The organism is Streptomyces sp. SAI-127 (assembly GCF_029894425.1).
Lineage (GTDB): Bacteria > Actinomycetota > Actinomycetes > Streptomycetales > Streptomycetaceae > Streptomyces.
The window spans coordinates 5,484,969-5,542,639 of the sequence record NZ_JARXYJ010000001.1 but is presented as its reverse complement, the minus strand read 5'-3'; the positions used below and the strand labels follow the sequence as shown (position 1 = coordinate 5,542,639).

The window sequence follows — 57,671 nt, the reverse complement described above, 5'->3', positions numbered from 1 at the left end:
ACCGACCTGATGTACCGCACGGAGACGTGAGGACCGAGGGGACTGAGCGCGCTCGTCGCGCTGGCCCTCACCGAGCGGATCTCCGACGCCTACGTCGAGTTGTACGACGCCGTACGGTCAGTGCGCCAGGCGTGATCTGAGGCCGCGCAACGGCTCCACCGCGCAGGCCGCTCCCAGCAGGACCGCGCCGGCCAGCACCACGGCCCACCGCTGGTGCGCCGCCGCCCAGCCGGGGTCCCCCACCAGGACGAACAGGTCCCAGCGGGCCGGGAGCAGGTGGGGGGCGAGGAGGGCGAGGGTCAGCAGGCCCGCTGCCACCGACGGGCCGGGCCGGGGCTCGTCGGTGAAGCGGACCGCGACCGCCGCGGCGGCCAGGGCGAGGGCGGCCGTCGCCGCGGCCTCCAGGGTGACCGCGCCGACCGGGGGGCGGGCAGGTGCCGGCAGGAGGCTCAGTGCGGCCGTCCACCACAGCGCGGCGACCGGCACCACCAGCGCGACCCGCAGTCCGGTCCGGACCCAACGCCGGGTGGGGACGGGGGTGGTGAGCTCCCGGGCCGGATCGTCCAGGAGGAAGGTCAGCCCCAGGGCGAAGACGAGCGCGGCCGCCCGGAGGAGGGCGAGACCGAGCCACGCGTCGAGCGTCCCGGACAGCAGCCGCGGCAGACCGGCCACCAGCAGTCCCACGACCGCCCCGGCACCGACCGCCCGCCACGGCACGGTCCGCGCCACGGCCACCACCAGCGCCGAACTCACACCTCGCGGCGTTCTCCCCGGCCCGGCACCTCCGTCACTCCTCCGCACAGTCCTTCGCCCCCTTCGGCACCTCGGTCCCCAGCACCCGCGCCACCTGGGCCGTCGAGACCCCGGACGCGGTCAGCTCGGTCCAGTGCTGCTTCACGGAAGCCGTCACCTCACCGCGCGGGCGTTCCAGCAACTCCCGCAGGACATCGGTCTGTCCGGCCGTCATGGACAGCCCGCTGGTCGGGGCGAGGACGTACGCCGACCCGGTGACACTGTCGTCGAGGCGGACGTTCGCGAGGTCGGTCATCGGGTGGGAGGCTCCGCCCAGGGCCAGCCACATCGTCGTGACCACCCGCCCGTCGCACAGCTCGCCGCCCTTCGACTCGTCACCGGCGACCAGCACGGAGGCGACGGCGACCGCGAACTCAGGGACCCGGTTGCCGCCCCAGCGCGTGCCGACGGTCACCTGGCCCGGCGCGGTGAGCGGATCGATCGCCCCGTCGCCGCTCAGTCCGTAACGGGCCTCGACCCGCTGCCGTACGAGAAGGGGCTGCCGGGCGGCCGTACCGCCGGCCAGCGACCGGACGCGGTCCACGGTCTCCGCCCAGGTGCCCGCGCGGCCGGTCCACTCGGGGAAGGCGCAGTACGTCGACCCTCCCCCGGTCTCGGCTTCGCTCGACCGGGGGGACCCCCATCGCTTCACGCACGTCTGGTCCCGCTGCGGGGATACCGTGGCCTGTTCGCGGGCGGCGGTCAACTGCGCCGACACGCCCCCGGACTGGCCCACCGCGCCGGCCAGCGTCAGCGCGAGCGCGCCCGCCGCACCGGCCTTGAGATACACCGTGCGCCCGCCGCTCGCCAGGACCGCGCCGAGGGCCAGGAGCAGGACCAGCCCGGTCAGATACAGGGCGTGCCAGGCCGCGGGACGGCCCACGAGGTCTGAAGGGAGGACCGTGTTGCTGCTGGTCTCGCCCACGATCGGGGACAGCCAGCGCGACCACTCCGCGCCGCTGGTGCCCGCGGAGATGAACACGCTGAAGACGAAGAGTCCGACCACGCCGACCGGCGCCGCGAACGTGGAGGGGACCAGCCGGGCGAGCAGCACTCCGAACGCGCCGCACAGCAGCACGTACAGGGGGCCGACGGCCAGTTCGGCGAGTGAGCCGTGGCCCACTGCGCCCGGCCGCAGGGCCTGCCGGGTGAACTCGCCGAGCACGACCAGCGCGGTGACGGCGGCGAAGGGCACCACCGACAGCACATGGGCGACCGTCCGCCGCCACGGTTCCATGACCAGCACGTCGAACTGCCGGTCGGTGCCGCGCCTGCGGGAGCGCAGCGTGCAACGGTTGACGCACACGAACAGGGCGATCCCGAGCAGCAGGGGCCCGGTCTGGGTGTCGCGGTCGGCGTCCTGGAGGGCCGGGAAGGCGTCCATGCCCTCCTTCTCGTGGAACAGCGTCCAGGCGGTGTAGCCGATGTACAGCAGGAGCGTCGCCACCACCGGGATGTACCGCAGCAGGTCGCGTGCCTCGAAGCGGGCGAGGGCGAACACGGCCGCCCAGGAGCGCCGCGGGTTGTTTTCAGCTACGGCGGAGGGCTCGGCCGCCGTCCGGGTCGCGAGGCTCATGCGGTCGCCACCTGCGCGCCCGCGTCGTCCAGGGTGAGCAGGTAGCCGTCCTCCAGGGTGGGTTCGACGAGGTCGGCACCGGCGGGCGGGTCGCCCACGTTGCGGAAGGAGCCGGTGCCGGTGCGCCAGCCGGCCTTCGCGTCCGGGGCGCGTTCCGTGCTGCTCCACACCCGGCCGGCGGCGCGGGCGGTCAGGTCGGCGGGGGTGCCCTCGAAGAGGATGCGGCCGCGGGCCATGACCAGGACGCGGTGGCAGAGCATCGCCACGTCCTCGGTCTGGTGGGTGGACAGGAGCACGGTCCGGCCCTCTCCGGCCTGGGCGATCAACTCCCGGAACCGCATGCGCTGTTCGGGGTCGAGGCCGACGGTCGGCTCGTCGAGGACGAGGAAGCCGGGGTCGCCGACCAGGGCGGCGGCCAGCGCGACCCGCTGCCGCATCCCGCCGGACAGCTTCTTGATGCGCTTTGCGCGTACGTCCCCGAGGTCGACCTCCTCCAGCACGCGTCGCACCTCGCGGTGGCGTGCGGTGCGGTCGGTGAGTTCCTTGAGGATCGCGACGTAGTCGACGAACTCGAAGGCGCTGAAGTCCGGGTGGAACCCGGGGGTCTGCGGCAGATAGCCGAGCGAGCGGCGGACCTCCTGACGCCCGCGCGAGGTGCCGGGGTCGTGGCCGAGGACGGTGAAGGAGCCCCGGTCCGCGGGCACGGCGGTGGCGAGCACCCTCAACAGGGTGGTCTTTCCGGCCCCGTTGGGCCCGAGCAGCCCGGTCACGCCCGGCGTCAGCCGCAGTGACACGTCGTCGAGTGCGCGGGTGCCGCCGTAGCGGAGGTGGAGCCCGGAGGCGGAGACGGCGGCGGTCATTCGGCGCTCCCGTTGAAGAGGTCGAAGCGGTCACGGAGGAGGAAGAGCAGCCCGGCGGCGAGCGCGGCGACGGTCCCGGCCACGCCCTGCCCGGCCGCGGTGAAGGGCGCGAGCGGGTCGGCGGCCGTCTGCTGCGCGGCCTGCGCGGCGAGGAGTACGGCGACCCAGGCGCCGCCCACCAGGGACGGTGCGAGTACCGGGCCGAGCCTCGGGGTGAGCGCGAGGCCGGTCGCGGTGAGGGCGAGCGCGGGCAGCAGCCAGGCCAGGGCACGCAGGCCGTAGCCGGGCAGGGCGAGGGTGGCGAGCCCGTTGAGGCCGAGGCCCGCGACCAGCACGGCGAGCGTGCGGATCATCAGCAGCCGGAAGCCGTGGGTGGGCGCGACGACCGTCATCTCGTAGGTCGGGTCGAGCGCCGGGCCGTAGGACAGGGCCACGCCGACCAGCGGCAGCAGCGGGGCGAGGGCGAGGAACAGGGTCGGCGACTCGGTCGTGCGGACCGCGCCGACGGTCGTCAGCAGCAGGAACACCACGGCCGCCAGCCAGGAGCGCCTGAGCACCGGCGTGGCCGCGAGCAGCCGCGCGGTGTGGTCGGCGATCCCGGCCCGGGTCAGCAGCGACTCGAGCCATCCCGGCCGGGGCGCGTCCAGCTCGGCGTCCAGCCGCTCCCACCCGGCGTCCAGCGCCACCGGGTCGGTGACCTCGGCCAGCAGCCCCCGGCACTCGGCACAGGCCGCCAGGTGGGTGTCGGCGGACCAGAGCAGGGGGGCGGCCAACTCGCCCTGGGCATAAGCCCGCAGATCACCTTCGGCCACATGCCAACTCATGCCGCCACCTCCTCCACTCGCACCGACACGGGGCCCCGTGCCGCGGCCTCGGTCATCGTCTGCCGTCGCGGACCCTGCCCAGCGGCCCCGGTCATCGTCCGCGCCTCTGGGACCCACGCCCGGGCCTCAGGCATCGTCTGCCGTCGCGGACCCTGCCCAGCGGCCCCGGTCATCGTCCGCGCCTCTGGGACCCACGCCCGGGCCTCAGGCATCGTCTGCCGTCGCGGACCCTGCCCAGCGGCGCCCGACATCTTCTGCGGTCCCAGCGCCTGCACTCCGGCCCCAGACACCGTCCGCGGTCCTGGAACCTGACCTCCGGGCCCAGAAACCGTCTGCCGTCCCGGGCCCTGTCCCGGAATCTGCGCTCCGGGCCCAGACACCGTCCGCCATCCCCGACCCTGCACTCCGGGCCCAGACACCGTCCGCCATCCCCGACCCCGCACCCCGGCCTCAGACACCGTCTGTCCCGGACCCAGCACAGCGGCCCCAGACACCATCCGCGGCCCCGAACCCCGCACCCCGGCCCCAGACACCGGCTGCCTTCCCGGGCTCTGCCCAACTGCCCCAGACACCATCCACCGTCCCGGACCCAGCACAGCGGCCCCAGACACCTTCCCCCGCCCCAGGCCCCGCGCAGCGCCCCGTCGTCGTTCGTCCGTGTTCACGTCAGTGCCTCCCTCAGCTGCTTGCGGGCCCGCATCGCGCGGGTCTTGACCGTGCCGGGCGGGATGCCCAGCAGGACGGCGGCCTCGCGGGTGGTCAGGCCGTCGATGACCGTGGCCTGCAGGACCGCCCGCAGCTCCGGTGACAGCCGGACGAGGGCACCCGCGAGGTCCCCGTGCTCCACCCCCGCGAGCACGCGCTCCTCCGCGGACGCCTCGTCCCGGTGCCGCAGGCGGGACAGGGCCTGCCTGAGCCGCCCCCGCGCCCCGTCGCCGCGCAACGCGTCGATCAGCCGGCGCGAGCCGATCCGCCACAGCCACCCGGCCACGTCCCCCTCCTCGCGGTAGCGCGCGGTCCCCCGCCACACCGCCAGGAACGTCTCCTGCACGACGTCGTCGACCAGCTCCGCGTCCGCGCACCGCCCCCGCAGCCGCGCGAGCAGCCAGGGCGCGTACCGCCGGTACAGCTCCTCGAAGGCACGCCGGTCCCCGTCCGCCGCGATGGCCCGCAGCAGATCCCCGTCGCTTTTCGTTTCCCTCACGCCCCTTCATCGGACGACCCCCGCCGACCGGTTCACACCACCACGCTTGACTTTCACGACCACCTTCCACCACTCTTTAACTACTCAATTAGTGAAAGGGTGGTTGTCCGCGTGGTCGAGTACCGCATCGACCGGCGCTCCGGCGTCTCCACCTACGTACAGATCGTCCAGCAGACCAAGCAGGCCCTACGACTGGGCCTCCTCGAACCCGGCGACAAGCTCCCCACCGCCCGCGAGGTCGTGGAGGCCACCGCCATCAATCCGAACACCGTGCTCAAGGCATACCGAGAACTCGAGCGCGAAGGCCTGGTCGAGGCCCGCCGAGGCCTCGGCACCTTCGTCCGCAGGACGCTCGGCGCCCACACCGCCGACACACCCCTGCGCACCGAGCTCGACGACTGGGCGAGGCGCGCCCGGTCCGCGGGCCTCGGCCGCGAGGACGTCGACGCGTTCTTCACCGCCGTACTCGATGAGCACTTCCCGAAGGGGGACCAGTGAGTTCCACCAGCACCACCCCGGCCGTCGCCCTCGAGGCGTCCGGCCTGGGCAAGCGCTACGGCAGGCGGGCCGCCGCCCTCGACGGCTGCTCCTTCCGGCTGCCCACGGGCCGCATCAGCGCGCTGGTCGGCCCCAACGGCGCCGGAAAGTCCACCCTCCTCGCGATAGCCGCCGGCCTGCTGCACCCCACCGCCGGCACGCTCACCGTCCTCGGCGGGGCCCCCGGAGAGGCCCGCGACCGGGTCGCCTACCTCGCCCAGAACAAGCCGCTCTACCCCCAGCTGACCGTCGCCGAGACCCTGCGCATGGGCGCCGAGCTCAACCCGGCCCGCTGGGACGCCGCCTGCGCCGCCCGGATCGTCGAACAGGGCGGCCTGGACCCGAAGTCCCGGATCCGCGGGCTCTCCGGCGGCCAGCGCACCCGGGTCGCGCTCGCCCTCGCACTCGGCAAGCGGCCCGACCTGATGCTCCTCGACGAGCCGATGGCCGACCTCGACCCGCTCGCCCGGCACGAGCTGATGGGCACCCTGATGGCGGACGCCGCCGAACGCGGCACCACCGTGCTGATGTCCTCGCACATCGTCGCCGAGCTCGCCGACGCCTGCGACCACCTGCTGCTCCTGGGCGGCGGCCGGGTCCGGCTCGGCGGCGGCATCGACGACCTGCTCGCCGCCCACACCCTGGTCACCGGCCGCGGCACACCCGCCGACCTGACCCCGCACACCGTGATCGAGTCCCGTACCGCGGGCCGCGGTCTGACCGCCCTGATCCGCCGCGACGGCCCGGTCGGCGAGGGCTGGGCGACCGAGGAGCCCTCGCTGGAGGAACTGTTGCTCGCCCACCTCCGCGCCCCCGAGGCCCCGGCCCTGCTCACCCCGGGCACCACGGCACCCGAGGCGGTGTCCGCATGAGCACCGCCGTACTCCAAGCGCCGCCCGCTGCGGCGCGCACACCGCACGGCCTGGTCCGCACCGTCCTGCGCCTGCACCGCGGCGCCCTGTGGATATGGCTCGCCTTCGTGACCGCCACCGCGGGCTTCCTGCTCTGGCTCCTCGGCCCCGGCGCCGAGGCCGCACAGCAAAAGCTCGCCGTCTACGGGTACGCCGGGCTGATCATGTCCGACGGCCCCGCGACCGAGTACAACGACCTCTTCTACTACCCCGGCACCCTGCTCACCGTGGCCTCCTTCGCCGTCGCCCTGTTCGCCGGCGGCCCGCTCATCGCCCGCGAACTGGAGAGCGGCACCGCACAGCTCGCCTGGACCCAGTCGGTCTCCCCGGCACGCTGGCTCGCCACCGCGCTCGCCGTCCCCGCGGCCTTCATCCTCCTCGGCACCACCCTGCTGACCGTGCTGTACCACCAGCTGTGGTCCACCCACAGCGACCTGCTCGTCGCCGGTATCGGCCCCCGCTCCCTCTACTTCTCCCTCGGCCCGGCCACCGTCGCCGCACCACTGCTCGGCCTCGCCCTCGGCGCCCTGATCGGCCTCACCGCCCGCCGCACCCTGCCCGCCCTCGCCTTCAGCGGGTTCGCGTACTTCCTGGTCTACGCCTTCCGCGGCAACCACTGGCCCTTCCAGGGCCGCTACCAGCAGCCCGAGCTCAGCTCGCGCAGCCGGGCGTTCACCTCCGCCGGCACCGAGATCCGCGACCCGGGCTGCTACGACGACAAGGCCTGCCTCGCGAAGCACGACGTCGTCCGCTTCGCCCGCGAGTACCTGCCGTCCTCCGACTACTGGCCCCGCCAGCTCCTGGAGACCGGCGTCCTGCTCGCCCTCACCGCCGTGGCCGTCGCCCTCGCGTTCGGCCTCCTGCGCAGGCGGGCGGCGATCGGATGAGCGCGCCGGCCGTCCTGCCGAAGGGACTCACCCGGACCGTGCTGCGGCTGCACCGCACGGCACTGATCGTGTGGGCCGCCTTCGTCCTGGGCTCCGTGGGCTACCTGGTGTGGCTGACCGAGGTCACCGCCGACTCGGCGTACGCGACCCTGGACGCCTGCCCCAGAGGCGGAGGCTGCGGGCTCGGGGCCGCGTACACCTACAGCACGGCGATGGGCTGGGTCAGTACGTTCATGTACTACAGCTTCTGGATCGTCGCCGCGTGGGCGGGCGGCGCCCTCGTCGGCCGCGAGCTGGAGAGCGGCACGGCGCGGCTGGCCTGGTCGCAGGGCGTCTCCCCGGCGCGCTGGCTCACCGCCAAGCTCGCCCTGCCCGCGCTCGCGCTCCTCCTCGCCGGCGCCGTGTTCGTCCCCGTCTACCGCTGGGCCTGGTCGGCGCACCGGGACCTGATGGGCGACGACTGGTCCTTCGCGGACGTGTTCGCCGCACGCGGCCCGGCCGTGGTGGCGTACGGCCTGTGCGCACTGGCGGTCGGCACGCTGGCCGCGCTGCTGCTACGACGCTCCCTGCCCGCCCTCGCGGTCGCGGTCACCGTGATGATCGTGCTCAACCGGTACGTCGAGCGGTACCGCGAGGACTTCTGGCCGACGGCGGGCAACGGCGAGGCGTCCGCCGACCTGTGGCAGACCCGGAGCGGCGGCTACCACCCCCCGTCCCACTTCTGGCCCCTGCACCTCGTCGAGACCGGCATCGTCCTCACCGTCACCGCGCTCGCGACCACCGCCGCCTTCTGGGTACTGCGCCGCCGTACCGCCTGAGAACTCCCCTGAACCGCACGTCCCCCGGCAGCGGGAAGGACGTGCGGTTCGGGTGTGCGGACGCTCGGGAGCCGTCCTCCGATATCCCGAACGCCATGTCGCCGTAACCATTGGTTCAGACGGGCTTGCGACCCTCACCGAATGAAGCCCGCCGTGCCAGAGCCTTCGCCGCCGCCCGAGGGATCCGCGGGGAACGGGGACGCCCCGGTCGCCGTCGTGCTCCCGCTCGCCGCCTCCGACGCGCCCGTTTCGCGTCCGGCGCGGAAGAATGGGGCCATGAGCCAGTCGAACACCCAGGCAGAGGTCCAGCACGTGCAGCCCTCCGTGGGCTCCATAGCCGCGCACCGCCCGCACACCGTGTCGGCCACCGTCTCCGATCTGGAGCCAGACCTCGACGCCGATCTCGACGCGTACGAGGAGATCCCGGTCGACGGGGCCGCCCAGCTCCCGCAGGGTCGCTTCCTCGACCGGGAGCGCAGCTGGCTCGCGTTCAACGAACGTGTCCTGGAACTCGCCGAGGACCCGAACACCCCCATGCTGGAGCGCGCGAACTTCCTCGCGATCTTCGCCAGCAACCTGGACGAGTTCTTCATGGTCCGGGTGGCCGGACTGAAGCGCCGTATCGCCACCGGCGTCGCCACCCGCTCCGCCTCCGGCCTCCAGCCTCGCGAGGTCCTGGAGATGATCTGGGCCCGCTCCCGCGAGCTGATGGCCCGGCACGCCGCCTGCTACCACGAGGACGTCGCCCCCGCCCTGGCCGAAGAGGGCATCCACCTGGTCCGCTGGAGCGAACTCCAGGAGAAGGAGCAGGCCCGCCTCTTCACCCTGTTCCGGCACCAGATCTTCCCGGTCCTGACCCCCCTCGCGGTCGACCCGGCGCACCCCTTCCCGTACATCTCCGGCCTGTCGCTGAACCTGGCCGTGATCGTGCGCAACCCGGTCAACGGCAAGCGCCACTTCGCCCGGGTCAAGGTCCCGCCGCTGCTGTCCCGCTTCCTGGAGTCCTCCCCCGGCCGCTACGTCCCCATCGAGGACGTCATCGCGGCCCACCTGGAGGAGCTGTTCCCGGGCATGGAGGTGCTGGAGCACCACACCTTCCGGGTCACCCGCAACGAGGACCTGGAGGTCGAGGAGGACGACGCCGAGAACCTCCTCAAGGCCCTGGAGAAGGAGCTCATGCGGCGCCGCTTCGGTCCGCCGGTGCGCCTGGAGGTCGAGGAGTCCATCGACCGCGAGGTCCTCGACCTGCTGGTGCGCGAACTGAAGATCTCCGAGGCGGAGGTCTACCCGCTCCCCGGCCCCCTCGACCTCACCGGCCTCTTCCGCATCGCGGGCCTCGACCGCCCCGAGCTGAAGTACCGCAAGTTCGTCGCCGGCGTCCACCGCGACCTGGCGGAGGTCGAGTCGGCGTCCGCGCCCGACATCTTCGCTTCCCTGCGCGCCCGCGACGTCCTGCTGCACCACCCGTACGACTCGTTCTCGACGTCGGTGCAGGCGTTCCTCCAGCAGGCGGCCGAGGACGACGACGTCCTCGCCATCAAGCAGACCCTGTACCGGACCTCGGGCGACTCCCCGATCGTCGACGCCCTCATCGACGCCGCCGAGGCCGGCAAGCAGGTCCTCGTCCTGGTCGAGATCAAGGCCCGCTTCGACGAGCACGCCAACATCAAGTGGGCGCGCAAGCTGGAGGAGGCGGGCTGCCATGTCGTCTACGGCCTGGTCGGCCTGAAGACCCACTGCAAGCTGTCCCTGGTGGTCCGTCAGGAGGGCGACACGCTACGGCGGTACAGCCACGTCGGCACCGGCAACTACCACCCGAAGACCGCGCGCCTCTACGAGGACCTGGGCCTGCTCACCGCGGACCCGCAGGTGGGCGCGGACCTCTCCGACCTCTTCAACCGGCTGTCCGGCTACTCCCGCCGCGAGACCTACCGCCGCCTCCTCGTGGCGCCCAAGTCCCTTCGCGACGGCCTCATTTCCCGCGTGAACAAGGAAGTCCAGCACCACCGCGCAGGGCGCCCCGCCTTCATCCGCATCAAGGTCAACTCCATGGTGGACGAGGCGCTCATCGACTCGCTCTACCGGGCGTCCCAGGCGGGTGTGCCGGTCGACGTCTGGGTGCGCGGTATCTGCGCGATCCGCCCCGGCGTCGCCGGCATGTCCGAGAACATCCGGGTCCGCTCGATCCTCGGCCGGTTCCTCGAACACTCCCGGGTCTTCGGCTTCGGCAACGGCGGCGAGCCCGAGATGTGGATCGGCAGCGCCGACATGATGCACCGCAACCTCGACCGCCGGATAGAGGCCCTGGTCCGGGTCACCGACCCGGCCCACCGGGCGGCCCTCAACCGGCTGCTGGAGACCGGCATGTCCGACACCACCGCGTCCTGGCATCTCGGCCCGGACGGCGAGTGGACCCGGCACGCCACGGATGCGGACGGCCAGCCCCTGCGCAACGTCCAGGAGATGCTCATAGACGCCCGGAGGCGCCGGCGTGGCACAGCAACACCTTGAACCGACGGATCCCCTGGCCGGGCACGCCGGGGCGATCACCGGGGACGCCCTCGCGGGCTACCTGCGGTCCCAGGCCACGGAGTTCCTCCGCGCCCTGCGCCAGCACCGGGAGTCCGGCGGTGCCTCGGCGGCGGGCGCGGAGGACCCCGTGGACGCGGCCCGGGCCCTGCGCCGCTCGGTCCGCCGCATCAGCGCCAGCCTCCACACCTTCCGCCCGCTCCTGGACCCCGACTGGTCGGAGTCCCTCCGCCCCGAACTGGCCTGGCTGTCAGGGACCTTGGGCATGGAGCACGCGTACGAGTCCCGTCTGGAACGCCTGTTGCTGGCCCTGCACAGGCTGTCGGGGGCGGTGTTCCCGACGCAGCCGGCGAGTGCGGCGGTGGGCACCGCCGGCTCCGCCGGCCACCCGGCGTCCGCCCCGGACCGCGGCAACCTGACAGTGGGCGCCGCGAAAGCAGGCGCCCTCCTCGACCGCCAGCTCACCCTCGCCCGCACCCGAGCCCACAGCACCGCCCTCCAGGCCCTCGGCTCCTCCCGCTTCCACGCGGTCGCCGACAACATCGCCGTACTGGCGAGCGAAGTCCCCCTGACGAAAACGGCCGTCACCACCGAACTCCACCCCATGGCCACCGCGGCCCAGGAACGCCTCGAGGACGCGGTGACCGCCCTCCCCCTGGTCACCGCGGGCCATCCCTACAACGCCGAGGCCCTCATCCACGGGCTCTCCCCGGACCCCTCCCCCCACCCCCAGGACGCCCCCTGGCACCAGGTCCGCCTCCTCCTTCGCCTGCACAGATACGCGAGGGAGATCCTCTGCGGCGCCAACCCCCCGGTGGAGCTACGGCTCCTGACGGCAGGTCAGGCCCTGGACCGCCACCGGGACGCCTCGGAGGCCGCGGCCGCGGCCGCCGCAGCGGCCCGCACCCCCCGCATCGCCCCGGCCACCGCCTACGCCCTCGGCGTTCTGCACGCCGACCAGCGCCACGAGGTGGAGGCGGCCCGGTTCGCGTTCCAGCAGTGCTGGCAGAAGCAGGCCGTCAGCACCTGAAGGAGGCAGAGACTCCAGTGACCGACTTCCCGCAAACCCCCGTCCAGGCGGCCGGCTGCGTGCTGTGGCGCCGCTCCCCGATCGACGGCGAGCTGGAGCTCTGCCTGGTCCACAGGCCGAAGTACGACGACTGGTCGCACCCCAAGGGCAAGCTGAAGCGCGGCGAGGACGCCCTCACCGGCGCGCTGCGCGAGGTGGAGGAGGAGACGGGGTACCGAGCCGCACCCGGCGCCCCTCTCTCCACCACGAAGTACTACGCCAACGGCCGTCCCAAGCAGGTCCGTTACTGGGCGGCCGAGGCCACCACCGGCGCCTTCACACCGAACGACGAGGTCGACCGCATCCTCTGGCTCTCCCCGACGGCCGCGAAGAACCGGCTGACCCAGCCCCGGGACAGGACACTCGTCGACGAGCTCCTGGTGCTGGTACTCGAACACAGGTAGGGCCTGAGGCGGGGGCGGCTCTCAGACCGGTGCGTGCCCCTCCGCGTCCGCCCGCGCCTGGCTGCGGGCTCTGCGCGCCGGTCCGCGCCAGCCACAGGTGCACCGGGCCAGGCAGAAACGGCCTTGTTCGACCATCTGCGTGTGGTGGGCCGGTCGGTCGGAGGGAGGTGGGGGGATCCTGTCCTGCTGCGCCACGCCGACAACGTTACCCACCGCGGGTAAAGCCCTGGTATGCGCGTGACGACCTCCTCCTGCCCGTCGTTAGGCGAAACGACAGGGGGTCCTTGACGGACGTATCGGCTGGGGGTAGGCGGCGATGACGGAGCGGCAGCAGAGGCAGGCCGGCGGGTCGGTCGTCGTCGCGGCGGTGCTCATGGCCTGCGCCACCGGTTGCTCGGGCAGCGGCGCCACGCTCGACGACGCGCGCGCGGCCGACCCGGTCGGGACCCTGCGCCGGGCCGCCGACACCCTTGAGGACGCGGGCAGTTCGAAGGCGAGCACATCGATGGAGATGGCCACCGGCGGCACCCGGGTCACCATCCGCGGCGAGGGCGTGTACGACTACCGCGAGCGGCTCGGCCGGCTGAAGGTGATGCTGCCGCAGGATCCGGCGGGCACCAGCGAGCACCGGCCGATCACGGAACTCCTCGCCCCCGGTGCCCTGTTCATGAAGAACCGGGGCGCCGGTGTGCCCGCCGACAAATGGGTGCGCGTCGACACCGCGACCCTCTCCGACGGCAACCTCGTCACCGGCGGGGCCACCGATCCGCTCGCCGCCGCCGAGGTGCTGCGCGGGACCAGGACGGCGACGTACGTCGGCACGACCGAGCTCGCGGGGACCGAGGTGCGGCACTACCGGGGTACGGCGGACCTCGCCGCCGCGGCGAAGGACGCCTCAGGCGCCAACAAGGGTGTCCTGGCGGCGGCGGCGAAAGGGTTCGCCACGGCCGCGGTGCCCTTCGACGTCTACCTCGACGACCAGGGCCGCATCCGCAAGATCCGCCACCGCTTCAGCTTCGTCAACGGACAGCGGCAGGGCACCGTCGCGGTCGCCTCGACGACCCTGCTGTACGACTTCGGGATCGCCACGGACGTACGTCTGCCGGCCGCCCGGGACATCTACGCCGGAGAGATCGCCGAGGGGTGAGCGGTCGTGACGGGCGTCAAGAACTAGCCCGTCCGTGCCATGCGCGGTGTGTATGCCGCTCCCTACTCTAGGAAGTCGGTAACGGCAGAGAAGAGGTGATGCGCGTGGCTCCGGTCGGCGGTACGGCGGTGCAGGACCACGTGGCCCTCGCCGAGATCGAACTGTGCGGAGAGCTGATCATCGCGGCGTCGGCCGCGGACGACCGGCTCAGCCTGGAGAGCATCGACGAGGTGCTGAAAGTGGCCGAAGAACGCGCGAGCGCCCCCGGCAAGTGAACCGGGGGCGCCCGTCCCGCCGTGGGGGAGGCCTGATCAGGTCCGCAGCAGACGGCCGATGGCCTTCGTCGCCTCCTCGACCTTCGCGTCGATCTCGGCGCCGCCCTTGACGGCAGCGTCCGCGACGCAGTGCCGCAGGTGTTCCTCCAGCAGCTGCAGGGCGAAGGACTGCAGGGCCTTGGTGGAGGCCGACACCTGCGTGAGTATGTCGATGCAGTAGACGTCCTCGTCGACCATCCGCTGCAGGCCCCGGATCTGGCCCTCGATCCGGCGCAGGCGTTTGAGGTGTTCGTCCTTCTGCTTGTGGTAGCCGTGTGTGACGTTTTCGGCCACTGGCTCGGAGGGCGCCGTGGCGCCGGTGTCGGTGGTCGTCATCGCGTCCTCCACAACAAGGGGCATTCCTATACCCCTCCTGGGTATATCGTACCGAAGTTTCCCGGGTATAGGGCCTGCGGACGGCCCCCGTGCCAACCACTGTGCCTGATGGGCGACACTGGGGGACGGCCCATTAGCCGTGGCCGGATGATGCACCTAGCATCACCCTGACCGAAACCGATGCACCCCGAGGACCCCTTGTGCGCTTTCGTCTGACCCCCAGGGAGACGAGCTTCTACGACATGTTCGCCGCCTCCGCGGACAACATCGTCACGGGCTCGAAGCTCCTGATGGAACTGCTCGGCGCGGACACCGCCGGCCGGGCCGAGATCGCAGAGCGTATGCGGGCCGCGGAACACGCCGGTGACGACGCCACCCACGCGATCTTCCACCAGTTGAACTCCTCGTTCATCACGCCGTTCGACCGCGAGGACATCTACAACCTGGCGTCCTCCCTCGACGACATCATGGACTTCATGGAGGAGGCCGTCGACCTGGTCGTCCTCTACAACGTCGAGGAACTCCCCAAGGGCGTCGAGCAGCAGATCGAGGTGCTCGCACGGGCCGCCGAGCTCACGGCCGAGGCCATGCCGCACCTGCGGACCATGGAGAACCTCACCGAGTACTGGATCGAGGTCAACCGGCTGGAGAACCAGGCGGACCAGATCCACCGCAAGCTGCTCGCCATGCTCTTCAACGGCAAGTACGAGGCCATCGAGGTCCTCAAGCTCAAGCAGATCGTGGACGTCCTCGAAGAGGCCGCGGACGCGTTCGAGCATGTGGCGAACACGGTGGAGACCATCGCCGTCAAGGAGTCCTGACCTCTTCCATGGACACCTTCGCTCTGGTCGTGACCATCCTGGTCGCGCTCTTCTTCACGTACACCAACGGCTTCCACGACTCGGCGAACGCCATCGCGACCTCGGTGTCGACCCGGGCACTGACCCCCCGGGCCGCACTCGCCATGGCAGCGGTCATGAACCTGGCAGGAGCCTTTCTCGGCTCCGGGGTCGCCAAGACCGTCAGCGAGGGCCTGATCGAGACGCCGCAGGGCTCCAAGGGGATGGGAATCCTCTTCGCGGCACTGGTCGGCGCGATCGTGTGGAACCTCGTCACCTGGTACTTCGGGCTGCCCTCCTCGTCCTCGCACGCGCTGTTCGGGGGCATGGTGGGGGCCGCGCTGGCGGGCGGCACCGAAGTGATCTGGAACGGCGTGCTCGACAAGGTCGTCATCCCGATGTTCGTCTCGCCGGTCGTCGGTCTGATCGCCGGTTATCTGGTGATGACCGCGATCATGTGGATCTTCCGGCGGGCCAATCCGCACAAGGCGAAGCGGGGCTTCCGGATAGCGCAGACCGTGTCCGCGGCCGGCATGGCCCTCGGTCACGGCCTCCAGGACGCCCAGAAGACCATGGGTGTCGTGGTGATGGCCCTGGTGATCTCCGGACACGAGACGTACGGCGACCCGATCCCGGTCTGGGTGAAGATCGCCTGCGCGGTGATGCTGTCGCTGGGCACGTACGCGGGCGGCTGGCGCATCATGCGCACCCTGGGCCGGAAGATCATCGAGCTCGATCCGCCGCAGGGTTTCGCCGCGGAGACGACCGGTGCGGCGATCATGTTCACCACCGCCTACCTGTTCAAGGCGCCGGTCTCGACGACCCACGTCATCACCTCGGCGATCATGGGCGTCGGCGCCACCAAGCGCGTCAACGCGGTCCGCTGGGGCGTCGCCAAGAACATCATCCTCGGCTGGTTCATCACCATGCCGGCGGCGGCGATCGTGGCCGCCTGCGCCTTCTGGATCGTGAACCTGGTGTTCCTGTAGGAACCAGGGACCGTGCACGCAAACGGGCCCGCCCCCGGATTCCCGGGGGCGGGCCTCTGTGTCCTCGCGGTGGCACCGCCATGCAGCACCGCGAGGGGTCGGGGTCGGCTCAGCCGAAGCGGCCGGAGATGTAGTCCTCCGTGGCCTGGACCGACGGGTTGGAGAAGATCCGCTCCGTCTCGTCGATCTCGATCAGCTTGCCGGGCTGGCCGACGGCGGCCAGGTTGAAGAAGGCCGTCCGGTCGGAGACACGCGCCGCCTGCTGCATGTTGTGCGTCACGATGACGATCGTGAAGCGCTCCTTCAGCTCACCGATCAGGTCCTCGATGGCGAGGGTCGAGATCGGGTCCAGCGCCGAGCAGGGCTCGTCCATGAGAAGGACCTTGGGCTCCACCGCGATCGCGCGGGCGATGCACAGGCGCTGCTGCTGACCACCGGAGAGACCCGAACCCGGCTTGTTCAGACGGTCCTTGACCTCGTTCCAGAGGTTCGCGCCCTTGAGGGACTTCTCGACGACCTCCGACAGCTCGCTCTTCTTGTACGAGCCGTTCAGGCGCAGGCCCGCCGCCACGTTGTCGAAGATCGACATCGTGGGGAACGGGTTCGGGCGCTGGAAGACCATTCCCACCTCACGGCGGACGGACACGGGGTCGATGCCCTGGCCGTACAGGTCCTCGTCGTCGAGGAGCACCTTGCCCTCGACCCGGCCGCCCGAGGTGACCTCGTGCATCCGGTTGAGCGTGCGCAGGAAGGTCGACTTGCCGCAGCCGGAGGGGCCGATGAAGGCCGTCACCGAGCGCGGCTCGACCGTCATCGAGATGTCCTCGATCGCCTTGTGGGAGCCGTAGTAGGCGGTGAGCCCGCTTACGTCGATTCGCTTGGCCATGACTACTTCACTTCCAGATCAGTCGCTGTGGGGTCGCGTCAGCGACCGGTCTTCGGGGCCTTCCAGCGGGCGATGCCGCGAGCCACCAGGTTGAGGATCATCACGAAGGCGATCAGCGTCAGGGACGCCGCCCACGCTCGGTCGTACGCCGCACCGGCTCCCGCGCTGTTCGCGTACTGCTGATAGATGTACAGCGGCAACGACTGCTGCGCACCCTCGAAGGGGTTGGAGTTGATGAGCGAGTTGCCCCAGACCAGCAGCAGCACCGGCGCGGTCTCACCCGCGATACGGGCGATCGCCAGCATGATGCCGGTGGTGATGCCGCCGATGGAGGTCGGGATGACCACCTTCAGGATGGTGCGCCACTTCGGGATGCCGAGCGCCAGGGACGCCTCGCGCAGCTCGTTCGGGACGAGCTTGAGCATCTCCTCCGTGGAGCGGACCACGACCGGCATCATCAGGATGGCCAGGGCGAGCGAGCCGGCGAACCCGAAGGGCTGCATGTCGAACATCAGCATGATCGAGAGGATGAACAGACCCGCGACGATCGACGGGATGCCCGTCATGACATCGACGAAGAACGTGACGGCCTTGGCAAGCTTCCCGCGCCCGTACTCGACCAGATAGATCGCGGTGAGCACACCGATCGGCGCCGCGATCACGGTGGCGAGACCGACCTGCTCCAGGCTGCCGAGGATGGCGTGGTAGATACCGCCGCCCGGCTCGGAGTCGGCGACCAGACCCATCGAGTGGGTCAGGAAGTAGAAGTCGAGGACCTTGACCCCGCGCGAGACCGTCGACCACACCAGGGAGACCAGCGGGATGACGGCGAGCAGGAAGGCGACCCAGACCAGCGCGGTCGCGACCCGGTCCTTGGCCTGGCGGCGGCCCTCCACGCGGGCGGAGATGACGTACGTGCCGAGGACGAACAGGACCCCGGCCATCAGCGCCCACTGGATGCTGCTGTCCAGCCCCGCGGCCGCGCTGATGCCGAGGCCCAGGGCGACGGAGCCGACGGCGATGGCGTACGGGGACCACTTGGGGAGGCTGGCGCCGCGCAGGGTGCTGGGGCGCTTCTCGGTGATTGCGGTGCTCATGCGTTGGCCCCCGAGTACTCCTTGCGGCGGGCGATGATCATGCGCGCCGCGCCGTTGACCAGCAGGGTGATGACGAACAGCACCAGGCCGGAGGCGATCAGCGCGTCCCGGCCGGTCTCGCTGGCCTCACCGAACTTGCTGGCGATGTTCTGGGCGAAGGTGCCGCCGCCCGGGTCGAGCAGGCTGGCCTGGATGTCGAAGGTCGGCGAGAGCACGGTGGCCACGGCCATCGTCTCACCGAGCGCGCGGCCGAGGCCCAGCATCGAGGCGGAGATCACGCCGGAGCGGCCGAAGGGGATCACCGCCATGCGGATGACCTCCCAGCGGGTGGCGCCGAGGGCGAGGGCCGCCTCTTCGATCATCTGCGGGGCCTGGCGGAAGACCTCGCGGCTCACGTTGGTGATGATCGGCAGGATCATGATCGCGAGCAGGATGCCGACCGTGAGCATCGAGCGGGGCGCGCCGCCCTGCCAGGAGAAGATGCCGGTCCAGCCGAGGTAGTCGTCGAGCCAGCCGTAGAGGCCGTTCATGTGCGGGACGAGGATCAGGGCGCCCCAGAGGCCGTAGACGATGGACGGCACGGCGGCGAGCAGGTCGATCACATAGGCGATGGGACCGCTCAGCCTGCGCGGGGCGTAGTGCGTGAGGAACAGCGCGATGGCGACCGCGATCGGGACCGCGATGGCCATGGCGATGATCGAGGAGACGACCGTGCCGAAGACGAGGACGGCGATGCCGAACTTCGGCGGAACGAGCTGGGTGTTCCACTCGAAGGCGGTGAAGAAGTTGGCGTCGTCCTTGCTGATCGCGATCGAGGCGCGGTAGGTGAGGAAGCCGGCGATGGCGGCCATGATCACCAGCAGCAGGATGCCCGACCCGCGGGAGAAACCGAGGAAGATCCGGTCTCCGGGTCGGGTGGCGCCCCGGGCCGCGCGCTTCTGCTCGGCCTCGGTGGGCTGGGGAGTGGGGGGAGGTGCGTCAGTTATCTGTGTGGTGTCCATCGGGTTCTCCGGTCTGCTGAGCCGCACGTGTCGTGCGGCTCCTGGCGGCGGTGCACCGGACGGTGTGGTCGGCCCGGGTCCCTCGAAGCGGGCCCCGGGCGACCACACGCTCAGGTCAGCTCAGGCCCTCGATGGTGGTGCGGACCTTGGCGATGATGTCCTCGGGGATCGGCGCGTAGTCGTTGTCCGCGAGGACCTTCTGGCCGTCCTCGGAGGCGGTGTAGCGCAGGAACGCCTTGGTGGCGGCCAGGGTGTCGGACTTGTTGCCCTTGTCGCAGACGATCTCGTACGTGACGAGGACCATCGGGTAGGCACCCTCGGCCTTGGTCCCGTAGTTGAGCTCCAGCGCGAGGTCCGAGCCGGTGCCGACGACCTTGGCGTCCGCGATGGCCTTGGTGGCGTTGTCGACGGTGGGCTCGACCGGGGCGGAGGCGCCGGTGTCGATGCTGACCGGCGTGATGCCGTCCTTGGCGTAGGAGAGCTCGAAGTAGCCGATGGCGCCGTTGGTCTGCTTCACCTGCTGGGCGACACCGGAGGACTGCGCGGCGGACTGGCCGCCCTTGGCCACCCAGGTCTTGCCGTGCTCGTAGGGCCAGTCGCTCTTGGCGGTGGCGATCAGGTACTTGGTGAAGTTGTCCGTGGTGCCGGAGTCGTCCGAGCGGTGGAACGCCTGGATCTTCAGGTCGGGGAGCTTCACGCCCGGGTTCAGCTTGGCGATCGCCGGGTCGTTCCAGTTGCTGATCTTGGCGTTGAAGATCTTGGCGATGGTGGGCGCGTCCAGCGTGAGCTTGTCGACACCGGAGAGGTTGATGCCGAGGGCGATCGGGCCGCCGACCATCGGGAGGTCGATGCCCTGGCCGCCGGAGCAGACCTTCTTGGAGGCCGTGACCTCTTCGGGCTTCAGCGCCGAGTCGGAACCCGCGAAGGCGACCTGGCCGTTGTTGAACGCGGTGACGCCCGCGCCGGAACCGCCGCCCTTGTAGTTGATCTGAACACCACAGGCCTGCGTGAACTGCTTGACCCAGGCGTCGATCGCGTTCTTCTGCGCGGAGGAGCCGTCGGCGAGCAGCTGGCCCTTGGCGTCGTCGCACTTGATGCTGCTGGCATTGGCGGTCGAGGACGCGCTGCTGCCACCACCGTCGCTGGTGTCGTCCGAGCCGCACGCCGTGAGGGCCAGGGCGCCGGAGACGGCGAGAGCACCGAAGGCGAGGGCCCGCCGGTTCTTGCGCTGAAGCTTCACTTGAGTTCCTTCCGGGAGCCGCCGTCCTGAATCCGGCGGCGTGCGCGAAGTCTGGGAGATACGGATGCGCATTCGTGACGCACCACGCATCGCGTAAGGCCGAAATTAGGCAGATCAGGTGAAGGCGTTGATGGCCGGAAGTGAACTGCGGGTGAACCCCTGCAGAAGGTGCGGTGAGGTCACGGAACGCTTACGTCGAGGGCACAGTGTGATTCCGGAACCCTCCAGGGAACCCTCACCCCCACAGTCCCGTCTCGTACCACGGAAGCCGACGAGGCCGACGGAAGGCACGGACACATGGAACGGCGTACGTTCATCGGGGGCGGCGCGGCCGCGATCGCGGCGGTGACCACGGCCGCGTGCGACGGTGGGGGAAGCGCCGGCGCCGCGCAGAGCACCATCGGCCAGTCCCTCTCCTCCCGTACGCCCGCCGCGGCCGCCGCGAACTGGTCGGCCCTCGCCCGTGACCTGGACGGCCCTCTGGTCCGCCCCGGCGACGCCGACTGGGCGACGGCCCGGCAGCTCTACAACACCCGCTTCGACTCGCTGAAGCCCGCGGCCGTCGCGTACGTGGCGAACGCGGACGATATCCGCACCATTGTCGCTTATACCCGCGCTCGCGGCATCCGGGTGGCGATCCGCAACGGCGGCCACTCCTACGCCGGCTGGTCCTCGGGAAACAACAGGCTGATCATCGATGTCTCCAAGCTGAACCGCGTCCGCGCCTCGGGCGGCACCGCGGTGGTCGGCGCCGGCGCCAAGCTGATCGACGTCTACCGGGCCCTCACCGCCAAGGGCGTGACCGTCCCGGGGGGCTCGTGCCCGACGGTCGGCGTCTCCGGTCTCACCCTGGGCGGCGGTCACGGCGTGGTCTCCCGGGCCTACGGACTGACCTGCGACAGCCTCAGCCGGGCGACGCTGATCACGGCCGACGGCAAGGAGCTGACCGCCGACGCGTCCACCAACAAGGACCTCTTCTGGGCGCTGCGCGGCGCCGGCAACGGCAACTTCGGCGTGGTGACCGAACTGCACTTCAGGACCCACCCCGCCCCGCAGGGCGTGACCGCGTACGCGACCTGGCCGTGGTCCAGGGCGGCCGCCGTGGTGAGGGCATGGCAGGAGTGGGGCCCCACCCAGCCCGACGAGATCTGGTCCTCCTGCCACCTGGAGAACGGCGGCTCGCCCTCCGTGGCGGTCGCGGCGTTCTCCCTGGGCACCTACGGCGAGCTTCAGAACGCGCTCGACCGCCTGGCCGACAGGATCGGCTCACCGGCCCGCAGCGTGACGCTCAGGCGGCACTCCTACGAGAGCGCGATGGAGGCGTACGCGGGCTGCTCGTCGTTCTCCACGGACGCCAGGTGCCATCTGCCCGGCTCCACCCCGGGCCGCAACCCGCGGGGGGCCCTTGGCCGCGAGACCTACACGGCGCACTCGGACTTCTTCGACCGCTCGCTCTCGGCGGCCGGCATCCAGACCCTCACGAGGCAGATCGCCTCGGTCCGGGGCGGCTCGGGCAGCATCGCCCTGATCGCCCTCGGCGGAGCGGTCAACCGCGTCTCCCCCACCGCGACGGCCTTCGTCCACCGCCGCTCCCGCATGCTGGCCCAGTACATCGCGTCCTGGAAGGCGGGAACGACGGGCACGACGGCCCGGTCCTGGCTGACGGGAGCCCACGACGCGATGAAGCCGTACGCCTCGGGCGCGGCCTACCAGAACTACACGGACCCGACGCTGAAGGACTGGCGGAAGGCGTACTACGGCGACGCGGCGACAAAGCTGGCCAAGGTGAAGAAGCAGTACGACCCGCAGGGGTTCTTCACCTACCCGCAGTCGCTGTAGCCGTCCTTCGTCACGCGGCGAGATCCCTCTCGGAGGCCGCGGCCTCCTGCCGGGCCCCGGGGATCACCGAGGTTCCCCGCTCGGTGCCTCGCGCGCGGACGATCCACGCCCCCTTCGAGGACCCCTCGACCGCCTTCATCACCGGCGTGAGAAGAGCCATCGCGAGCGGCGACAACAACAGGGCCACAGCCGTCCCGAGCGCGAACCCGCCGATGACGTCCGTCGGATAGTGCACACCCATGTACACCCGGCAGAACCCTTCGAGCAGCGCGAGCGCGATGCCGAAGAGCCCGAACTTCCGGTTGACCACGAACAACCCGGCGGCCATCGCCATGGTGATCGTCGCGTGGTCGCTCACGAAGGAGTAGTCGGTCTTCCCGGAAACCAGGACCTCGAGCCCCTCATGGGCCCGGAACGGCCGGGGCCGCTCGACGAATCCCCTTATGGGCACGTTCACCAGCACGGCCAGCGCGGCGGCGAGCGGCGCCCACACCAGCGCGGCCACGGAGGAAGCCGCGTCCTCACCCCCACGCCGGCGGCCCGCCCACCAGCACCACAGGATGAGCAGCACCATCCCGAACAGGATGCCGTACTCCCCGACGTACTCCATGACCCGGTCGAACCAGTGCGGGGCGTCCTTGGCCAGGCCGTTGATGTCGTAGAGCAGTTCGACGTCGGGGTTCGACCCGGATTCGGCGAGAACAGCCATGGTGCTGCGGCCCCTTCGTCGTCTTTCCCGGCGTACCCATGTGCGCTCGGCTACGCCCTCAGGAACGCATGGCTCCCGTTAATACGTTCCACACTCCACCGAATGATCACGCAGACGTTATCGAAGAGAGACACATCGCCGCAGCTCAGGGGGAGGGTTTCACGCTCGGTCACACCGTTGTGGGCAGTGCTTTCGCGCCATCTTCGGTGACCCGGGTGGCGCCGAAGTACTCAGAAGTGTCGATCGGGTCGAACCGGATCACAGCACCCGTTCTCGGTGCGTCGATCATGTACCCGCCGCCCACATAAATCCCCACATGGTGGATGGCGCGGGAGTTGGTGGGGTCCTTGGAGAAGAACACCAGGTCCCCCGGCAGCAGTTCACTTCTGGCCGGATGCGGGCCGGCGTTGTACTGGTCGTTCGCGACGCGCGGCAGCGTGATGCCCACGCTCTCGTACGAGGCCTGCGTCAGCCCGGAACAGTCGAAGCGCCCGCCCTGCTCGGCGGTACCGGTCCCGCCCCACAGATAGGGCGTCCCGAGCTTCTTCTGCGCGTAGTAGATGGCCCCGGCGGCCTGCTTGGAGGGATCGACCCGGCTCACCGGCGCCGCGAAGCTCTCCTCCAGGGTCGTGATGGTCTTCACGTAGTTCTGGGTTTCCTTGTACGGCGGCACGCCCCCGTACTTGATGACCGCGTACGCGCCCGCGTTGTAGGAGGCGAGCATGTTCTCGGTGATGTTCCCCGGGACGTCCTTCACATAGGACGCGAGCGAGCAGTCGTAGGAAGCCGCGGAGGGAATCGCGTCATTGGGATCCCATACGTCCTTGTCGCCGTCGCCGTCCCCGTCCACCCCGTGCGTCGCCCAGGTCCCCGGGATGAACTGCGCTATTCCCTGCGCCGCCGCGGCACTCTGGGCCTTCGGATTGAATCCGCTCTCCTGGTAGAGCTGAGCGGCGAGCAGGGCCGGGTTGATGGCGGGACAGAGGTTGCCCCACTTCTGCACCAGGTTCTGATAGGCGGCCGGAACAGCGCCCTTGGCCAGGGCCCTGGTGGCTCCGCCCACCCCGCCGGCGAGGTTGCCGGCGACGACGTAGACCCCCACGACGAGCAGCATCACGAAGCTGAGCCCCGTCCCGAGAACGGCGCCCGCCACGAGCCACGCCTTACGCACCGTCAACCGCCCCTCGCCCACTGGGAGTCCGCCCGCGTCAGTCTAGGAGCTTCCCCGCGGGAAACCGCGGTACTCGGCGGGGTCGGCGCGAAGATCAGCAGACCACGTCCCGGTAGAGCGCGGCGGCCTCCGCCCCGAGGACCACGCTGTACGACACGTCGGCCGTCGCCCCGCCCTGCTCGTGCCCGCCGAGCACCCCCACGACCTGCCCGTTCCCGTTCACCCAGGGACTGCCGCTGGTCCCGCCGGTGAACTCGGGGCAGTCGACGCGCTGTTGGGTGCGGCTGTGCGCGGTCGGTTTGTTGGTGCAGCTGATCGGCAGGTCATGGGAGGAGGGATACCCGGTGACGGTGACCGCGGTGGCCCCGGTGGCGGTGCCGGTCACGAACCGGTTCCCGCCGACGGCGTCCTGGATGTCCCCCTCGACCGTGGCGAAGGCGACATCACTGTCCTCGTCCTGCCTCGTGGACCACCCCTCGGGCATGTACCGCTCGCGCACCTTCCATTTCCCGTACGGCGCTCTGCCGTCCCGGTAGCCGGGCACGAACACGAGGTCGCCGTCGGTGTCGTCGAGACAGTGCGCGGCGGTGACGAGGAGGTTCCGGTGCGGGCTGCGGACGACGGAGGCGGTACAGAAGTGCTCCTTGCCGTCGAACAGGGCTCCCACGCGGGCGTTCTGCGAGGTCGCCGCGGCGACTGTCGTCACCCCGAAGGGCCCCGCCCCGTCGTCGGCGACCGCCTCGGAGGCCGAGGTGACGGTGAGCAGGACGGCGGCGGCGTGGAGAGCCAGACGTGGCGTGCGCTTCACGGAGGGCAGCATTCCGCACGAAGGTGAGAAACACGTCAACGGGCGAGCACGGCCGTGGTCACCGTGTGGATCGCGCGCTCCAGGGCAGCCGAACCTCGACGGCCGAGCCGGGGAGGTCTGTGTGTTCGACGGTTTCGAGCTGACGCGGTGCGAGGGCGACGACGGGGTCGGGCTGCGGGTGCGGCACGGCGGCAGCGGCCCGGCCGTGCTGCTCCTGCACGGGCACCCCCGTACGCACGCCACCTGGCACCGGGTCGCCCCACTGCTGGCCGCGGCCGGTCACACCGTCGTCTGCCCCGATCTGCGCGGCTACGGCCGGTCCGACAAGCCCGCGACCGATCCGGAACACCGTCCGTACTCCAAACGCGCCATGGCCGGCGACTGCCTCGCGGTCATGCGCCGCCTCGGACACGAGCGGTTCACGGTCGTCGGGCACGACCGGGGCGCGTACGTGGCCACCCGGCTCGCCCTCGACCACCCCGGGGCCGTGTCCGCCGTCAGCGTGCTGGACGCCGTCCCCATCGGGGAGGCCCTGCGCCGCTGCGACGCCGGTTTCGCCGCGAGCTGGTGGCACTGGTTCTTCCTCGGCCAGACGGACAAGCCCGCCGAACGCGTCATCAACGCCGACCCCGACGCCTGGTACACGGCCACCGCCGAGCAGATGGGCGCCGAGGCGTACGAGGACTACCGGCACGCGATCCACGACCCGGCCACCGTGCACGCCATGTGCGAGGACTACCGGGCCGGCCTCGGTGTCGACCGGGAGCACGACGACGCCGACCGCCGGTCCGGCCGGCGCATCGGCAGCCCGCTCCAGGTCCTGTGGGCCACCCGCGACGACATGACCGACCTGTACGGCGACGTCCTGGGCGTCTGGCGCGACTGGGCGGTCGACCGGCTGGAGGGCGGCCCGATCGACTCCGGCCACCACATGGCCGAAGAGGCACCGGAAGCACTCGCCGCCGCACTGCGCACGTTCTGGGCGAACGCCGGACACCTGACCGGAACGCCCTGAGTCCGACGGGAGCCCCGGGCGAACGGCTCAGCCCGGCGTCCCCACACCCTGTGGAGGGCGCTCCGATCGACTCCGGCCACCACATGGCCGAGGAGGCACAAAGGCACTCGCGGGTCGCCCTGAGGCCGGCCGGGGCACCGGACGAATCGGCTCAGCCCCGCGTCCCCACACTCTCCGGAGGGCGCTCCGATCGATTCCGGCCACCACATGGCCGAGGAGGCACCAGAGGCACTCGCCGCCGCACTGCGCACGTTCTGGGCGAACACCGGACACCTGACCGGAACGCCCTGAGTCCGACGGGAGCCCCGGGCGAACGGCTCAGCCCGGCGTCCCCACACCCTCCGGAGGGCGCTCCGATCGACTCCGGCCACCACATGGCCGAGGAGGCACAAAGGCACTCGCGGGTCGCCCTGAGGCCGGCCGGGGCACCGGACGAATCGGCTCAGCCCCGCGCCCCCACACCCTGTGGATAACGCGTCCCCGTCAGCTCCTCCGACGCCGTCCACAGGCGCCGGGCGACGGCGGGGTCGCTCGCGGCCGTGCTCCGGCCCACCAGGGTCGGCGCACCCCTCATCTCGCCGAGCCCGTCCGGCCCGACATAACTCGCACCCGGCAGCTCCTGCGTCGCCGCGTACAGCGTGGGCAGTGCGCCCGCACGGTCGTCCTGCGCCAGGAACCTGTTGCCGAACTTCATGAACACCCGGGCCACCGGACTCGCCGCGTGGCTCTGGAGGTTGGTGGCCGAGTAGCCGGGGTGGGCCGCCAGGGCGCGGACCCCGGAGCCCGACTCCGTCAGCCGCCGCTGGAGTTCCAGCACGAACAGCAGGTTCGCCAGCTTCGACTGGCCGTAGACACCCCTCGGGTCGTAGTCCGACGTCCTGTTCAGGTCGTCGAAACGGATCCGCTGGTCGCCCCAGCGGTGCGCACCCGAGGACACCGTCACGACCCGGTCGGTGACATACGGCAACAGCAGGTTCGTCAGCGCGAAGTGGCCCAGATGGTTCGTGCCGAACTGCATCTCGAAGCCGTCCGCCGTCCGCTGCTGCGGGACCATCATCACGCCCGCGTTGTTGATCAGCAGATCCAGCGGACGGTCCCATCCCGCCGCGAACTCCCGCACCGACGACAGGTCCGCCAGATCCAGCCGCCGGACCTCCGTGCTGCCGCTCACGGTCCTCGCCGCCGCCTCACCGCGCTCCGGGTCCCGTACGGCGAACACGACATGCGCGCCCGCCCCGGCCAGGGCCTGCGCGGCCCGGAGTCCGATACCGCTGTTCGCCCCCGTGACCACCGCTGTGCGGCCGGTCTGGTCGGGGAGGCGGGTCGCGTTCCACTTCTGCTGCTCGTCGGTAGCCATACGCTGAATGTAGACGCCGCCAACAATGCTGTCAATGACAACAATGCTGGCATCGACTACATCCGGATACGATGGCACCCATGCCAGCCGAGAAGCCCGAGACCCGCCCCTACCACCACGGAGACCTGCGCTCCGCCCTCCTCGCCGCCGCCGAGCGGACCCTGCGCGACAAGGGCAGCGCCTCCCTCTCCCTGCGTGAACTCGCCCGCGACCTCGGCGTCAGCCACGCCGCCCCCGGCCGGCACTTCAAGGACAAGCAGGCCCTGCTCAACGCCCTCGCCCTGGTCGGATACGACCGCATGGCCGAGGCCCTCGAAGCCGCCGACGAACCGGGACTCCCCCTCCGGGACCGCCTCACCGTCCTGGCCCGGACCTACCTCGGCTTCGCCATCGACAACGCCGAGCTCCTGGAGCTGATGTACGCCCGCAAGCACGAGCCCGACGCCGCCGAGCAGATGGCCGCCGGGATCGACCGCACGGTGGGCGCCCTGGCGCGGGCCGTCGCCGCCGCCCAGCAGGGCGGCGAGATCGTCGACGGCGACCCCGAGCAGCTCACCCTCGTCGTGGGCACCGCCCTCCACGGCCTCGCGTCCTTCGCCGTCACCGGCATGTTCACCACCGAGGCCGCCATGCAGACCGTGCCGGAACTGGTCCACCACCTGATGTACGGCCTCAAGCCCCGCTGAGCCGGAGACTCGAACCACCGTCACCCACCCGGGAGTTGTGTGCGACGCGTGTAGATGGTCAAGCCGTGACCATCCCCCGCCCATCCGCCCGCCATTGATCAGCAATCCCCCAACGCCCTTGGGTATGGCGGGAGTCAGGATTCCACCGGCTGCCTTGTTGTCACGTACTCAACAAGGCGATGGTCTACGCGGGTCGCCGCCCCCACCGGGAACCTCACCGGTGGTCCCCCCACTGCAGGCCTCTGCAACCACTCTCAGGAGGCTGTACGTTGCGTACTTCCCCTTCCCCCCACATGTCCGGCAGATGGCGTCGGGCCGGCTCGACCGCCGTGGCCACCTCCGTCCTCGTCCTCGCCGGACTCGGCACCGCCGTCCAGGCCACTGCGGCCACGCCAGACCACGTGAGCGCCAAGGCCGTCGCCACCGCCGTCGCCAAGGCCCATGTGCAGTACGAGAGCGCGTGTGACGCCACCCCCGAGAAGGGCTACGCCGCCTGCAACGCCCTGCGCGTCACCGGCGGCACCACCGCGTTCATGGAGAAGCAGGCCGCGCTGAAGGGCATGACCGCCAAGACGCTCAAGCCGAACGCCACCTCCGCCACCCCGACCGGCTACGGCCCGAGCGACCTCCAGTCGGCGTACGGCCTGACCGCCGCGTCCGCCTCCAACGGCTCCGGCGAGACCATCGCCATCGTCGACGCCTACGACGACCCCAACGCCGCCGCGGACCTGGCCACTTACCGCAGCTACTACGGCCTGCCGGCCTGCACCACCGCCAACGGCTGCTTCAAGAAGGTCGGCCAGACCGGCTCCACGACCTCCCTCCCCACCGCCGACAGCGGCTGGGCCGGTGAGATCTCCCTCGACCTCGACATGGTCTCCGCCATCGCCCCGAACGCCAAGATCCTGCTGGTCGAGGCGAGTTCGTCGAGCATGACCAACCTGGGCAAGGCGGTGAACGAGGCCGTCACCCTGGGCGCCAAGTTCGTCTCCAACTCCTACGGCGGCTCCGAGTCCTCCTCGGACACCTCCTACGACTCCTCGTACTTCAACCACCCCGGCGTCGCCATCACCGTCTCCGCCGGCGACGAGGGCTACGGCGCCGAATACCCGGCCGCCTCCAAGTACGTCACCGCGGTCGGCGGCACCAAGCTGTCCACCTCCTCCACCTCCCGCGGCTGGACCGAGAGCGTCTGGAAGACCAGCTCCACCGAGGGCACGGGTTCGGGCTGCTCGTCCTATGACGCCAAGCCGAGCTGGCAGACCGACACCGGCTGCACCAAGCGCATGATCGCCGACGTCTCGGCCGTCGCCGACCCGGCGACCGGCGTCTCCGTCTACGACTCCTACGGCGCGGACGGCACGGGCTGGAACACCTACGGCGGCACCAGCGCCTCGTCCCCCATCATCGCGTCGGTGTACGCCCTCGCGGGCACCCCGGGCAGCAGCGACTACCCGGCCCAGTACCCCTACCTGGACACCTCCGCCCTCAACGACGTGACCTCCGGCAACAACGGCACCTGCTCCACGAGCTACTTCTGCACCGCCAGGTCGGGCTACGACGGCCCCACCGGTCTCGGTACCCCGGAAGGCCTGGGCGCCTTCACTGGCTGATCCGGTCCACGAGTGTCCCCGTCGGGTCACGGGGGCGCCGCCCTTGAGGGGGACGTGGGGTTCCCTCGGCGGCACAACGGCAACGGGCCGCGACATCCGGTCGCGGCCCGTTCGCCATGTCCACCCGAGTCAAGTCACCACCGCCCACAGTCCATCGGGCGGCCATGCACGAGTAAGCCCGGGACAACTTTCGGTATGGCGAAGGTCAGAATTCCAGCCATTCTCTGTTGTCGCGTACGGAACAAGGTGGACCGTCGTCACAGGCCGCCGCCCGCCGCCGGGGAAACCGTACCGACGGCACGCACCCGCACCGCCCCTGTTCCCTCACCATCAGGAGGCTGCACCTTGCGTTCCAACTTCCCCCACACACGCCTGAGATGGCACCGCGTCGGCTCCGCCACGGCCGTCACCGCCGCCCTCGTCCTCGCCGGTTTCGGCACCGCGGTCCACGCGGACGCGACGACCTCGTCCAAGGTCACCTGGGCCGCGACCCCCTGCGCCACCCCCAAGAAGGCCGGCGAACTCGCCTGCGACTCCCTCCGTGTGACGGGCGGCACCACCGCCTTCCAGAAGGCCCGGGGCATCACCCCGAAGGCCGCCACCCCCTCCGGCTACGGCCCGAGCGACCTCCAGTCGGCGTACGGCCTGACCGCCGCGTCCGCCTCCAACGGCTCCGGCGAGACCATCGCCATCGTCGACGCCTACAACGACCCGAACGCCGAGGCGGACCTCGCCAAGTACCGCTCGTACTACGGCCTGCCGGCCTGCACCACCGCCAACGGCTGCTTCAAGAAGGTCTCCCAGACCGGCTCCACGACCTCCCTGCCCCGCAGCGACGCCGGCTGGTCCGAGGAGATCTCCCTCGACCTCGACATGGTCTCCGCCATCGCCCCCAACGCCAAGATCCTCCTCGTCGAGGCCAAGTCGGCCACCATGACGAACCTGGGCACCGCGGTGAACGAGGCCGTCACGCTGGGCGCGAAGTTCGTCTCCAACTCCTACGGCGGCTCCGAGTCCTCCGCGGACACCACCTACGACTCCTCGTACTTCAACCACCCCGGTGTGGCCATCACCGTCTCCGCCGGTGACGGGGGTTACGGCGCCGAGTACCCGGCCGCCTCCAAGTACGTGACGTCGGTGGGCGGCACCGCGCTCTCCACCTCCTCCAGCACCCGCGGCTGGAGCGAGACCGTCTGGAACACCAGCAGCACCGAGGGCACGGGCTCGGGCTGCTCGTCCTATGACGCCAAGCCGAGCTGGCAGACCGACACCGGCTGCACCAAGCGCATGATTTCGGACGTTTCCGCCGTGGCCGACCCGGCCACCGGCGTCTCCGTCTACGACTCCTACGGCATCACCGCCGGCTGGTACACGTTCGGCGGCACCAGCGCCTCGTCACCGATCATCGCGGCCGTCTACGCACTGGCCGGTACGCCCGGCAGCAGCGACTACCCGGCCCAGTACCCCTACAAGCACACGTCCTCCCTCAACGACGTGACATCGGGCAACAACGGCAGCTGCTCGACGAGCTACTTCTGCACCGCCACCTCGGGCTACGACGGCCCGACCGGGTGGGGCACCCCGAACGGAGTAAGCGCCTTCACCAGCTGACTCTCCGTCAACGAACGGGCCGCGGGCTCCCCTACCGCGGCCCGTTCGCCATGCCGGTGGGCCTCCGGTTAGCCTTCACCCGCAGAACATCGGTGCCACAAGCGCCGCAGGTCGTAAGAGGGGTCAACGACGGAACCACAGGACAGGTTCCGCTCAGGCCTCATTGCCCGGCGTGACCTGCCGTGATACACAGAGTGACCAGACAGTCATTCGTACGAAACCCGCCAACCAATGCCGCCAAGTCGACATACGACGGCGGAATTGTCGGCGACAATGAGGCCTGACCTCTGCGCACACGCAGGGGAGACGGAACTACCCACCAGGGGCGGTGACTTACATGCTCTTTGCGGCCGACAAGGGAGACATCAACACCATCATCGGCGGGATCGCTCCGGACTGGGGCCCCTTCGGGGCACTGGGGACCGAGGCGAAGACGATGATCCAGGTCGTCATGGCGGTCGCCATCCTGCTCTGCCTCGGCATCGCCATCTGGGGCGCCGCCAAACAGCGCATCGGCGCCACCGCACTGCGGGACACCTTCAGCGCGGAACAGGGCAAGGGCCTCATCATCGCGGGGCTGACGGGAGTCTTCATCATCGGCTCCCTGGGCACGCTCTTCACCATCGTGTACGGCATGGCCGTATAGCCGCCGCGTCCGGTACAGCCCCTCCAACCCACCCGTCCGCAGTGCCCACCGGCTGAGGTTGCGTTCCCTGATGTCGAGTCACCACACCGCACCCGCGCGGAAACCAGCGCGGCTACCGTCGTACTCCTACGCGTTTTCGTACGACGTCGAGGGGACGTGAGCGGCATGAGTCTCGGAGACGACCAGGAGGGCTCCGGCGGTTACGGCGGCACCGGCCAGACCCGCACCCACCTACCGGGCACCGGCAACAGCGACCTGTACGGCGGCGCACGCCGCTCCGGCCGCTCATCCTCCCGAAGCCTGGTCACCGTGGTCGGCGTCATCGTCCTCCTGATCGCCGCGATCGCCTTCGCGAACCGCGGGGGAGACGATTCCTCTACTTCGGCGGAGGGGGCGGGGGGGCAGCCGGACGTCGCGTCGACAGCTCCCAGCGGGACCAAGCCGGTGCAGTCCACGCCGGGTGTGATTCCCGCGCGCTACCCGCATGACGTCCAAGGCGCGCAGAGCGCGGCGGCGAACTACGCCGTGGCGCTGGGCTCGGCCGACATGTTCAACAAGGTCAAGCGCGACGCGATCCTGCAGAACATCATCGCCCCCACCCGTGTCGCTGATTTCACATCGACTCTGGACAAGGCCTACACCCCGGCCTTCAGCAAGAACATCGGACTGAACGACGACGGCTCCACGCCGGTCGGCTACACCTTCGTCTCCCGTACGAGTCCGATCGGCACCAAGGTCACCCAGTCCTCCCAGAACAGCGCGACCATCGATGTCTGGTGCAGCGGGCTGCTCGGCATGGCAGGCGAGAAGTCCACGAACCCCGTCACCAACAGCTGGTTCACCATCACCATGAAGCTCGAGTGGACCGCCGACGACTGGAAGGTCGTCACGCAGTCCCAGAAAGAAGGCCCGGCGCCCGTCCCAGGCGACGACACGGCCTCCAGCGCCGACGAGATGGCGAAGGCTGTCGCCGAGTACGGAGGGTTCACCTATGCCCGGTAGTCGCTACGTACTCAAGGCCGCCGCGGCGGTCACAGCCGTACAGACCGCGGCCGTGCTGCTGGCGGGCCGAGCCTTCGCGGCCCCGTCGCCCTCACCGTCTCCCACGCCGAGCGACGACGCCTGCCGCCTGATCACCGGCACCGCCCGTTCCCTGTGCGAGAGCGACCGCAGCAGCAAGTCGAACGGCGGATCGATCAACGACGACCCCACCTCCACCCTCGACCCCATGTCCTCCCTCGCCAAAAGCTGCGCGAAGGCCGCCGCCTGGACCATCGACAAGCTCAGCGAGGCCGTCAAGAACACCGCGAACGTCGACTTCACCAACCAGAAGTTCCTCCAGCAGTACGCCGTCGTCTTCGCGGCATCGACCATCCTCACCCTTCTCCTGTGGCTGCTGGCCGTAGCCAAGCGCGCGGTGCGAGGCGTCCCCCTCACCACCGCCATCAGCGAGGCGATCGGGTTCCTGTGGCTGACCGTGCTCGCGTCCGCCTTCACCCCCCTCATCCTCTACACCGTCGTCTCCGCCACCGACGGCGTCTCAGAGGTCCTCGCGAAGGCCACCGGCGACCAGACCGACACCTTCTTCGGCACCTTCTCCGGCGCCCTGGAGAAGGGCAACGACATCGGCGGCGGCCCCATCATGCTGATCGTCGTGTCCCTGGTCAGCATCCTCGCCGCCGGCGTCCTGTGGCTGGAGCTCGTCATCCGGGCCGCCCTCCTCTACGTCGGCGCCCTCCTCGGCACCGTCGTCTACGCCGGCCTCGTCGACAAGAACCTCTGGGGCCACGTCCGCCGCTGGGCCGGCATCATGATCGCCGTCATCCTGGTCAAACCGGTGATCGTCATCGTCCTCGGCCTCGCCGGCGCGCTCTCCTCCGACGACGGCCCCGACGCCTTCTCCGCCGTCGTCTCCGGCCTCGCCATCATCCTGCTCGCCATCTTCGCCAGCGCGATGATCTACCGTTTCGTCCCCGGCTTCGGCGACGAGATCGCCGGCTCCCGCAACAACCGCATCATGCAGAACGCCGAGGGCAAGGCCGCCGCGGTGATCAGCTCCCCGGCCACCCTGGTCGCCCAGGGCATCAAGACCCACAGCTCCCGGGCCGACAACAACGGTCAGGCCTCCGGAGGATCGGGCGCCCGCCCGAGCAACCCGGCGTCCGGCGGAGTCGCCGCACACAGCTCGCGCACCCCGAACGGAGTCGGCGGATCTGTCCCCTCCGCCGCTCCCGCTCCCCGCTCGAGCAACCCGGTGAACAGCCCGCACGCCGGCAACACCCGCAACAGCAGTAGCAACAGCACAGGAGGTGACGGGCGTTGACGACCGAGTCCCACGTGTCGCATACGGTCACGCCCCGCCGTACATATCTGATCGGCCGCGCCCGGCCGAACGCGATCGTCGGCCGCAACCGCGAGACCGGCGAGATCGCGCTCATCATCGTGGGCGCGTTCCTCGGCATGATGTGCGGGCTCCTCGTCCCGGTGCTCTCCCTGCGCATCGTGCTCCTGATGGGCTTCCCCCTCGTCGCGCTCGCCGCGGTCTACGTGCCGTACAAGCGCCGCACGTTCTACAAGTGGTTCGAGATCAACCGCAGTTACAAGCGCACCCTGCGCCAGGGCACGACCTACCGCTCCTCCGTGATGGAGGCCGGCACCCACGTCGACGGCCGCGAGGTCGAGGTCGGCCCACCCCCCGGCATCGGCCGGATCAACTGGCTCGCCGCCCCGTTCGGCCCCGACGAGATCGCCGTACTGCTCCACGCCGACCGCCGCACGGTGACGGCCGCGATCGAGATCGAGGGCCCCGGCGTCGGCCTGCGCGACTCCGAGGACCAGGAAGCCCTCGTCGACCGCTTCGGCACCCTCCTCAAGCACGTGGCCAACGGCGACGGCTTCGTCACCCGCATCCAGATGCTCGCCCGCACCCTCCCCGCCGACCCCGACGCCCACGCCAAGGGACGTCGCGATGCGCGGGGACGACAGGGCACTGCCATGGCTGCAGACGTCGTACGACCAACTCCAGTCGATGGTGTCGACCAGCAGCGAGCAGCACCGCGCGTACCTCGTCGCCTGCATGCACTTCAACCGCGAACTCGCCGCCGAGGCCCAGGCGATGGCCCGCGCGGCCCGCCCCCAGTCCGGCCGCAGGCTCGATCGGGACGCGGGACTCGCGGTCGTCATGGCGCGTGAGCTGACCGACATCTGCTCGCGCCTCCAGGAGGCCGACATCCGGGTCCGCCAGCCCCTCGGCCAGGGCCGGCTGGCCTCGCTGATCCACTCCATGTACGACCCCGACCACCCCATCGACCACATCCAGGCGATGACCAAGCGCAACGCCTGGCCGGCCGAACTCGACGCCATGGAACCGACGTTCCTCCAGGCGAAGACCCGGGAGTCCAGCACCCGCGCGCCCTGGTGCCACGCCACGGCCTGGGTGAAGGAGTGGCCGATGACCCCGGTGGGCGTCAACTTCCTCGCGCCCCTGCTCGTCCACACCCCGGACGTCATCCGCACGGTCGCCGTCACGATGGACCTCGAACCCACCGAGATCGCCATCGAACGCATGCTGACCGAGAAGACGAACGACGAGGCGGAGGCCTCCCGTGCGGCCAAGATGAACCGGACCGTGGACCCGCGCGACATCGCCGCCCACAACCGCCTCGACCAGCGCGGCGAGGACCTGGCAAGCGGCGCGGCCGGCGTCAACCTGGTCGGCTACATCACCGTCTCCTCCCGTAACCCCGAGGCCCTGGCCCGCGACAAACGGACCATCCGGGCCTCGGCCGGAAAGTCGTACCTGAAACTGGAGTGGTGCGACCGCGAGCACCATCGCGCCTTCGTGAACACCCTTCCGTTCGCCACCGGCATTCGAAGGTAGGGGCTGCCGCATGCGGGATCCGATGTCCATCCTCACCGACGCCTTCACGTCCTTCCTCTTCGGAAAGGTCGAGACGACCCGCCTGCCGGTCCGCACCTCCACCGGCCAGGCGCAGGCGGTCTACCTCCCGACCGCGGCGCCGGGCCTCGGCGACTCGGGCGTGATCATCGGCCGCGAGGTCTACTCCGGCAAGGGCTACATCTACGACCCCTTCCAGCTCTACGGCCAGCAGCTCCCGGCACCTCACTGGCTGGTCCTGGGCGAGTCCGGCAACGGCAAGTCGGCGCTCGAGAAGACGTATGTCCTACGGCAGTTGCGCTTCCGCGACCGCCAGGTCGTCGTCCTCGACGCCCAGGGCGAGGACGGCGTCGGTGAATGGAACCTGATCGCGCAGGAGTTGGGAATAACTCCCATCCGACTGGACCCGATGGCCGCCCTGGACATGGGGATCCGCCTCAACCCGCTCGACCCCGCGATCACGACGACCGGCCAGCTCGCCCTGCTCCGGACCATCATCGAGGTCGCGATGGGCCACGGCCTCGACGAACGCTCCGGCTTCGCCCTGAAGGTCGCGCACGCCTACGTCAACGAGACGATCGTCGACCGCCAGCCGATCCTCACGGACATCGTGGAGCAGCTACGGCACCCCGAGCCCGAGTCGGCCGAGGCGATGAACGTCGACATAGAGGACGTCCGCGCATGGGGGCTGGATGTCGCCCTGGTCATCGACCGCCTGGTCGACGGTGACCTGCGGGGCATGTTCGACGGCCCGACAACGGTCGGCATCGACCTGGACGCGCCGCTGATCGTCTTCGATTTGTCCCACATCGACCGCAACTCCATCGCCATGCCCATCCTCATGGCGATCGTCGGAGTTTGGCTGGAACACACCTGGATCCGCCCCGACCGCAAGAAGCGCATCTTCCTGGTCGAGGAGGCCTGGCACATCATCGCCAGCCCCTTCGTGGCCCAGCTCTTCCAGCGGCTCCTGAAGTTCGGCCGGCGGCTCGGCCTGTCCTTCGTCGCGGTCGTCCACCACCTGTCCGACGTCGTGGACGGAGCGGCGGCGAAGGAGGCCGCGGCGATCCTGAAGATGGCGTCGACGAGGACGATCTACGCCCAGAAGGCGGACGAGGCGCGTGCGACGGGCCGAGTCCTGGGCCTGCCCCGCTGGGCGGTCGAGATCATCCCCTCCCTCACCCCCGGCATCGCCGTCTGGGACGTCAACGGCAATGTCCAGGTGGTCAAACACCTGGTCACCGAGACCGAACGCCCCCTGGTCTTCACCGACCGCGCGATGACAGAGTCCTCCAGCGACCTCAACGACGACGCCCTGCGCGCCGCGGAGCTGGAGGCGGAGGAACGGGCGGCGGCCTTCGTGGAGCAGCACCTGGGCGACTCCGAGTCGACGGTGGCGTAGGAGGGGCGGGCAAGTGGTGAGACCGGACGACCGCCGACAGGGCGGTCAGGGAGGCCAGGGAGGCGTCCCGGACGGGCTGTTGGTCGGCATACTCGCCTTCCTCCTCGGCATGACCCTGCTGGTCTGGACGGCGACGGGCCTCGCGGGCCTGTTCGCCCACGGCGACTGGCCCAAGAACGTCACCTTCACCCGCACCCCCCAGGCCATGCGCCACCTCATCGGCCACCCCCAGGACATCTCCGGCGCCTGGCCCGACACCCCCGCAGGCGGGCTCTCCGGCTACGGCCTGGTCTGGGGCCTGTTCATCGGCCAGTTGATGATCCTGGTCGTCCTGACGATCTTCGTGATGGGAACACTGGCCCGCTGGAGGGCGGTCCGGGCGAGGACGAGAGCGGAGAAACTGGCGGCACGGGAACGACGCTCGCAACCGGAACCGGTCCACGAGGTACCGATCCCGAAGCCGACGCCGGAGCCGCAGCCACTACCCCAGCCGCAACCGGCCACTGCGCCCCTCCCCAGCCCCCCGCAGCCCACCGAGCCGCTCCTCGCGACACCGACCGCCGCCAAGCTGCCCACTTCCCTGTCCAAGGGTGAACGGATGGCCGGGTGGGAGACACCTCGCCCCGAAGGCGCGGTGCTCTACGCCCCGAGAGAGTCCCGCCACCCCACCGCGACCCAGGCCATCAGGGACGCGGAAGGCCCCACCCTCGTCGTCACCTCGAACCCCGCGATCTGGCAGGACACCAAAGACGCCAGGGCCAAGCTGGGCCCGGTCCACGTCTACGACCCCACCCACCTCTGCGACACCCCGGCCCGTCTCCACTGGTCCCCCACCACAGGCTGCGAGACCAAGGAAACGGCCAAGGCAAGGGCACAGGCACTCCTCGCCCCCGTCCGCCCCACCGCAAAGATCGACCAGGCCGTGGCCGACGTGGCCGAAACGCTCCTGCGCAGCTACCTCCACGCCGCGGCCATAGACGCCCGCACCATCCGCCACGTCCACCGCTGGTGCCAGGGCGCCCAGATCCAGGACGCGGTGAGAACCCTCCGCACCAATCCCAAGGCGGCCCCCGGCTCCGCGGGCGAACTCGAAGCCGCTCTCACCGCGCACCCCGAACGGCGGGACATCGCCCAGGAGCTGACCAGCCGGGCCCTCTCCGCCCTCTTCACGGTCAACATCCGCGAGGCATGCACTCCCAACCGAAATGATGCCCTCGCCTTGGATTCCTTCGTCGACGAAGGGGGCACGCTTTATGTGGTGGGTGAATCCATCGAGGACCCCAGGACCAATCCGGGCGCGATGCCCCTTCTGACGGCCCTCACCTCAAGCGTGGTCGAGCGTGGCCGGCGCATGGCCGAACGGTCATCCTCCGGTCGCCTCGACCCACCACTGACGCTCGTCCTGGACGACGTCGCAGCGGTGGCTCCGCTTCCCCAGCTCCGGGAGCTGCTGGCCGCCGGGGCGGACCGGGGGCTACCGACCCTGGCCCTGCTCCGGTCCCGCGAACAGGCCCGCACCCGCTGGCCGGACGCGGACCTACCGGCCTAGAGCTCAGAAGTCGTACGCAGCCCAGTCGACGACCGGAACGTACCCGAGGCGCCGGTAGAGGGCGTTGCTGGTGGGGTTGGCCGCGTCCGTGAACAGCACGACATCCTCGGCGCCCGCGGCCAGTGCGGCCCGGCTCACCTCGGCCGTCACCGCACCCGCGTATCCGCGACCGCGCAGAGGGGCCGGGGTGTAGACAGGGTCGACCTGGACCAGCCCGGCGACCATGGGGTTCGCGCCCGCCATGGAGACGGGCGTCCCGTCCGGAGCCTCCCAGAACGTGTAGCGCTTGTCCGCGAAGCGGGTGCCGGCCCAGGAGTCGGCGTCGATGGTGACGGCTTCCCCCACGTCCGCGGCGAACCCGCGGCACAGGCCCATGAGTTGCTCGAGGTCCCGGTCCCCCACGGCCCGGCTCCGTCCCGCCGGAAGCGGCTCCGGCGGCACGAGCGTGCCAAGGCGGTGCAGACAGAGCCGGACGCGCACGCTCGGCGTCGCCCCGGTGTGCCGCTGCCAGGCCTCGGCGAACACGGCGGCGGTGGCGTCGTCCGCGCTGACGGACGGCACGGAGTGGCCGAGGGCGACCAGACGGGCGGCGAGAGCGTCGGCCTGCTCGGCGGTGAGAGGAGTGAGGCTCAGACCACGGCTGGGCGACAGGCGGTAGAAGGTGCCGTGCACCTCACCGGCCCGCTCCAACCAACCGAAGACGGCGGCCTCGGCACCGTACGCGGCCGCCCCACGCGCACGCAGTCTCGCGGTCCACGTCAGCGGCATGATGTGCGGGAGAGGACGTGAGCGCAGGAACTCCCCGGCGCGAGCGAGAAAGTCGTCGATGTCTTCGGTGAGGTGCCAGTCGTCCGGGCGCATGCTTCATGATCCCTGATGAACGCGCCTCAGTCGCGCTCCAGCACGAACTCCAGCTCGGACTCCCCCGGAGCCTGCGGCAACGGCACCCGCACCCCACTGGGCACGAAGCCCACCTTGCGGTAGAGGTTCTGCGCCCGCCCGTTCTCCTCGTGCACGATGAGCCGCACCCGCTCGGCTCCCGCTCCCCAGGCCCACTCCAGGCCCGCCGAGAAGAGCGCCTTGGTCAGCTCGCCGCCACGCGCCTCGGGCCGTACGTACACCCCGACGATGTGCCCCTGCCGCCGTTCGACCGGAAACCCGGCCCAGTCCGTGGTCCCCGCCTCCTCCAGCAGTACGACCAACTGCCCGAGCCACCGCCCGTCCGACCCCTCGGCGACGAAGTGCTGTGCCCCGGTCTCCCCTTCGGCGGCCCCGGCCGCCCTGTCCTCCCAGAAGGAGTCCGGGCGGGCGACGGCCTCTTCGTAGGTCTCCAGAAACGCCAGGTGCGCCACCGGATCCCGCAGCGAGTCGAGCCTCAGCTCCTTTACCGCGGGCCACTCATCGGCACGTATGGCCCGGATCGCATAACTCATGCCGGCCAGAGTAATACCCCGAAACGCAGAAAACCCCCGTTCCGAATGGAACGGGGGTTTTCTCAAAAATTGTTCGGCGGTGTCCTACTCTCCCACAGGGTCCCCCCTGCAGTACCATCGGCGCTGTAAGGCTTAGCTTCCGGGTTCGGAATGTAACCGGGCGTTTCCCTCACGCTATGACCACCGAAACACTATGAAGTTAGACCGGAAACACAACACGGTCGTTGCCTCAGAACTAACACAGTGGACGCGAGCAAATATGGACAAGCCCTCGGCCTATTAGTACCGGTCACCTCCACCCATTACTGGGCTTCCAGATCCGGCCTATCAACCCAGTCGTCTACTGGGAGCCTTAACCCCTCAAAGGGGGTGGGAATACTCATCTCGAAGCAGGCTTCCCGCTTAGATGCTTTCAGCGGTTATCCCTCCCGAACGTAGCCAACCAGCCATGCCCTTGGCAGAACAACTGGCACACCAGAGGTTCGTCCGTCCCGGTCCTCTCGTACTAGGGACAGCCCTTCTCAATATTCCTGCGCGCGCAGCGGATAGGGACCGAACTGTCTCACGACGTTCTAAACCCAGCTCGCGTACCGCTTTAATGGGCGAACAGCCCAACCCTTGGGACCGACTCCAGCCCCAGGATGCGACGAGCCGACATCGAGGTGCCAAACCATCCCGTCGATATGGACTCTTGGGGAAGATCAGCCTGTTATCCCCGGGGTACCTTTTATCCGTTGAGCGACGGCGCTTCCACAAGCCACCGCCGGATCACTAGTCCCGACTTTCGTCCCTGCTCGACCCGTCGGTCTCACAGTCAAGCTCCCTTGTGCACTTACACTCAACACCTGATTACCAACCAGGCTGAGGGAACCTTTGGGCGCCTCCGTTACTCTTTAGGAGGCAACCGCCCCAGTTAAACTACCCATCAGACACTGTCCCTGATCCGGATCACGGACCCAGGTTAGACATCCAGCACGACCAGACTGGTATTTCAACGACGACTCCACAACCACTGGCGTGGCCGCTTCAAAGTCTCCCAGCTATCCTACACAAGCCGAACCGAACACCAATATCAAACTGTAGTAAAGGTCCCGGGGTCTTTCCGTCCTGCTGCGCGAAACGAGCATCTTTACTCGTAGTGCAATTTCACCGGGCCTATGGTTGAGACAGTCGAGAAGTCGTTACGCCATTCGTGCAGGTCGGAACTTACCCGACAAGGAATTTCGCTACCTTAGGATGGTTATAGTTACCACCGCCGTTTACTGGCGCTTAAGTTCTCAGCTTCGCCACACCGAAATGTGACTAACCGGTCCCCTTAACGTTCCAGCACCGGGCAGGCGTCAGTCCGTATACATCGCCTTACGGCTTCGCACGGACCTGTGTTTTTAGTAAACAGTCGCTTCTCGCTGGTCTCTGCGGCCACCCCCAGCTCGAGGAGCAAGTCCTCTCACCAGTGATGGCCCCCCTTCTCCCGAAGTTACGGGGGCATTTTGCCGAGTTCCTTAACCATAGTTCACCCGAACGCCTCGGTATTCTCTACCTGACCACCTGAGTCGGTTTAGGGTACGGGCCGCCATGAAACTCGCTAGAGGCTTTTCTCGACAGCATAGGATCATCCACTTCACCACAATCGGCTCGGCATCAGGTCTCAGACTATTGCCAGGCGGATTTACCTACCTGACGTCCTACACCCTTACCCCGGGACAACCACCGCCCGGGCTGGACTACCTTCCTGCGTCACCCCATCACTCACCTACTACAAGTCTGGTTCGCCGGCTCCACCACTTTCCATTCCCCGAAGGGTCCGGAACGGCTTCACGGACTTAGCATCGCCTGGTTCGATGTTTGACGCTTCACAGCGGGTACCGGAATATCAACCGGTTATCCATCGACTACGCCTGTCGGCCTCGCCTTAGGTCCCGACTTACCCTGGGCAGATCAGCTTGACCCAGGAACCCTTAGTCAATCGGCGCACACGTTTCCCACGTGTGTATCGCTACTCATGCCTGCATTCTCACTCGTGAACCGTCCACCACTGCCTTCCGGCGCGGCTTCACCCGGCACACGACGCTCCCCTACCCATCCATACGGGCGTTGGCCCTATTGCATGAATGACACGACTTCGGCGGTACGCTTGAGCCCCGCTACATTGTCGGCGCGGAATCACTAGACCAGTGAGCTATTACGCACTCTTTCAAGGGTGGCTGCTTCTAAGCCAACCTCCTGGTTGTCTCTGCGACTCCACATCCTTTCCCACTTAGCGTACGCTTAGGGGCCTTAGTCGATGCTCTGGGCTGTTTCCCTCTCGACCATGGAGCTTATCCCCCACAGTCTCACTGCCGCGCTCTCACTTACCGGCATTCGGAGTTTGGCTAAGGTCAGTAACCCGGTAGGGCCCATCGCCTATCCAGTGCTCTACCTCCGGCAAGAAACACACGACGCTGCACCTAAATGCATTTCGGGGAGAACCAGCTATCACGGAGTTTGATTGGCCTTTCACCCCTAACCACAGGTCATCCCCCAGGTTTTCAACCCTGGTGGGTTCGGTCCTCCACGAAGTCTTACCTCCGCTTCAACCTGCCCATGGCTAGATCACTCCGCTTCGGGTCTTGAGCGTGCTACTCAAACGCCCTATTAGGACTCGCTTTCGCTACGGCTACCCCACCCGGGTTAACCTCGCAACACACCGCAAACTCGCAGGCTCATTCTTCAAAAGGCACGCAGTCACGAGACACCAAGCAAGCTTGATGTCCGACGCTCCCACGGCTTGTAGGCACACGGTTTCAGGTACTATTTCACTCCGCTCCCGCGGTACTTTTCACCATTCCCTCACGGTACTATCCGCTATCGGTCACCAGGGAATATTTAGGCTTAGCGGGTGGTCCCGCCAGATTCACACGGGATTTCTCGGGCCCCGTGCTACTTGGGTGTCTCTCAAACGAGCCGCTGATGTTTCGACTACGGGGGTCTTACCCTCTACGCCGGACCTTTCGCATGTCCTTCGCCTACATCAACGGTTTCTGACTCGTCTCACAGCCGGCAGACTGTGAAAGAGAGATCCCACAACCCCGAATGCGCAACCCCTGCCGGGTCTCACACGCATACGGTTTGGCCTCATCCGGTTTCGCTCGCCACTACTCCCGGAATCACGGTTGTTTTCTCTTCCTGCGGGTACTGAGATGTTTCACTTCCCCGCGTTCCCTCCACATACCCTATGTGTTCAGGTATGGGTGACAGCCCATGACGACTGCCGGGTTTCCCCATTCGGAAACCCCCGGATCAAAGCCTGGTTGACGACTCCCCGGGGACTATCGTGGCCTCCCACGTCCTTCATCGGTTCCTGGTGCCAAGGCATCCACCGTGCGCCCTTAAAAACTTGGCCACAGATGCTCGCGTCCACTGTGCAGTTCTCAAACAACGACCAGCCACCCATCACCCCGCCCTCACAGGCGAGTTCACTGGGGCCGGCATCGAGGGAAATCATTCCCTCAGACACCCAACAGCGTGCCCGACACCCTCGCCACTCGTGATCAGCTTTCCACGCCCCGAAGAGCAGTACTGGCAGCCCGAGATGACTGAAAGTGCCGAATAATCAACGTTCCACCCATGAGCAACCACCGCAGAACGTGTGCCTGCGTAGTGGCCTCTGACCTCACCCCGAGGGGATCGGTGAGAAGTGCTCCTTAGAAAGGAGGTGATCCAGCCGCACCTTCCGGTACGGCTACCTTGTTACGACTTCGTCCCAATCGCCAGTCCCACCTTCGACAGCTCCCTCCCACAAGGGGTTGGGCCACCGGCTTCGGGTGTTACCGACTTTCGTGACGTGACGGGCGGTGTGTACAAGGCCCGGGAACGTATTCACCGCAGCAATGCTGATCTGCGATTACTAGCAACTCCGACTTCATGGGGTCGAGTTGCAGACCCCAATCCGAACTGAGACAGGCTTTTTGAGATTCGCTCCACCTCACGGTATCGCAGCTCATTGTACCTGCCATTGTAGCACGTGTGCAGCCCAAGACATAAGGGGCATGATGACTTGACGTCGTCCCCACCTTCCTCCGAGTTGACCCCGGCGGTCTCCTGTGAGTCCCCATCACCCCGAAGGGCATGCTGGCAACACAGGACAAGGGTTGCGCTCGTTGCGGGACTTAACCCAACATCTCACGACACGAGCTGACGACAGCCATGCACCACCTGTACACCGACCACAAGGGGGGCACCATCTCTGATGCTTTCCGGCGTATGTCAAGCCTTGGTAAGGTTCTTCGCGTTGCGTCGAATTAAGCCACATGCTCCGCTGCTTGTGCGGGCCCCCGTCAATTCCTTTGAGTTTTAGCCTTGCGGCCGTACTCCCCAGGCGGGGAACTTAATGCGTTAGCTGCGGCACCGACGACGTGGAATGTCGCCAACACCTAGTTCCCACCGTTTACGGCGTGGACTACCAGGGTATCTAATCCTGTTCGCTCCCCACGCTTTCGCTCCTCAGCGTCAGTAATGGCCCAGAGATCCGCCTTCGCCACCGGTGTTCCTCCTGATATCTGCGCATTTCACCGCTACACCAGGAATTCCGATCTCCCCTACCACACTCTAGCTAGCCCGTATCGAATGCAGACCCGGGGTTAAGCCCCGGGCTTTCACACCCGACGTGACAAGCCGCCTACGAGCTCTTTACGCCCAATAATTCCGGACAACGCTTGCGCCCTACGTATTACCGCGGCTGCTGGCACGTAGTTAGCCGGCGCTTCTTCTGCAGGTACCGTCACTTTCGCTTCTTCCCTGCTGAAAGAGGTTTACAACCCGAAGGCCGTCATCCCTCACGCGGCGTCGCTGCATCAGGCTTTCGCCCATTGTGCAATATTCCCCACTGCTGCCTCCCGTAGGAGTCTGGGCCGTGTCTCAGTCCCAGTGTGGCCGGTCGCCCTCTCAGGCCGGCTACCCGTCGTCGCCTTGGTGAGCCATTACCTCACCAACAAGCTGATAGGCCGCGGGCTCATCCTTCACCGCCGGAGCTTTCAACCACCACAGATGCCTGCGGTAGTGGTATCCGGTATTAGACCCCGTTTCCAGGGCTTGTCCCAGAGTGAAGGGCAGATTGCCCACGTGTTACTCACCCGTTCGCCACTAATCCCCACCGAAGTGGTTCATCGTTCGACTTGCATGTGTTAAGCACGCCGCCAGCGTTCGTCCTGAGCCAGGATCAAACTCTCCGTGAATGTTTACCGGTAATCCGGTCGACACACACGAGAGCGGAGCGACCACCGGAATAAGGCGGTCGCTCACAGCGTCCTCGCTGTGTTTTTTCAAAGGAACCTCGCCCCAGCAGATGCTGGAGACGGGGTATCAACATATCTGGCGTTGATTTTTGGCACGCTGTTGAGTTCTCAAGGAACGGACGCTTCCTTTGTACTCACCCTCTCGGGCTTTCCTCCGGGCTTTTCCCTTCGGTCTTGCGTTTCCGACTCTATCAGACCGTTTCCGGTTCCGATTTCCTCGGTGCTTTCCAGGTTCCCGCTCTCGCGTTTCCCTTTCCGGCGGTTCCGACTCTATCAGATCCTTTCGGGCCTGATTCCCAGTCAGCGGGGCTTGCCTTCCCGGCCCTTGGGCCGTTCCGACGTCTCAAACCTTAGCGGACTCTCGCTGCGGTCCCAAATCGAGGGCCGCACCCAATCGAATTGAATTCGGGCACACCGAATTCATCCCGAGTGGGAGATCGTTCTGATGGTTTGAGTGGCCGCCTGCGCGGCTGAGGCGCTACCACAGAACCGTTACGGCTCCGTGGCAACCCGAAGAACTTTACGGATCCGGCAAGTGGCTGTCAAGCACCCTCTGTCAAGATCTTTTAGTCGAGGTCACTGAGCCGCCCACCGGCGTCCGGCTGTGCGTGCTCCACCCTACGCAGGAGCCGGGTGAGGACGTCCCCGAGGGTATTGCGCTCCTCGGCGGACAGGTCCTGGAGCAGGTCCTCCTCGAAGACCGTGGCCAGTCGCATCGCCTCCAGCCACTTCTCGCGGCCTTCGGCGGTCAGCTCCACGATCACGCGGACGCGGTTGGTCTCGTCCCGCTCCCGGGTCACCAGACCCTCGGCAAGCATGCGGTCGATGCGGTGGGTCATGGCGGCCGGCGTGAGGCCGAGGCGCTTGGCGAGCTCGCTGGGACCCATCCGATAGGGGGCACCGGAGAGCACGAGGGCCTTGAGGACCTCCCACTCGGCGTTGCTGATGCCGAGATCTGCGGTCTGACGGCCGTAAGCGACGTTCATGCGGCGGTTCAGACGGGAGAGCGCCGAGACGATCTGCTCGACCTGGGGGTCGAGGTCCTGGAACTCGCGCTGGTAGGCGGCGATCTGCTCTTCGAGCGTCGGCTCGGGGACGCCAGGAGTCTCGGCCATGGCCGCAGTATGGCACGCGCCTCCTTTGCCTTGAAGTCCTTCATTATGTACTCTTTAGCTTCGAACTTTAGCTTTGAAGTCTTCACTCCTAACTAGTGAGAGAGGTGAACGTGACCAGGGCGATGGGCGCAGCGATGCGCCGGATCCACGTGGGCAACGCACTCAGCGCGTTCGGGCTCGGTTTCACCGTGCCCTACCTGTACGTCTATGTGGCGCAGGTGCGCGGGCTGGGGGCCATGACGGCGGGGCTGGTCCTCGCAGTCTTCGCCGTGGCGGCACTGATCGTGCTGCCGTTCGCCGGACGGGCCATCGTCCGCCGGGGCCCGCTTCCGGTGCTGCTCGTCGCCCTGATCACGGCCGCGCTCGGGGCGCTGAGTCTCGGACTCGCGGGCCAAGCGGCGACGGTGCTGCTGTCGGCGGCCGCGCTCGGGGCCGGTCAGGCCGTCATGCAGCCGGCGCTGGCGACGATGATCGTGGACTGCTCCACCTCGGAGACGCGGTCCCGGGCCTTCGCGACGCAGTTCTTCCTGCAGAACCTCGGCCTCGGCGTCGGGGGTCTCATCGGCGGGCATCTCGTCGACACGTCGAGCGCCACGTCCTTCACCATGCTGTTCGCGATCGAGGCTGCGGTGTTCCTGCTGCTGGTGGTCGTGATGGCGACTCTGCGCCTGCCGCACGCGCCCCGCATCGAGGGCGCGCCGACCAGGTCCGCCAAAGGCAGCTGGAAGCAGCTGCTCGGCAACCGCGCCATGGTGCAGCTGTGCGTGCTGGGCTTCGTGTTGTTCTTCGCCTGCTACGGACAGTTCGAGTCCGGGCTGAGCGCTTACGGCGTCGAGGCCGCCCGCATCTCCCCCTCCGCGATGGGGACGGCTCTGGCCGCCAACACCGCGATGATCGTGGTGGCGCAGTTCGCCGTGCTGAAGTTCGTGGAGCGGCGGAGGCGGTCACGGGTGATCGCCGCGGTCGGGATCATCTGGTCCGTGGCGTGGATCGTGGCGGGCTACGCGGGCCTCGGGCATGGCAGCCGGGAGATGGCCACGGCCGCCTTCGTCTCGACGTACGCCTTGTTCGGGCTGGGCGAGGCGATGCTGTCGCCGACGGTGGCCCCCCTGGTCGCCGATCTGGCGCCGGAGGGAATGGCGGGCCAGTACAACTCCGCCTTCGCCTTGGTGAAGCAGCTCGCCCTGGCGGTGGGCCCGGCGGTCGGTGGCCCGATGGGTGCCTCCCTGCATGCGCCGTACATCGTGACGTTCCTGCTGTTCTCGCTGGGGATCACCTACCTGGCCGTCCGGCTGGGCAGGCAGCTGACCCCCGTACAGAACCAGCCGTCACTGCGGAAGAGCCGAGTGGTGGCCCAGGGTGGAGCGACGTCGAAGTCCGTGGCCGCCTAGCCGCAACCCCCTGGGGGCGCGGGGAACAACGTGACCCGCGCTATCCCTTCGGCAGCACGAACTCGCACCAGACCGCCTTTCCGCCCCCCGGTGTCCTCCGAGACCCCCAGTTCGACGCGATGGTCGCCACGATGGCGATTCCCCGGCCGGACTCGTCTCCGGGTTCCGCCCGCCGGCGCCGGGGCAGATGGTCGTCCCCGTCCGTCACCTCGACGATCAGGCGCCGGTCGGTTCGGCGGAGCCGCAACCGCATGGGCGGGGTTCCGTGCTGCAGGGAGTTGGCGACCAGCTCGCTCGCCGCGAGCACGCCCAGATCATGCAGCTCCACCGGGAACCGCCAACTCGTCAGCACGCCGGAGGCGAACGCACGCGCGCGTGGGGCCGCCTCGACTCCGCCCAGCAGTTCCAACGCGGCGTTGCGGAAGAGATCGCCGTCGGGGCCCGTGTGGGCGGGGTGCTGGAGGACCATGACGGCCACGTCGTCGTCGTGTTCAGCGGTGACGCCGGCCGAGCGGACCAGGCGGTCGCAGATCACCTGGGGGCTGCCGGTCGCGCCGGCGAGGGCGCGCTCGAGTGCGGCGATGCCCTCGTCCAGGTCCTCGTCACGGCGTTCGACCAGGCCGTCCGTGTAGAGCACCGCCGTGGATCCGGGGCCGAGCGGGATGGAGCCCGAGGCGTGCATCCAGCCGCCGGTGCCCAGCGGCGGGCCGGTGGGTTCGTCGGCGCGCAGGACGACGCCGCTCTCGTCGCGGACCAGGATGGGCAGGTGACCGGCCGAGGCGTAGACCAGCTTGCCCTCGTTCGGGTCGTGGATGGCGTACGCGCACGTGGCGATCTGGTTGGCGTCGATCTCCATGGCGAGGCCGTCCAGGAGCTGGAGGATCTCGTGCGGGGGCAGGTCAAGGCGGGCGTACGCCCTGACGGCCGTGCGGAGCTGGCCCATGACCGCTGCCGCGCGGACCCCTCGGCCCATGACGTCGCCGATGACCAGGGCCGTGCGGCCGCCGCCGAGGGTGATGACGTCGTACCAGTCGCCGCCGACCGCGGCCTCCGTGCCGCCGGGCAGGTAGGTGGCGGCGATGCGCAGGTCGTCCGGTTCTTCGAGCTCCTGGGGGAGCAGGCTGCGCTGGAGGGTCACGGCGGTCTCGCGCTGGCGGCGTTCGCTGGCCCGGAGGCGCTCGGCGGCCTCGGCGTGGTCGGTGACGTCGGTCGCGAATACGAGGACACCGCTGCCACCGCCACCACCCCCGTGTCCTTCCGTCACCGGGGTGCAGGTGAAGGTGTAGGAGCGGCCGTCGGGGGCCTTGCGGGACTTGACGGTGCGGGGCTTGCCGCTGCGCAGGACCTGGTCGAGAAGCGGAAGGAGGCCGATCTCGTCGAGCTCCGGGAGGGCCCGGCGGGCCGGTTCGCCCGTGGGGCGCAGGCCGAAGGCGACCACATAGGCGTCGTTGACGTAGGCGAGGCGGTGGTCGGGGCCGTGGACGAGGGCGACGAGGGCGGGGACACGGTCGAGGACCTCGCGTACGGGGAGTTCGTCGACGGCGGGGGCCGGCACGGTCAGTTGTTCGGCGCGGGCCGCGGGGACGGCGCCCTCGCTCAGGCGGTCCTCGGTGACCAAATCGTCGGTCCGCGCTGCGGCGCGGCGCTGCGTTCCGGGGAGGCGGGCGCTCCAGCGCGTGAAGTTCACGAATCCTTGCCTCGTGTCGTCGTCTTCGGCGTCTTCGGGCCGGCTCCGGGCCCGGCCGGTGGGCTGGGGACGGCAGCCCGGGGGTGCAGCACGGTGGGAAACCTCTTGGTTCGAGGGGCGGGCGGCTGCCCGTCCGAAGTCGGGCACCAGTCTGGCAGGTGACCGACCGGGTCGACATTCGTCAGACGCCGGGGCGGTCCGTGGAGTTCCTCGGTCCGGTCAGGACGACCCCTTCGGGTCGTTCGTCGGGTCGTGAGGATGCTTTCCACCGGCCGCGAGTTCGAACTCCGCTCGGGGATGTTCGAGTGAACCGAGCGAGACGATCTCCCTCTTGAAGAGCCCCGACAGGGTCCATTCGGCCAGGACGCGGGCCTTGCGGTTGAAGGTGGGGACCCTGCTGAGGTGGTAGACGCGGTGCATGAACCAGGCAGGGTAGCCCTTCAGCTTGCGTCCGTAGACGTACGCGACACCTTTGTGGAGGCCCAGGGAGGCCACCGAGCCGACGTACTTGTGGGAGTACGTCTCCAGGGGCTCGCCCCGGAGAGCGTGCGCGATGTTGTCGCCGAGGACCCTGGCCTGGCGGACGGCGTGCTGGGCGTTGGGGGCCGTCTCCTTGCCGGGCTCCTCGGCGGTGAGGTCGGGGACGGCGGCCGCGTCTCCGGCCGCCCACGCGTGCGTGGTGCCGTCGACGGTGAGCTGGGGGGTGCATTTCAACCGCCCTCGCTCGTTGAGCGGGAGGTCGGTGGCGGCCAGCAGCGGGCTGGGTTTTACGCCGGCCGTCCACACGACCGTACGGGTGGGAAAGCGGTTGCCGTCGCTGAGGACGGCGACGCGGTCGACGCAGGACTCCAGGCGGGTGTTCAGGCGTACGTCGATGTTGCGGCGGCGCAGTTCGCTGACCGTGTAGCGGCCCATCTCCTCGCCGACCTCGGGAAGGATGCGGTCGGAGGCCTCGACGAGGATCCACTTCATGTCCTCGGGAAGGACGTTGTGGTAGTAGCGGGCGGTGTAGCGGGCCATGTCCTCCAGCTCGCCGAGTGCCTCCACGCCCGCGTAGCCGCCGCCGACGAAGACGAAGGTGAGAGCCGCGTCGCGGATCGCGGGGTCGCGGGTGGAGGAGGCGATGTCCATCTGCTCGATGACGTGGTTGCGCAGGCCGATGGCCTCCTCGACCGTCTTGAATCCGATGCCGTGGTCCGCGAGTCCGGGGATCGGCAGCGGGCGCGCGACCGAACCCGGGGCGAGGACGAGTTCGTCGTACGACAGCTGCTCGCCGCCCGTCCGCTCCTCCTCGGTGGCGAGGGTGGCGACGGAGGCCGTGCGCTTGGCGTGGTCGATCGCGGTGGCCTCGCCGACGACGACACGGCAGCGGTCGAGGACGCGGCGCAGTGGTACGACGACATGGCGCGGGGAGATGGATCCCGCGGCCGCTTCGGGCAGGAACGGCTGATAGGTCATGTACGGGTCGGGCGTGACGATCGTGATCTCGACCTCACCCCGGTCGAGTTCCCGTTTCAGCTTCCGCTGCAGACGCAGAGCCGTGTACATCCCGACGTAGCCACCGCCGACAACCAGAATGCGCGCACGTTCCTTCACCATCCCATGACGCACCCGTCGCTTGAGTTTGTCCACAGCCTCGACAAATTGTGTGACCGGAGTTCATCGGCGCGCCGGGTTGGCCGTATCTCCGGAGCGCGCGGAAGGTCCGCAGGTCAATGGGTGTGCGCCGGGCGGGCGGACGGGGTGCAATCGGGGCGTTTGCCACCCGTACTCCGATCGGGGGGCGCTCCGTGCGGAACCTGCCCCTTCTGAATTGACCCCCACTCAACTATGTTCGTGTGTCGACGGGGTGTAGGGGGATGCGCTCCGGGTCCGCGACGGGCGGACTCGCGAAACGGGCTTGTTCCGCACGCTCCGGCTTTCGATGGCGGGGAGAGTCTCCGGGGGGAGACGTCATTACCGGGGGATCATTTATGCACATTCAGGACTCTCATTGGTCTACCGCGTCCGCCATCGCACCCGGTGGCGGGGCGATGGGCGGCGCGATGGGTTCGGCGATGAGCGCGGCGGGCAGCGGACGTGACGGATCGCGTTCGGCCCCGCTGCGCGTGGACGCACAGCGCAACCTGGAACACGTACTGCGCGCGGCGCGCGAGGTCTTCGGCGAGCTGGGCTACGGCGCGCCGATGGAGGACGTGGCGCGGCGCGCCAGGGTCGGTGTCGGCACCGTGTACCGGCGCTTTCCGAGCAAGGACGTCCTGGTCCGGCGGATAGCCGAGGAGGAGACCTCCCGGCTGACCGACCAGGCGCGGGCGGCGCTCGGCCAGGAGGACGAACCGTGGTCGGCGCTGTCGCGTTTCCTGCGCACGTCGGTCGCGTCCGGTGCCGGGCGGCTGCTGCCGCCCCAGGTGCTGCGGGTCGGGGTCGCCGACGAGGGCACCGACGGCTACGACGGGACGCGGGTGCCGCAGCAGCGGACGACTCCGGGCTCCGGCGAGCTGCGGCTGGTGCCGGAGGAGGCCCCGATGGTCTCCGCCGACGACGACGCCGGGGCGGCGGCGCTGCTGGAGGTCGTGGGCCAGCTCGTGGACCGCGCGCGTGCGGCCGGTGAGCTGCGGACGGACGTGTCGGTCTCGGACGTCCTGCTGGTGATCGCGACCGCGGCGCCCTCGCTGCCGGACGCGGCGCATCAGGCGGCCGCCTCTGCGCGGCTGCTGGACATCCTGCTGGAGGGGTTGCGGTCCCGGCCGATGTGACTCGAAAGGGTGACAGCGGGGTGCGGTCGTTTGACGTCCGCACCCCGGAACATTCCGGCGCTTTCCGGGCGGGCGAGCCAACTCCTGCATCAGCCGCGACAGTTGAGCCTTCCCCGGACGGGTGATCCTCAGTGCTGCCGTGCGGGAAGTCCCCACGGACGAGTGGATGCTCCGTACGGCAGAGCACTGACCAAAAGCCAATATGGCACTCTGACCCGGTGTTCGGGACTGGTTGGGCCGGCGGCGGGGGCATTCCGCGATGAGCGTTGACGGGCGGAACGAACCCCTTGGCGAGGGCGACGGGGAAGCCGGTGGCACCCCACAGGTGCCGGGCCAGGGCGGCCGCGCCGGGATCCCGCAGGGCGGCATCCCGCAACAGGCCGGCGAACCCGTCGAGGGCAGCGTCCCGGCGCAGCGCGACCGGCGGCAGGACGGCGGCCTCCTGCCGCCGCCCAGGGAGATGCCGACGTCCGACGCCGATCTGATCGACCGGATGCGCTCCGGCGACGACACGGCCTACGAGGCGCTCTACCGGCGCCACGCGGGGGCGGTGCGCCGCTATGCCCGCACCTGCTGCCGCGACGGCCACACCGCGGACGACCTCACCGCCGAGGTCTTCGCCCGCATGCTCCAGGCCGTACGCGGCGGCCACGGCCCCGAGCACGCCGTGCGCCCCTATCTGCTCACCAGCATCCGCCGCGTCGCCGCCGGCTGGACGAAGTCGGCGAAGCGGGAGCAGCTCGTCGACGACTTCGCGGTGTTCGCCGCACAGGCCACGCGTTCGTCCGAGGTCTCCGACGACGACACACGCGATCTCGGGGCCGATGTGCGCGCGATGCACGTGGCCGAGCAGTCCATGGCCATGCAGGCCTTCCGGTCGCTGCCCGAGCGCTGGCAGGCCGTCCTGTGGCACACCGAGGTCGAGGACGAGTCGCCGAGCGAGGTCGCCACGCTCTTCGGGCTCGACGCCAACGGCACGCGTGTGCTGGCCAGCCGCGCCCGCGAGGGCCTCAAGCAGGCCTATCTGCAGGCCCACGTCAGCGCCACCCTCGCCTCCGACGAGGAGTGCGCCCGCTACGCCGACCGGCTGGGCGCCTACGCCCGCGGCGGCCTGCGCACCCGTGCCGAACGGGGTCTGCGCAAGCACCTCGAGGAGTGCGCCAAGTGCCGGCTGGCCGCGGGCCAGATCAAGGAAGTCGCTGGTGGTATCCCGGCCGTCGTACCGATCGCGGTCATCGGCTGGTTCGGGGCCGCCGGGTACGCCAAGGCCGCCGGGCTCATCGCGGGCGGAGCTTCAGCGGCCGGTGCCGCGGGCGCGGCCGCCGCGACGAGCGGGGGCTCCTCGGGCGGGGCGGGAGCCGGCGGCGCAGCGGCCTCGGAGGGGCTGGGCGCGCCGGTGAAGGCCGGTATCGCGGCCGGTGTGGTCGCCGTGGCCGCCGCCGCGGTGGCGCTCGCGCTGATCGGCGACGACAGCCCGGCCAGGAAGCCGGACGCCAAGCCGCCCGCGTCCGCGCCGGTGGTCGAGCCGGCCGAGCCAGCGCCCACGCCTTCCCCGAAGAAGCCCGAGCCGGTTCCCCCCTTGATCCCCGTCGCGGCCGCACCGTCCCCGAAGCCGACACCCACCCCCACCCCCTCACCGGCCCAGAAGTCCACCCCGACTCCCAAGCCGACCCCCACCCCGAAACCGACACCGCCCCCGAAGCTCACCCCCACGCCCACTCATACGCCCACTCCCCCGCCCCCTCCGGCCGTCTACCAGTGGAGCGAGCTGGCCTACGACGTCTCCGGCGACGGCAGCGAGCCCGAGATGCGGATCGGCGAGAGCAGCTGGGTGTGGCAGCGCTACGGCGTCTCGGTCGCCGACCAGGAGTACGCCCACGGCGTGACCGTGCACGGCCGCTCCTCCGTCGTGATCGACCTCAACCGCGCTTGCTCCTCCTACGACGCGATGGTCGGCGTCGACGACATGACGCTGGGCCTCGGCAAGGTGTACTTCTCCGTCTACGCCGACGGGGTGCGGCTGTGGAGGTCCGGGCTGGTCGAGGCCGGCGACCCGGCCGTGCCCGTGCAGGTGAACCTCGCCGGGCGCAGGACCGTACGCCTGGTGGTCGAGCCGCACACCCCCTTCGACGACCTCATGCTCGCCGACTGGGCGGAGTCGAAGTTCAGGTGTTCATAGCGCGCTGCGCCCGCGCCACCTCGTCGAGTTCGGCGAGAGCCTCGTCCGGGGTGAGGGCCGAACCCCGGGCGTGTTCCGCCGCGTAGCGCACGGGGCCCAGGCCGGTGCGGGCGGTGGCCTCCGCTCGCTCCGCCTCCACGCGCTCCGGGTGGGGACGGGGATCGCCGCCGCGCCACCGCTCGGCCGCGGCGAGCAACCGGACCGCGCGCGGGAGATCGCCGAGGTCGCAGAGCAGGGCCGCCGCGCCGTCCACGAGCGCCGCCACGACCGTGTCGGAACACCGCTTCTCGACGGCCTCGCGGACGGTGTCCGCCAGCAGGGGCAGGCCGTGCTCCGGGCCAGACTCGGCGGCCGTCACCATCGCGGCGACCGAGTTCAGCATCACCGTGAACTGGGGCGGCGGGGACGACTGTCCGATCTCCTCGCGCACCGCGTCGACCAACTCGCGCGCGCGGGCCGTGTCCTTGTCCTCCAGGGCGATGTGGGCCCGCATCAGCCTGACGAACGCCCGGGTCTCCGGGACGCCGTACCGGTCACCCGCGGCGCCCGCCTCGTCCAGGGTGGTCAGCGCGGTGGAGCGGTCGCCGGTGCGGTACGCGACCTCGGCGAGCCGGGCGATGAGGAACGGCGTCTCGGCGTACGCCCCCACCTCGTAGGCGAGGCGCAGTGCCTCCTCGTACTCCTCCTTGGCCTCGGCGGGGCGGCCGCGGGCCATGGCGGCCTCGCCGGCCGCGCTGCTGACCTGGGCGCGCAGCCAGCGGTCGCCCACGCGGCGGCTGAGCACGCGGAGTTCCTCCAGGTCGTCGTCCACACCTGTCAGGCCGCCCGGGGAGTCGACCACCATGTGGGTGCGCAGCATCAGGGCGGTGGCTACGGCCCAGTCGTCGCCGTGGGTTCGGCAGTGGGCGACGGAGGCGTCCATCAGGGGGCGGATGTCCACCGGTTCCTTCAGCGTGAGGCCGATCATGGGCCACACGATGCCGGGGAGGCGGGCGGCGTCGGGACCGCCCTGGGCGAAGTGATTGCGGACGAGTTCCACATAGCGGCGCAGGCGGGGATCCAGGTCGCCGTCCATGGGCTCCGTCTCGGCCTTGAGGAAGAGATGGAGCATCCGCAGGTTCATGCGTCGGCGGTGTGCCGGGTGGTTCGTCTCGGTGCGCGGGGCGGCGAGGTAGGCGTCGATCGGGTCCTCGGCTTCGCCATCGGACCGGAGGTGGTCCAGGGCCACTCCCAGGCGCAGGATCCTGTCCACCCAGGTCATTCCCTCGCGGCGGTAGTTGCGCAGCCACCAGAACCAGCCCATGGCGAGGACCAGGTCACCGGCCTGCGCCTCGTCGCTCGCGGTGAGCGTGCGGTCGACGGCCGCGCGGATGTTGTCCAGCTCGGTCTCCAGACGGGAGATCCACGGGAGCTGTCCGGCCGAGCGCAGCTGTGGTTCGGCCTCCTCCACGAGTGCCCGCACCCACGCGCGGTGCCGGAGCTCGGCGGCGGCGCGCAGCTCGGGGCGCTCGGCGGCGCGCTCGACGGCGTACTCGTGGATGGTCTCCAGCAGGCGGTAGCGCATGCCGTCGGAGCCGTCCCGCTCGCATGGGGTGGCCACGATCAGGGACTTGTCCACGAGCGTGCCGAGGAGCTCCGCGGCCGGCCCGGTGCACACGGCCTCCGCCGCTTCCAGCTCCCAGCCGCCCGCGAACACGGACACCTCGCGCAGGAGTGTTCGCTCCCGCTCGTCCAGCAGCTCCCAGGACCAGTCGACGACGGCCCGCAGGGTCTGCTGGCGGGGCAGGACGGTACGGCTGCCGGAGGTCAGCAGGCGGAAACGGTCGTCGAGGCGGTCGGCGATCTGGCGGGGGGTGAGCAGGCGCAGTCGGGCCGCCGCCAGTTCGATGGCGAGCGGCAACCCGTCCAGGCGCCGGCAGATCTCGGCGACGGCCTCCTGGTCGGCGAGCACGGCGGCCGCGTCGGGGCGGACTGCGGCGGCGCGCTCGGCGAACAGGCGGTGCGCCTGGTCGGGGAGGAGGGGTTCGACCGGGCGCACGGACTCGCCCGGCACGCCCAGGGGTTCACGGCTGGTGGCGAGGACGGTGAGCCCCGGGCAGCGGGTGAGGAGGGTCTCCGCGAGGCGGGCCGCCGCCTCGATGACATGTTCGCAGTTGTCAAGGATCAGGAGCTCGCTGCGCTGGGCGCAGTACTCGACGAGCAGGGCGATCGGGTCGTCCTGCGGGGCCGTCAGCTCGGTGGTCATGAGCACGGTCTCGCGCAGACCGAGCGCGCTGACCACCGCGCCGGGCACCGCCTCCGGCCGGTCGAGCGGGGCGAGCTCGACCAGCCACGCCTGCGGAAGCCCGGCGGCGGCTTCCTCGGCGAGGCGGGTCTTTCCGGATCCGCCCGGTCCGGTGAGGGTGACGAGGCGGGCCCTGTGCAATTCGGAACGGATGGCGTCGAGTTCGGGTTCCCGGCCCACGAAAGAGGTAAGGCGCGGACGGATGTTGCCGGTGCGTTCGACACGGGGGCGGTTGAGAGGGGCCGTGAGCAAATCGGCGTGCAGGTCTCGCAACTCCGGGCCCGGGTCGGTGCCGAGTCCGTCGGCGAGCGCGCGGCGGGCGGTCTCGTAGGCGGCGAGGGCGTCGGCGCCGCGGCCGGTGTCGCGCAGGGCGCGGATGAGCAGGAGGTGCAGCGGCTCGTCGTACGGATGCGCCCCGGTCAGCTCTTTCAGCTCCGGTACGACGTCCTGGGCACGGCCGAGCAGCAGATCCGCTTCGATCCGGGCCCGGGTGGCCTCCAGGCGCAGTGTCTCGGGGCGGGTCGCGGCGGTGCGGTCGGGGAGGTCGGCGAGGGCGTCACCGCGCCACAGGGCGAGGGCCGCGGTGAGGTTCTGTGCGGCTGTCCGTGCGTCCCGGTGAGCCAGGGCGGCGGTTCCCTGCCGTACGAGGCGTTCGAAGACGTACAGGTCCACGTCGTCCTCGGTGGCGGCCAGCCGGTAGCCGCCGGGTTCGGAGACGACCGTGTCCTTGCCGACGGTACGGCGGAGACGGCCGACCAGTGCCTGGAGGGCGGCCGGGGCGTCCTGGGGCGGCTCGTGGCCCCAGACCTCGTCGATCAGAGTCTCGGGGCTCGCGGTACGGCCGGGGCGAAGGGCGAGGGCGGCGAGCAGCGTGCGCACGCGGGGGCCGCCGAGGGGTATGCCGACGCCGTGATCGTCCGCCGCCTCGGTCACACCCAGGATTCTGTACCGCACCGGTTCATTGTCACCGGCTTCCTGGCATCGGCTCC

Annotated in this window: 45 protein-coding genes, 3 rRNA genes and 1 pseudogene (1 of these 49 only partly in view); 26 read left to right on the top strand and 23 right to left on the bottom strand. The window is 69.5% G+C overall.

Annotated features, from left to right (window positions below):
• A protein-coding gene (gene mshD, locus M2157_RS25380) for a mycothiol synthase (RefSeq protein ID WP_280866279.1) crosses the window boundary here: on the top strand, window positions 1-30 show its final stretch. Its footprint begins 897 nt before the window's first position; the window shows 30 of its 927 coding nt (coding positions 898-927); its start codon lies off the left edge, out of view; it ends in the stop codon at window positions 28-30.
• An 87-nt stretch (window positions 31-117) separates the two neighbouring features.
• On the opposite strand, the gene M2157_RS25375 is transcribed toward mshD, so the two are convergent.
• The 5 genes from M2157_RS25375 to M2157_RS25355 all read right to left on the bottom strand — a co-directional run bounded on the left by M2157_RS25375 (window position 118) and on the right by M2157_RS25355 (window position 5,256).
• Window positions 118-753, bottom strand: a complete 636-nt coding sequence (locus tag M2157_RS25375; RefSeq protein WP_280866278.1) for an ABC transporter — start codon at window positions 751-753, stop codon at window positions 118-120.
• A gap of 34 nt (window positions 754-787) precedes the next feature.
• Window positions 788-2,368 carry an ABC transporter permease gene (locus tag M2157_RS25370; RefSeq protein ID WP_280866277.1) on the bottom strand — a complete coding sequence of 527 codons (1,581 nt, stop codon included), beginning with the start codon at window positions 2,366-2,368 and terminating at the stop codon, window positions 788-790.
• On the bottom strand, window positions 2,365-3,228 hold the full coding sequence (locus M2157_RS25365; RefSeq protein WP_280858564.1) for an ABC transporter ATP-binding protein: 864 nt from the start codon (window positions 3,226-3,228) through the stop codon (window positions 2,365-2,367). The genes M2157_RS25370 and M2157_RS25365 overlap by 4 nt, the downstream gene beginning before the upstream one ends.
• A complete protein-coding gene (locus M2157_RS25360; protein WP_280866276.1) occupies window positions 3,225-4,052 on the bottom strand; it encodes a zf-HC2 domain-containing protein in 828 nt (275 codons plus the stop codon). The genes M2157_RS25365 and M2157_RS25360 overlap by 4 nt, the downstream gene beginning before the upstream one ends.
• A 661-nt stretch (window positions 4,053-4,713) precedes the next feature.
• On the bottom strand, window positions 4,714-5,256 hold the full coding sequence (locus M2157_RS25355) for an RNA polymerase sigma factor (protein ID WP_280858566.1): 543 nt from the start codon (window positions 5,254-5,256) through the stop codon (window positions 4,714-4,716).
• Between the two features lie 111 nt (window positions 5,257-5,367).
• On the opposite strand from M2157_RS25355, the gene M2157_RS25350 reads away from it, so the two are divergent.
• From M2157_RS25350 to M2157_RS25310, 9 genes are all read left to right on the top strand, one after another.
• The gene (locus tag M2157_RS25350; protein WP_280858567.1) at window positions 5,368-5,754 is read left to right on the top strand and encodes a GntR family transcriptional regulator; all 387 of its coding nucleotides are present in this window, start codon (window positions 5,368-5,370) and stop codon (window positions 5,752-5,754) included.
• On the top strand, window positions 5,751-6,665 hold the full coding sequence (locus M2157_RS25345; protein WP_280858568.1) for an ABC transporter ATP-binding protein: 915 nt from the start codon (window positions 5,751-5,753) through the stop codon (window positions 6,663-6,665). The genes M2157_RS25350 and M2157_RS25345 overlap by 4 nt, the downstream gene beginning before the upstream one ends.
• Window positions 6,662-7,591 carry a hypothetical protein gene (locus M2157_RS25340; RefSeq protein ID WP_280858569.1) on the top strand — a complete coding sequence of 310 codons (930 nt, stop codon included), beginning with the start codon at window positions 6,662-6,664 and terminating at the stop codon, window positions 7,589-7,591. Before M2157_RS25345 ends, M2157_RS25340 begins: the two co-directional genes overlap by 4 nt.
• Window positions 7,588-8,409, top strand: a complete 822-nt coding sequence (locus tag M2157_RS25335) for a hypothetical protein (protein ID WP_280858570.1) — start codon at window positions 7,588-7,590, stop codon at window positions 8,407-8,409. The genes M2157_RS25340 and M2157_RS25335 overlap by 4 nt, the downstream gene beginning before the upstream one ends.
• 276 nt (window positions 8,410-8,685) lie before the next feature.
• On the top strand, window positions 8,686-10,920 hold the full coding sequence (locus M2157_RS25330; RefSeq protein ID WP_062051876.1) for an RNA degradosome polyphosphate kinase: 2,235 nt from the start codon (window positions 8,686-8,688) through the stop codon (window positions 10,918-10,920).
• Entirely contained in the window at window positions 10,901-11,968 is a 1,068-nt protein-coding gene (locus M2157_RS25325; RefSeq protein ID WP_280858571.1) for a CHAD domain-containing protein, read from the top strand. Before M2157_RS25330 ends, M2157_RS25325 begins: the two co-directional genes overlap by 20 nt.
• Before the next feature lie 17 nt (window positions 11,969-11,985).
• The gene (locus M2157_RS25320) at window positions 11,986-12,411 is read left to right on the top strand and encodes an NUDIX hydrolase (RefSeq protein ID WP_280858572.1); all 426 of its coding nucleotides are present in this window, start codon (window positions 11,986-11,988) and stop codon (window positions 12,409-12,411) included.
• Between the two features lie 316 nt (window positions 12,412-12,727).
• Entirely contained in the window at window positions 12,728-13,558 is an 831-nt protein-coding gene (locus M2157_RS25315) for a hypothetical protein (RefSeq protein WP_280858573.1), read from the top strand.
• Window positions 13,559-13,656: 98 nt separating this feature from the next.
• Window positions 13,657-13,833, top strand: a complete 177-nt coding sequence (locus M2157_RS25310) for a hypothetical protein (protein WP_167363066.1) — start codon at window positions 13,657-13,659, stop codon at window positions 13,831-13,833.
• Window positions 13,834-13,869: 36 nt separating this feature from the next.
• Here the strand turns inward: M2157_RS25310 and M2157_RS25305 are convergent, their stop codons facing one another.
• Window positions 13,870-14,208 (bottom strand): metal-sensitive transcriptional regulator, encoded by a 339-nt coding sequence (locus M2157_RS25305; protein WP_057608844.1) that lies wholly within the window; start codon window positions 14,206-14,208, stop codon window positions 13,870-13,872.
• A gap of 200 nt (window positions 14,209-14,408) precedes the next feature.
• Here M2157_RS25305 and M2157_RS25300 point away from each other — a divergent pair, with 200 nt between their 5' ends.
• Both M2157_RS25300 and M2157_RS25295 read left to right on the top strand, forming a co-directional pair.
• The gene (locus M2157_RS25300) at window positions 14,409-15,029 is read left to right on the top strand and encodes a DUF47 family protein (RefSeq protein ID WP_057608788.1); all 621 of its coding nucleotides are present in this window, start codon (window positions 14,409-14,411) and stop codon (window positions 15,027-15,029) included.
• Window positions 15,030-15,037: 8 nt separating this feature from the next.
• On the top strand, window positions 15,038-16,036 hold the full coding sequence (locus M2157_RS25295) for an inorganic phosphate transporter (protein WP_280858574.1): 999 nt from the start codon (window positions 15,038-15,040) through the stop codon (window positions 16,034-16,036).
• 109 nt (window positions 16,037-16,145) lie between these two features.
• Here M2157_RS25295 and pstB read toward each other — a convergent pair whose 3' ends face one another.
• From pstB to pstS, 4 genes are all read right to left on the bottom strand, one after another.
• Window positions 16,146-16,922 carry a phosphate ABC transporter ATP-binding protein PstB gene (gene pstB, locus M2157_RS25290; RefSeq protein ID WP_059206825.1) on the bottom strand — a complete coding sequence of 259 codons (777 nt, stop codon included), beginning with the start codon at window positions 16,920-16,922 and terminating at the stop codon, window positions 16,146-16,148.
• Window positions 16,923-16,960: 38 nt separating this feature from the next.
• Entirely contained in the window at window positions 16,961-18,019 is a 1,059-nt protein-coding gene (gene pstA / locus M2157_RS25285) for a phosphate ABC transporter permease PstA (RefSeq protein ID WP_280858575.1), read from the bottom strand.
• On the bottom strand, window positions 18,016-19,020 hold the full coding sequence (gene pstC / locus M2157_RS25280) for a phosphate ABC transporter permease subunit PstC (protein WP_280858576.1): 1,005 nt from the start codon (window positions 19,018-19,020) through the stop codon (window positions 18,016-18,018). Before pstC ends, pstA begins: the two co-directional genes overlap by 4 nt.
• A 115-nt stretch (window positions 19,021-19,135) precedes the next feature.
• The gene (pstS, locus tag M2157_RS25275; protein ID WP_280858577.1) at window positions 19,136-20,260 is read right to left on the bottom strand and encodes a phosphate ABC transporter substrate-binding protein PstS; all 1,125 of its coding nucleotides are present in this window, start codon (window positions 20,258-20,260) and stop codon (window positions 19,136-19,138) included.
• A 297-nt stretch (window positions 20,261-20,557) separates the two neighbouring features.
• Here pstS and M2157_RS25270 point away from each other — a divergent pair, with 297 nt between their 5' ends.
• Entirely contained in the window at window positions 20,558-22,099 is a 1,542-nt protein-coding gene (locus M2157_RS25270) for an FAD-binding oxidoreductase (protein ID WP_280858578.1), read from the top strand.
• A gap of 10 nt (window positions 22,100-22,109) precedes the next feature.
• Here the strand turns inward: M2157_RS25270 and M2157_RS25265 are convergent, their stop codons facing one another.
• The 3 genes from M2157_RS25265 to M2157_RS25255 all read right to left on the bottom strand — a co-directional run bounded on the left by M2157_RS25265 (window position 22,110) and on the right by M2157_RS25255 (window position 24,799).
• Window positions 22,110-22,808: a phosphatase PAP2 family protein gene (locus M2157_RS25265; RefSeq protein WP_280866275.1), complete on the bottom strand. Its 699-nt coding sequence runs from the start codon at window positions 22,806-22,808 to the stop codon at window positions 22,110-22,112.
• Between the two features lie 169 nt (window positions 22,809-22,977).
• Window positions 22,978-23,985 carry a bifunctional lytic transglycosylase/C40 family peptidase gene (locus M2157_RS25260; RefSeq protein WP_280866274.1) on the bottom strand — a complete coding sequence of 336 codons (1,008 nt, stop codon included), beginning with the start codon at window positions 23,983-23,985 and terminating at the stop codon, window positions 22,978-22,980.
• A gap of 88 nt (window positions 23,986-24,073) precedes the next feature.
• The gene (locus M2157_RS25255; RefSeq protein WP_280858581.1) at window positions 24,074-24,799 is read right to left on the bottom strand and encodes a trypsin-like peptidase domain-containing protein; all 726 of its coding nucleotides are present in this window, start codon (window positions 24,797-24,799) and stop codon (window positions 24,074-24,076) included.
• 109 nt (window positions 24,800-24,908) lie between these two features.
• Here M2157_RS25255 and M2157_RS25250 point away from each other — a divergent pair, with 109 nt between their 5' ends.
• Window positions 24,909-25,802, top strand: coding sequence for an alpha/beta hydrolase (locus M2157_RS25250; RefSeq protein ID WP_280866273.1), 894 nt, complete (start codon window positions 24,909-24,911; stop codon window positions 25,800-25,802).
• Between the two features lie 442 nt (window positions 25,803-26,244).
• Here M2157_RS25250 and M2157_RS25245 read toward each other — a convergent pair whose 3' ends face one another.
• Window positions 26,245-27,159, bottom strand: coding sequence for an oxidoreductase (locus M2157_RS25245; protein WP_280866272.1), 915 nt, complete (start codon window positions 27,157-27,159; stop codon window positions 26,245-26,247).
• A gap of 71 nt (window positions 27,160-27,230) precedes the next feature.
• On the opposite strand from M2157_RS25245, the gene M2157_RS25240 reads away from it, so the two are divergent.
• The 9 genes and pseudogenes from M2157_RS25240 (at window position 27,231) to M2157_RS25200 (ending at window position 38,564) form a co-directional block, all read left to right on the top strand.
• Window positions 27,231-27,845, top strand: coding sequence for a TetR/AcrR family transcriptional regulator (locus M2157_RS25240; protein ID WP_280858584.1), 615 nt, complete (start codon window positions 27,231-27,233; stop codon window positions 27,843-27,845).
• A gap of 269 nt (window positions 27,846-28,114) precedes the next feature.
• Window positions 28,115-29,458 (top strand): S53 family peptidase, encoded by a 1,344-nt coding sequence (locus tag M2157_RS25235; protein WP_280866271.1) that lies wholly within the window; start codon window positions 28,115-28,117, stop codon window positions 29,456-29,458.
• A gap of 345 nt (window positions 29,459-29,803) precedes the next feature.
• Window positions 29,804-31,069, top strand: a complete 1,266-nt coding sequence (locus M2157_RS25230; RefSeq protein WP_280866270.1) for a S53 family peptidase — start codon at window positions 29,804-29,806, stop codon at window positions 31,067-31,069.
• A gap of 337 nt (window positions 31,070-31,406) precedes the next feature.
• Complete coding sequence (locus tag M2157_RS25225; RefSeq protein ID WP_007383036.1) at window positions 31,407-31,715, top strand: hypothetical protein; 309 nt, start codon at window positions 31,407-31,409, stop codon at window positions 31,713-31,715.
• Between the two features lie 165 nt (window positions 31,716-31,880).
• Window positions 31,881-32,717 carry a hypothetical protein gene (locus M2157_RS25220; protein WP_280866269.1) on the top strand — a complete coding sequence of 279 codons (837 nt, stop codon included), beginning with the start codon at window positions 31,881-31,883 and terminating at the stop codon, window positions 32,715-32,717.
• Window positions 32,707-34,038 carry a hypothetical protein gene (locus M2157_RS25215; RefSeq protein ID WP_280866268.1) on the top strand — a complete coding sequence of 444 codons (1,332 nt, stop codon included), beginning with the start codon at window positions 32,707-32,709 and terminating at the stop codon, window positions 34,036-34,038. The genes M2157_RS25220 and M2157_RS25215 overlap by 11 nt, the downstream gene beginning before the upstream one ends.
• Window positions 34,035-35,595: pseudogene (locus tag M2157_RS25210) on the top strand (SCO6880 family protein). Before M2157_RS25215 ends, M2157_RS25210 begins: the two are co-directional and overlap by 4 nt.
• Window positions 35,596-35,605: 10 nt before the next feature.
• Complete coding sequence (locus M2157_RS25205; protein ID WP_280866267.1) at window positions 35,606-37,015, top strand: ATP-binding protein; 1,410 nt, start codon at window positions 35,606-35,608, stop codon at window positions 37,013-37,015.
• 16 nt (window positions 37,016-37,031) lie between these two features.
• Window positions 37,032-38,564 carry a type IV secretory system conjugative DNA transfer family protein gene (locus tag M2157_RS25200; protein WP_280868268.1) on the top strand — a complete coding sequence of 511 codons (1,533 nt, stop codon included), beginning with the start codon at window positions 37,032-37,034 and terminating at the stop codon, window positions 38,562-38,564.
• Between the two features lie 3 nt (window positions 38,565-38,567).
• On the opposite strand, the gene M2157_RS25195 is transcribed toward M2157_RS25200, so the two are convergent.
• The 6 genes from M2157_RS25195 to M2157_RS25170 all read right to left on the bottom strand — a co-directional run bounded on the left by M2157_RS25195 (window position 38,568) and on the right by M2157_RS25170 (window position 46,385).
• A complete protein-coding gene (locus M2157_RS25195) occupies window positions 38,568-39,425 on the bottom strand; it encodes a GNAT family N-acetyltransferase (RefSeq protein ID WP_280866266.1) in 858 nt (285 codons plus the stop codon).
• A gap of 26 nt (window positions 39,426-39,451) precedes the next feature.
• A complete protein-coding gene (locus M2157_RS25190; protein WP_280866265.1) occupies window positions 39,452-39,997 on the bottom strand; it encodes a GNAT family N-acetyltransferase in 546 nt (181 codons plus the stop codon).
• A 71-nt stretch (window positions 39,998-40,068) separates the two neighbouring features.
• Window positions 40,069-40,185: ribosomal RNA gene (rrf, locus tag M2157_RS25185) — 5S ribosomal RNA — on the bottom strand.
• Window positions 40,186-40,256: 71 nt separating this feature from the next.
• Window positions 40,257-43,379 (bottom strand): 23S ribosomal RNA (locus tag M2157_RS25180).
• A 305-nt stretch (window positions 43,380-43,684) separates the two neighbouring features.
• Window positions 43,685-45,210 (bottom strand): 16S ribosomal RNA (locus M2157_RS25175).
• The 16S, 23S and 5S rRNA genes sit together here, the layout of an rRNA operon.
• 626 nt (window positions 45,211-45,836) lie before the next feature.
• Entirely contained in the window at window positions 45,837-46,385 is a 549-nt protein-coding gene (locus M2157_RS25170; RefSeq protein ID WP_266517189.1) for a MarR family transcriptional regulator, read from the bottom strand.
• A gap of 122 nt (window positions 46,386-46,507) precedes the next feature.
• On the opposite strand from M2157_RS25170, the gene M2157_RS25165 reads away from it, so the two are divergent.
• Window positions 46,508-47,776 (top strand): MFS transporter, encoded by a 1,269-nt coding sequence (locus tag M2157_RS25165; protein WP_280868267.1) that lies wholly within the window; start codon window positions 46,508-46,510, stop codon window positions 47,774-47,776.
• A gap of 40 nt (window positions 47,777-47,816) precedes the next feature.
• Here the strand turns inward: M2157_RS25165 and M2157_RS25160 are convergent, their stop codons facing one another.
• Window positions 47,817-49,463 (bottom strand): SpoIIE family protein phosphatase, encoded by a 1,647-nt coding sequence (locus M2157_RS25160; RefSeq protein ID WP_280858592.1) that lies wholly within the window; start codon window positions 49,461-49,463, stop codon window positions 47,817-47,819.
• A 219-nt stretch (window positions 49,464-49,682) separates the two neighbouring features.
• Entirely contained in the window at window positions 49,683-51,062 is a 1,380-nt protein-coding gene (locus M2157_RS25155; RefSeq protein ID WP_280866264.1) for an NAD(P)/FAD-dependent oxidoreductase, read from the bottom strand.
• 374 nt (window positions 51,063-51,436) lie between these two features.
• On the opposite strand from M2157_RS25155, the gene M2157_RS25150 reads away from it, so the two are divergent.
• Together M2157_RS25150 and M2157_RS25145 are read left to right on the top strand one after the other, a co-directional pair.
• Entirely contained in the window at window positions 51,437-52,219 is a 783-nt protein-coding gene (locus M2157_RS25150; protein ID WP_280858594.1) for a helix-turn-helix domain-containing protein, read from the top strand.
• Between the two features lie 259 nt (window positions 52,220-52,478).
• Complete coding sequence (locus M2157_RS25145; RefSeq protein ID WP_280866263.1) at window positions 52,479-54,398, top strand: sigma-70 family RNA polymerase sigma factor; 1,920 nt, start codon at window positions 52,479-52,481, stop codon at window positions 54,396-54,398.
• On the opposite strand, the gene M2157_RS25140 is transcribed toward M2157_RS25145, so the two are convergent.
• Window positions 54,385-57,636 (bottom strand): BTAD domain-containing putative transcriptional regulator, encoded by a 3,252-nt coding sequence (locus M2157_RS25140; protein ID WP_280866262.1) that lies wholly within the window; start codon window positions 57,634-57,636, stop codon window positions 54,385-54,387. The genes M2157_RS25145 and M2157_RS25140 overlap by 14 nt on opposite strands.
• Window positions 57,637-57,671: the final 35 nt, after the last annotated feature.

Coding starts and splice junctions, on each gene's coding strand:
- M2157_RS25370 (WP_280866277.1), bottom strand. CDS start 2,368: ATGAGCCTCGCGACCCGGACGGCGGCCGAGCCCTCCGCCGTAGCTGAA.
- M2157_RS25365 (WP_280858564.1), bottom strand. CDS start 3,228: ATGACCGCCGCCGTCTCCGCCTCCGGGCTCCACCTCCGCTACGGCGGC.
- M2157_RS25360 (WP_280866276.1), bottom strand. CDS start 4,052: ATGAGTTGGCATGTGGCCGAAGGTGATCTGCGGGCTTATGCCCAGGGC.
- M2157_RS25340 (WP_280858569.1), top strand. CDS start 6,662: ATGAGCACCGCCGTACTCCAAGCGCCGCCCGCTGCGGCGCGCACACCG.
- M2157_RS25335 (WP_280858570.1), top strand. CDS start 7,588: ATGAGCGCGCCGGCCGTCCTGCCGAAGGGACTCACCCGGACCGTGCTG.
- M2157_RS25330 (WP_062051876.1), top strand. CDS start 8,686: ATGAGCCAGTCGAACACCCAGGCAGAGGTCCAGCACGTGCAGCCCTCC.
- M2157_RS25315 (WP_280858573.1), top strand. CDS start 12,728: ATGACGGAGCGGCAGCAGAGGCAGGCCGGCGGGTCGGTCGTCGTCGCG.
- M2157_RS25310 (WP_167363066.1), top strand. CDS start 13,657: ATGCGCGTGGCTCCGGTCGGCGGTACGGCGGTGCAGGACCACGTGGCC.
- M2157_RS25305 (WP_057608844.1), bottom strand. CDS start 14,208: ATGACGACCACCGACACCGGCGCCACGGCGCCCTCCGAGCCAGTGGCC.
- M2157_RS25295 (WP_280858574.1), top strand. CDS start 15,038: ATGGACACCTTCGCTCTGGTCGTGACCATCCTGGTCGCGCTCTTCTTC.
- pstB (WP_059206825.1), bottom strand. CDS start 16,922: ATGGCCAAGCGAATCGACGTAAGCGGGCTCACCGCCTACTACGGCTCC.
- pstA (WP_280858575.1), bottom strand. CDS start 18,019: ATGAGCACCGCAATCACCGAGAAGCGCCCCAGCACCCTGCGCGGCGCC.
- pstC (WP_280858576.1), bottom strand. CDS start 19,020: ATGGACACCACACAGATAACTGACGCACCTCCCCCCACTCCCCAGCCC.
- M2157_RS25270 (WP_280858578.1), top strand. CDS start 20,558: ATGGAACGGCGTACGTTCATCGGGGGCGGCGCGGCCGCGATCGCGGCG.
- M2157_RS25265 (WP_280866275.1), bottom strand. CDS start 22,808: ATGGCTGTTCTCGCCGAATCCGGGTCGAACCCCGACGTCGAACTGCTC.
- M2157_RS25255 (WP_280858581.1), bottom strand. CDS start 24,799: ATGCTGCCCTCCGTGAAGCGCACGCCACGTCTGGCTCTCCACGCCGCC.
- M2157_RS25245 (WP_280866272.1), bottom strand. CDS start 27,159: ATGGCTACCGACGAGCAGCAGAAGTGGAACGCGACCCGCCTCCCCGAC.
- M2157_RS25240 (WP_280858584.1), top strand. CDS start 27,231: ATGGCACCCATGCCAGCCGAGAAGCCCGAGACCCGCCCCTACCACCAC.
- M2157_RS25225 (WP_007383036.1), top strand. CDS start 31,407: ATGCTCTTTGCGGCCGACAAGGGAGACATCAACACCATCATCGGCGGG.
- M2157_RS25220 (WP_280866269.1), top strand. CDS start 31,881: ATGAGTCTCGGAGACGACCAGGAGGGCTCCGGCGGTTACGGCGGCACC.
- M2157_RS25215 (WP_280866268.1), top strand. CDS start 32,707: ATGCCCGGTAGTCGCTACGTACTCAAGGCCGCCGCGGCGGTCACAGCC.
- M2157_RS25205 (WP_280866267.1), top strand. CDS start 35,606: ATGCGGGATCCGATGTCCATCCTCACCGACGCCTTCACGTCCTTCCTC.
- M2157_RS25195 (WP_280866266.1), bottom strand. CDS start 39,425: ATGCGCCCGGACGACTGGCACCTCACCGAAGACATCGACGACTTTCTC.
- M2157_RS25190 (WP_280866265.1), bottom strand. CDS start 39,997: ATGAGTTATGCGATCCGGGCCATACGTGCCGATGAGTGGCCCGCGGTA.
- M2157_RS25170 (WP_266517189.1), bottom strand. CDS start 46,385: ATGGCCGAGACTCCTGGCGTCCCCGAGCCGACGCTCGAAGAGCAGATC.
- M2157_RS25165 (WP_280868267.1), top strand. CDS start 46,508: ATGGGCGCAGCGATGCGCCGGATCCACGTGGGCAACGCACTCAGCGCG.
- M2157_RS25155 (WP_280866264.1), bottom strand. CDS start 51,062: ATGGTGAAGGAACGTGCGCGCATTCTGGTTGTCGGCGGTGGCTACGTC.
- M2157_RS25150 (WP_280858594.1), top strand. CDS start 51,437: ATGCACATTCAGGACTCTCATTGGTCTACCGCGTCCGCCATCGCACCC.
- M2157_RS25145 (WP_280866263.1), top strand. CDS start 52,479: ATGAGCGTTGACGGGCGGAACGAACCCCTTGGCGAGGGCGACGGGGAA.